The following is a 57671-nucleotide window of genomic DNA, read 5'->3' on the forward strand; positions in this document are numbered from 1 at the left end:
CACTAACCTGCTCTAACGCCGGCAACCACGTTTTACCTTCGCTGCGTAGATAGGCGTCTACGTGATCTTTTTCTTGGTCATTAAACCAGATCACATCCAGCGGGCTGCTGTCAGGGATTCTTTTTTCCGCTATCAGGTAATTACCATCGAGCGCATTTAATAAATGGGGTAAATTCGTGGCATAGGGGCCGTAAAAACTCGCTTCAAATCGCAGATTCAACACATCTTTCAGCTTGTTGTGACTAACCGCTTTTTGTAAGAACCAAGCCAGTTTTTGAATTTCCAGCAGGCTGCATTCCATACCCAGCACCCAGTAACGACGGACCAATTCAGCGATCATGGCTCTTGCCGGCGTGAGCTTTTTTACACCGTTACGTTTCAACAAACCCAAGTGGATCCCTTCAATATCGCAGTTCAATCTTAATGGCATTCATCCCAAAAATAAACCGGGTGACACCGATACACACTGTTGAGCAGAAATGGCGTAATCCCCTAATTAAAGACACAAAAAAAGCCACCCTTGGGTGACCTGATTGTGTACTAATGGTGCCGAAGGCCGGAATCGAACCGGCATGCCCGAAGGCGGTTGATTTTGAATCAACTGCGTCTACCGATTTCGCCACTTCGGCACTGAAGTTAGTATACGGAAAACGAGGTGCATTATACCGTTAACGCATCCCGGCGCAATACTAATCAGCGTTAGCCGGTGCTGACTGCTGAAAAAACGCCCTCTTTCGCCAGGTTTTTGTCGCCAAAGGCCGAATCAGCACCGGTTATCGTGCCAATCCACGTTTAACAACTCAACGATAGCACCGCGGCAATTTGCTGCGCCAGCCAGCGCCGCGCCGGGTCGCCGTCCAGGCGCAGGTGCCAGAGCAACGACAGCTCAAAGGACGGCAGGTCAAATGGCAGCGGGCTGGCGCACAGGCCATAGTGGGTTTGCCAGGCCGACGCCAGCACGCTCGGCACGGTGGTCAGCACCGGGACGCGTTGCAAGATGCCGGGCAATGCGGAAAAGTGCGACGTGGTATAACGAATCTGGCGTGATCTGCCCCGTTGCACCAGCAGGTCGTCGATGGCGCTGTGCGCACGCGAGCGATAGGTGACCAGCAGGTGATCGCAAGCGAGATAGTCGTCCAGGCTGAGTGGCGCCGGGTGTGCGAGCTGCTGCGGATGCCATAGGACGACAAAAGCCTCGGTACGCAACACACTACGCTGTAACCAAGGGGCGGATTCGGTGGTGACCGACAGCGCCATATCCAGTTGATTTTGCTCCAGCAGCTCGCGGTCCTGGTAGGGTGTGGTGGCGAGGGTATTGAAGCGCATATGGGGAGCGGCGGCGTGCAGGCGTGCCAGCAGCGGCGGCATCAAGCAGATCTCGACCCAATCCGCCATACCCAGGGTGAACAACCGCCGGCTTTGGTGCGGATCAAAATCCGGGCTGTGGAACAGCGTATCTTGCATCTGCCCCAGCAGCGGCGCGAGGCGTTGAGCCAAATAATCGGCACGGCTGGTGGGCTGCATGCCTTGCGCGGTGCGCACAAACAGCCGGTCGCCAAACAGCTCGCGCAAGCGCCCCAGCGCGCTGCTGACCGCCGGCTGGCCGAGGAACAGTTTTGCCGCTGCCACCGAGACGCTTTTTTCCCGGTACAGCACCAAAAAGGTCACCAATAAATTCAGGTCGATGCCCCTAAAATCACTTTCATTGATATTCATAATTTTTCCAATCAATTGGAGTAATAGTAGTACGTATTGAATACTTCCCCCTAATGAAAAAACAGATTAAGGGAAAAAGATGAAATTAATCACCATTGGCAAAACCAGCGCGACGTTGCTGCTACTGGGACAGCTGCTCTCTCCGGCATACGCACAAGGGCAACCCCCCGTCGCACCGGTGCCGATGCAAAAGACCCAGGCACCGGGTTATTACCGTATGATGCTGGGCCAGTTTGAGGTTACCGCAGTGTCGGACGGTACGGTCACCATTGCATTAGACAAGCTGTTAAACTCTATCACGCCGCAGGCGCTGCGACAGCGTTTGGCTGCTAACGATCTCAGCACCCAGGTGGAAACATCGATCAATACTTTTTTAATTAACACCGGTGAACATCTGATCCTGGTGGATACCGGTTCCGGCCCGTTATTCGGCAGCAACGGTGGTCGGTTGTTGGATAATCTGCGCGCGGCGGGTTATCCACCGGAACAAATCGATACCGTATTGCTCACCCATATCCATGCGGATCATAGCGGCGGCCTGGTGCATAACGGTAAGCTCGCGCTACCCAATGCCACTGTCTACGTTAACCAGCGGGATGTGGATTTCTGGCTCAATCCGGCCAATATGGCAAGCGTTCGCAAGAGCGAAAAACACACTTTTGCCGAATCGGAGTCTTCCTTGCGCCCGGTGATCCAGGCTGGCCGCCTGAAAACCTTCTCCGGGGAAACCGAACTGTTCCCCGGGGTGCGCGCAGTGCCCGACCCCGGCCATACGCCCGGCCACACCTTGTATATGGTTGAAAGTGCGGGTCAGAAACTGTTGCTGTGGGGCGATACTATCCACGCCGAGGCGGTGCAGTTTGCCCGGCCACAAACCACCATTAATTTTGACTGGAACCCTGCCCAAGCAGCCAAGGCCAGGGCATCGGTACTGGCGGACGCGGCCCGTGGGGACTATTGGATCGGCGCGGCACATATTGCGTTCCCAGGGCTGGGGCATGTGAAAGCGTTGGTGGAGAAACCGGGCCAGACTCCGGCCTATCGCTGGGTACCGGCCAACTACAGCTTGGCTGGCCTGAAATAAAACCAGGTGGGGGGTCGGTAGGCGCTATCGACAGAATTGTCCGAAACTACGCCACTCGCGCCTGAAAAACGCGTCGGTGTTCTGACGACGGCGCGTTTGTCCGGCATACTGGCCATCATTTAGCGTCGGCGGCGGCCTGGCCGTTCGACCTGGTATCCTTCTTTATTACAGGAGTCACCCCCTTATGATGTCCTATCAACAACCGCGGTTATTGGTGGCATTGGCCTTGTCCGCCTTGCTGTCGTCCAGTGTGGTCCACGCAGCCGGTAACTGGATGGATTCGGTCAAAAGCGTGGCCGGTGAACTGAGTCAGTCTTCTACTGACAAGGGTTCCACCACCGCTGGCACGACCTCCGGCAATAATGCCAGTTCGTTGGCCGGATTATCGGGCCTGCTTAATGGCGGCGATAAGGCCTTAAGCGCCAGCAGTATGACTAATGCCGCCGGTGTGCTGCAATATTGTGTGAAAAACAACCTATTGTCGGCCAACGGGGCCAACTCGCTCAAAGATCGCATGCTGAACAAGTTGGGCATCACCAGTACCGCCAATACCAAAAGCCAGGACTACCAACAAGGCCTCGGCGGTCTGCTGGCCACCGGCAAAAACGGTCAAGTTAACCTTAACGATCTGAGCAACTCCCAATTAGGTCAACAAGTAAAAACCAAGGCCTGTGATATTGTGCTGAAACAAAGTAAACGTTTTGTTTCGTTATAAGGTCGCCGTCGGCCATTACGCACCGGTTTAAGCCCTATCTCACGCAAGCCGGTATCGTGGCTATCCCTGTTCGATTGAGCAGGGATTTACCGTCCATTGGGGTAGATAAAAACGGAACTAACTTTATTAAAATAATATTATTATTATGCTATTTACATTCAATTAACTATATTATGCATATTATCAAAAATGTGATCCATGCCAGCGATAACGCCCAACATTGAACATTTAATGCTTCACGGTATTGCACTACTGCAACGCAACGTCTATTTTCATCTTGTCATTATTGACAAATAAAAGATAAACTCGTTAGCCACTAAAATAGATAAGTTAATAATTTCATATCTATAAATATATTGGAGCAATAAATAAAAGTCTGAATATAATTACACGTGCATTTATGTTCGTTAACCTACGAATATCCCTCAACCTAACATTCTAGATTACGAATCTTATATGAATAATTTCGATTTTAATTTATTGGTTGTACTGAATGCGCTTCTTGAAGACTGCAGCGTCAATCTGGCAGCCAGAAAACTGAACGTTACCGCGCCCGCCATCAGTAAGTCGTTGAATAAAATACGGGGTATGTTTAACGATCCCATTTTAGTGCGTAGCGGCACCAAACTTATCCCGACACCAAAAGCCATCGCACTTAAGGAGGATGTACGCCAGTTGGTCAATCGTATCGAATCGATGCTGAATACCAATATGGCGTTTGAACCCCATACCACCACGGTGTCGTTCACGATTGCCGCCAATGCCACTATTGTGTTCACGCTCAATGCCCGGTTATTTAGCGAAATACAGCGTAGCAGCGCCCCGAATGTGTTTATAAACATGGTGCACGATTCAGAGTTTGACGATGATTTTCTGCGTTCTAATGATATTGATCTTTATATTGGTGAAATGCGTGATTTGAACCCGGAAATCACCATTCGCACCATTCATTCCGCCAAGTGTTATTTTATGTGCCGCTGCGGTCACCCGGTTATTTGTGGGGATAAAAGCGTGGACAATTTGCTGAAATATCATTTTGTCCAGACCAATGAAAAATACTCGGCCGGGTCGGATGAGGCAATGCAATATTTCTGGTCAACACGTCAGGTCATGGGGACCACGCCAGGTTATATGGCCACCATGAACGCCATTACCCATTCCGATGCGTTGGCCATTGTGCCGGATTTTGTGATGAATAATCTGCGTAAGCTTAACATCGCGGTGGAATTTTTCAGCTCGGATTTCAATTTGGGCAAACGCAGTATTATCCAGGCATGGCATTCTAAGCATAACCATTCACCTTGCCATAAGTGGCTGCGCGACCTGACTAAAGTGATGTTTGTCGACAGTATTAAATGAAGCAGGCTTGAGTAAAGCACCGAAAATAACACTGCAGGTCGAGTCAATGGGCGTTATCCCCACATCCTACGCTAACAGGCAATCACCCGTTAGCGTAGGATGTGTTGTACCCGATCTCTAGCGTTTTTTGAGCAACAACGCCACACTGATGATCAGAAAAGCCATGCTTGGCAGTAACGCCCCAAACAGCGGCGGCATGTTATATACCAGGCTGAGTGGACCAAAGATCTGGTCCAGCACATAGAATAAAAAGCCGAAACTGATCCCGGTAATCATCCTCACGCCCATCGCCACGCTGCGCAGCGGACCGAATATAAACGATACCGCCATGAGCATCATCACCGCCACCGAGAAGGGGGAGAAAATTTTACCCCACATATTGAGCAGATAGCGGTTGGCCTCCTGGCCGCTTTGTTTTAAGTAGCGTACGTAATTATACAGGCCGGTGATGGATAACGATTCGGGATCAAGCGCCACCACGCCGAGCTTATCGGGCGTCAGGTTGGTTTTCCATTCCCCGTTAAGGGTCTGCCGGCCGGTAATTTGCTGATTATTGCTCAGGTTGGATTCATCCACCTGCGATAGGTGCCAGATGCCGTTGTTAAAACTGGCACTGGCGGCGTAGCGCAGGGTTTGCAGCCGGTTGTCATTGTCAAAGTGGTAGATGTTTACCCCGGCGAGCTGGTTATCGCTGACCACACGTTCGATAAAGATAAAGTCGTGGCCGTCCTTGGCCCACAGGCCGTTTTGCACCGACAGCATTGAGCCGCCATAAAGTGCCTGGGAGCGGAAATTACGCGCCAACTGATCGCCCTGCGGGGCCACCCATTCGCCAATGGCCATGGTCAGCAGCACCAGGGGAATGGCGGTTTTCATCACCGAGGCGGCAATTTGCAGGCGGGAAAATCCCGACGCCTGCATGACCACCAGTTCACTGCGGCTCGCCAGGGTGCCCAACCCCATCAGCGCACCCAGCAGCGCCGCCATCGGAAAGAAGATCTCGATATCCTTGGGGATGCTTAACAGGGTATACAGTCCGGCGCCCATGGCCGAATAATCGCCCTGGCCAACCTTGCGCAGCTGATCGACAAACTTGATAATGCCCGATAACGACACCAGCATAAACAGCGTCATCATGATGGTATTAAAAATCGTCTTGCCAATATAGCGGTCTAGTACTCCAAACATCAGGCCGCTCCTCTGCCGTGTAAACGCTCACGTGCCCGCCTAAACGGCACGCTGTCCCATATATTGAGCAACAGGGCGATGCCCAGGTACACCAGATTGGTTAACCACATCCATACCACCGGGTCAAGTTTTCCTTTAGCACCGTTGGATCGCAGCGAGCTTTGTAGCAGGAAGAAAATTAAATAAAGCAGCATGGCCGGCAACATGCTCAGCACTCGACCCTGACGGGGATTCACCGCGCTCAGTGGCACCACCATCAACGCCATGATAAATACCGATGCAACCAGCGTTAGACGCCATTGTAGCTCGGCACGGGCCTCTGGTTCTGGCGATCGCCACAGCGTCTTCATGCTCATCTGTTCGGCATCATTACTGGCCACCGCCACAGTCTGATGGCCAATCACGGCCTGATATTGCGTAAAGTCGGTGATGCGGAAATCGCGCAGCAACGCCGTACCCTCGTAGCGAGTGCCTTTATTTAACGTCACCACCTGTGAACCGTCCGGACGCTGGGTCATATGCCCCTTGTCCGCTATCACCACCGAAGGACGAGCATTGCCTTTGGGATGCAGTTGCGCCAGGAATACGTTTTGGAACTCCTGACCTTTGACATTGCCAACAAACAGTACCGAATTGCCGTTTTGCGCCGCCTGAAACTGCCCTTCAACCATGGCAGCCATGCTGGGATTGGCCTTGGCTTCCGCCAACACTTCATCCTGATGCCGCGAGGACCACGGGGAAAGCCAGATAACATTTACTGCTGCCGCCAGGGCTGTCAACACGCTTAACAACAGCCCGGCTTTAATCAGCGCCATTTTCCCCATTCCGCAGGCATGCATCACGGTTATTTCGCTTTCAGCGTATAACCGGCTCAAGGTCATCAGTAACCCGAGGAACAGGCTCAGGGGCAGAATCAATTGTGCCATTTCTGGCACCCCTAACCCGAGTAGGGATAACACCAGGTTTGTCGGAATATCGCCGTCTACCGCCGCACCCAACACCCGTACCAGCTTTTGACAGAAAAAAATCAGCAGCAGTACAAACAGGATGGCCAATTGGCTTTTAAAGGTTTCCCGAACCAGATATCTAATGATGATCACGCTAATTTCGCCTGTGAAAACTTGTCTTTTTGCAGGAAAGTCGATAGTTTCTTCGCTAATCCACTATTAATCCGTATCAATTAGCCACCTTTCATCGCCAGATAGAGTATAACAGCATTAAGCGTTCGGCTGTGCTATGAGAACGCACTGATTATTGCCGGAATAACGTCCTTTGCGTCGTTCAGATTAACACATAAGAGTTAATGCAAAGGCGGGGGATACGATAGGAAAACATTTATTTTATCCCGGTATGGCGTCTTTGTCTTTAAGATTCAGGAGAGTGCATGGAGTTCAGTGTAAAAAGCGGTAGCCCGGAAAAACAACGCAGTGCCTGTATTGTCGTCGGCGTCTTTGAACCGCGCCGTCTGTCACCCATTGCTGAACAGCTCGATAAGATCAGCGATGGTTATATCAGTGCGTTACTGCGCCGCGGCGAACTGGAAGGGAAAGTGGGTCAGACCTTACTGCTGCACCATGTTCCTAATGTGCTATCTGAACGTATCCTGCTGATTGGGTGCGGTAAAGAACGCGAGCTGGACGAGCGCCAGTATAAGCAGGTGATCCAAAAAACCATCAATACGCTGAACGATACCGGGTCGATGGAAGCCGTTTGTTTCCTGACCGAACTGCACGTCAAGGGGCGCAATACCTATTGGAAAGTCCGCCAGGCGGTGGAAACCTCCAAAGAGTCGCTTTATACCTTTGATCAGTTGAAAAGCAATAAGGCTGAACCGCGCCGACCGTTGCGTAAAATGGTGTTTAATGTGCCCACCCGCCGCGAACTCACCGGCGGAGAACGGGCGATCCAGCATGGTTTGGCCATTGCTTCAGGGATTAGCGCCGCCAAGGATTTGGGCAATATGCCGCCCAATATCTGTAACCCGGCTTATCTGGCCTCTCATGCACGCCAACTGGCGGATAAGTATGGAAAAACCACCACTACCCGAGTGATCGGCGAACAGCAGATGAAAGAGCTGGGCATGAACGCGTATCTGGCGGTGGGACAGGGTTCGCAAAATGAATCCCTGATGTCGGTTATCGAGTATAAGGGCAGCCCGGCCCCGGAAAGTCGGCCGATTGTGCTGGTAGGTAAAGGCTTGACCTTTGATGCCGGCGGCATCTCGATCAAACCCGCCGATAGCATGGATGAGATGAAATACGACATGTGCGGTGCCGCGACGGTGTACGGCGTGATGCGCATGGCGATGGAACTGAGCCTGCCGCTGAATATCGTTGGCATCCTGGCGGGCTGTGAAAATATGGTCGATGGCCGTTCGTACCGTCCCGGTGATGTGCTGACCACCCTGTCCGGCCAAACGGTAGAAGTGCTCAATACCGACGCCGAGGGCCGTTTGGTTCTGTGTGACGCCTTGACCTATGCCGAACGTTTCGATCCCGACGTGGTAATTGATGTTGCTACCCTCACCGGTGCTTGCGTTATTGCCTTGGGTCATCATCTGACCGGCATGATGTCGAATCATAATCCGTTGGCCCATGAGCTTATTGCCGCCTCGGAGCAGTCGGGTGATCGCGCCTGGCGCCTGCCGTTGGGCGATGAGTATCAAGAACAGTTGGAATCCAATTTTGCCGATATGGCCAATATCGGTGGCCGCCCGGGCGGCGCCATCACCGCCGGTTGTTTCCTTTCCCGTTTTGCCCGCAAATTCAATTGGGCGCATTTGGATATCGCCGGCACCGCTTGGCGTTCGGGCAAGGCCAAGGGGGCTACCGGTCGTCCGGTGGCGCTGCTGGCGCAGTTTTTGCTCAATCGTTCCGGCCTGAACGGTGACGAATAAGCGAAAAAAAGGTATGCTTTAGGGGGTAGCGCAGGCTGCCCCTATTTTTCCATCATGCCTTTCTGGCTAACTAAACACGGCACATGAAAAACGCGACCTTTTATCTCCTCGATAGCCAGGATCTACAGGACGGACTGAGTGCCGTTGAACGGCTTGCCTGCGATCTGGCGGCACGTCACTGGCGCGCCGGACAGCGGGTGCTGGTGGCCTGTGGCGACGAGGAGCAGGCGCTGCGGCTCGATGAAGCATTATGGCAACGTGACCCGGCGGCTTTTGTACCGCACAATCTGGCGGGAGAAGGCCCGCGCTACGGCGCGCCGGTGGAAATTTGCTGGCCTGCGCGACGCGGCAATGCGCCACGCGACCTGTTGATCAGCCTGTTGCCGCAATGTGCGGATTTTGCCTCCGCTTTCCATGAAGTGATAGACTTCGTTCCAGATGAAGACGCATTAAAACAGTTGGCGCGCGATCGGTATAAAGCCTATCGCAGCGTCGGCTTCCAATTGACTACGGCCACGCCGCCAACGCAGTGAAATACAACGTATAATGGAAAAGACATATAATCCGCACGACATTGAGCAGCCGCTCTACGAGCACTGGGAACAGCAGGGCTATTTCAAGCCGCATAACGATACCAGTAAAGAGAGCTTCTGCATCATGATCCCGCCGCCGAACGTCACCGGCAGTCTGCATATGGGGCATGCTTTTCAGCAGACCATTATGGATATTATCGTGCGTTATCAACGCATGCAGGGTAAAAACACCCTGTGGCAGGTGGGCACCGACCATGCGGGCATCGCCACGCAAATGGTGGTGGAACGTAAAATTGCCGCAGAAGAAGGCAAAACCCGCCACGATTATGGCCGTGATGCTTTTATCGAAAAAATTTGGCAATGGAAAGCTGAATCCGGCGGCACTATTACTCGCCAAATGCGTCGGCTTGGCGCCTCGGTGGATTGGGAGCGCGAGCGGTTTACTATGGACGCCGGCCTGTCCGAGGCAGTGAAAGAAGTGTTCGTCCAGCTGTTTAAGCAGGATTTGATCTATCGCGGCAAGCGTCTGGTTAACTGGGATCCCAAACTGCGTACCGCCATTTCCGATCTGGAAGTGGAAAATCGTGAATCCCAGGGCTCGATGTGGCATTTGCGTTATCCATTGGCCGAGGGTGCAACCACCGCCGATGGCAAAGACTATCTGGTGGTCGCGACCACCCGCCCGGAAACTGTGTTGGGCGATACCGGCGTTGCGGTGAATCCGCAAGATCCGCGTTATCAAAATCTGATCGGCAAGTTCGCAATATTACCGCTGTTGGGTCGCCGCATTCCGATCATCGGCGACGAACATGCCGACATGAGCAAGGGTACCGGTTGCGTTAAAATTACCCCGGCCCATGACTTTAATGACTATGAGGTCGGTAAACGCCACGGCCTGCCGATGATCAATGTGCTGACCCTGGATGGCGATATTCGTCAGCAGGCAGAAGTCTTTGATACCCTGGGTGAAGCCAGCGACGCCTGGAGCGGTGCCATTCCGGCAGAATTCCAGGGGTTGGAGCGGTTTGCCGCACGCAAAGCGGTAGTGGCGGCGTTTGACGCGCTTGGACTGCTGGAAAAGGTTGAATCCCATCCTATGACCGTGCCTTACGGCGATCGCGGCGGCGTGGTGATTGAACCCATGCTCACCGATCAGTGGTACGTGCGTACCGAGCCGCTGGCCAAAGTGGCCATTGCGGCGGTAGAAGACGGCGACATTCAGTTTGTGCCGAAACAGTATGAAAACATGTACTTCAGCTGGATGCGTGATATCCAGGATTGGTGTATCTCTCGCCAGCTGTGGTGGGGCCACCGCATCCCGGCCTGGTACGATGCTGCCGGTAAGGTGTATGTCGGGCGCGACGAAAATGAAGTGCGCCAGGAATATCATCTGGACGCCTCGGTGGTGCTGCGCCAGGACGAAGATGTGCTGGATACCTGGTTCTCTTCCGGGCTGTGGACCTTTTCCACGCTGGGCTGGCCACAACCCACCGACGCGCTGAAAACGTTCCACCCCACCAGCGTAATGGTGAGCGGTTTTGACATCATCTTTTTCTGGATTGCCCGCATGATCATGTTGACCATGCATTTTGTTAAAGATGAAAACAACCAACCGCAGGTGCCGTTTAATACCGTGTATATGACCGGACTTATCCGCGACGACGAAGGCCAGAAGATGTCAAAATCCAAAGGCAACGTCATCGACCCGCTGGATATGGTGGACGGCATTTCCTTGGCCGAACTGGTGGCTAAGCGCACGGGCAATATGATGCAGCCGCAGTTGGCCGATAAAATCCGTAAACGCACCGAGAAACAGTTCCCCAACGGCATTGAACCGCACGGTACCGATGCCCTGCGCTTTACCTTGGCGGCGCTGGCATCTACCGGCCGGGATATTAACTGGGATATGAAACGGCTGGAAGGTTACCGCAATTTCTGCAATAAGCTGTGGAACGCCAGCCGTTTTGTGTTGATGAATACCGAAGATCAGGATTGTGGACAGCATGGCGGCGACATGACGTTTTCGCTGGCCGACCGCTGGATCCTGGCCGAATTCAACCGCACGGTGAAAGCCTATCGCGATGCCTTGGATAGCTACCGTTTTGATCTGGCCGCCAACGTGCTGTATGACTTTACCTGGAACCAGTTCTGTGACTGGTATCTGGAACTGACCAAACCGGTCATGACCGAGGGCAGCGAAAGCGAACTGCGCGCGACCCGCCATACGCTGGTGGAGGTATTGGAAGGTTTGCTGCGCCTGGCGCATCCTATCGTGCCGTTTATTACCGAAACCATTTGGCAACGGGTTAAAGTGCTCAAGGGCATTGACGCCGACACCCTGATGCTGCAACCGTTCCCGGTATTCGATGCCACCCTTGACGATAGTGAGGCGCTGGCGGATGTGGAATGGATCAAACAGCTGGTCATTGCGGTGCGCACCATTCGTAACGAAATGAATATCGCCCCGGGCAAACCGCTGGAGGTGTTGGTGCGTGGCGCCACGCCGCTGGCGCGTCGGCGTATCGAGGGCAACCGTGGTTTTATCCAGACGCTGGCTCGACTGCAAAGCCTGGTGATTCTTGCCGAGGGTGATAAAGGCCCGGTATCCATCGTTAAGCTGGTGGATGGGGGGGAATTACTGATCCCCATGGCCGGTATCGTTGATAAGGCGCTGGAGCTGGATCGTTTGGCCAATGAAGTGGTAAAAATTGACACGGAAATCGACCGTATTCATAACAAACTGTCCAATGAGGGTTTTATCGCTCGCGCGCCGGAAGCCGTGGTGGCCAAAGAGCGGGAAAAAATGGCCGGTTTTATCACCGCCAAAGCCAAGCTGCTTGAGCAGCAGGCAACCATCGCCGCACTTTAACCCCCTGCGCCGCCCAACCCCGCCCGTCTATTTTGGGCGGCGGTTGTCTTAAATTAACTGAAGGTTTATCCTGCAGTGAATATAATAACATCGCCGACATCGGCGATGTTATTGCTCATTTCCTTGGGTAAAAACGATGTCCATGGCTAACGCAGTCAATATTCTGGTACGCCCTATTACGCTGGCGGACAATCCAGCCATTGCGCAGGTGATTCGTCAGGTGTCGGCCGAATTCGGCCTGACGGCGGATAAAGGTTATACCGTGTCCGATCCCAATCTGGATAAGTTGTATCAGCTCTACAGCCAGCCACGCAGTGCGTATTGGGTGATTGAGTTAAACGGGCGGATTGCCGGGGGCGGCGGAATTGCGCCATTGGCAGACGGCGGGGAAGATATTTGCGAATTGCAAAAAATGTATTTTCTGTCTAGCCTGCGCGGACGTGGCATGGCCCACGAGTTAGCGCTACGGGCGTTGGCGTTTGCGCGCGAGCACCATTTTACCCATTGTTACCTGGAAACCACCGCCAGTCTGACCCGCGCAATAGCCTTGTATGAACGGTTGGGATTTGCCCATATTAATGGGCCGATGGGCACCACCGGGCACGTGGACTGTGAAGTGACCATGCTTAAGCCGCTAGCCTAAGCACAAGGCATGTCCAGCGTGACATGCCTTGCCAAAGAGCAACGCTTAGTGGCGGGTGCCGTTATCATCCTGATCGATAATGCCATGAATCGGCGGTGCGCCGTTCACACCGTCTTCGGTATCATCTTCATCTTCATCTTCATCTTCGTCGTCGTCTTCGCCGTCTTCGAAGTAGGTGCCCCAACCATCGTAGTTCACGCCCATGCGCTCGGCCAAGGCAAACAGCTGCTCAACCTGGCTGTCGATTAAATCGGCATTCAGTGACATTTCGCTGACGGCGTCACAGCACACCAATACCGAGCCGTCTTCCACTTCCAGCTCTTCGGCGTCGGTGACCTCGTAGCCCATTTTGAATGCTTCAACGGCGGCTTTTTCCAGCAAATCGAAATTTTCGGCGGAAAAGTGATGCTCGATGGTATAAAGCGCTTCCGGATCGCTGCCGTCTTCCAATAGCTCTTCGATTATCAAACGTGTTTCGTCACGCTGCTCTTCCAGGAATTGATGTGCCATGCCCCTATCCTCAATGCGTCGGTCAGCTTATTAGGCGTTCATTTTCCCACAGCAGGGGTTAAGGCTCCAGCTTAAACATGAAAGATTTGATATCAATACTTGAAATTGAATATTCATACATATAAAGTGAATTTAAATTCATTATGATTAAAATTATATGTGCAGAGGGATAATTATGAGTCAGTTTTTTCAACGTCACTTCCTAAAATTAATGGATTTCTCACCCGCTGAAATTCTCGATCTGCTGGCGCTGGCCGCCACCCTGAAAGCAGAAAAACGCGCCGGCCAGGAAACGCCGCGCCTGACGGGGAAAAATATCGCGCTCATCTTCGAAAAAGATTCGACCCGTACCCGCTGCTCTTTCGAAGTTGCCGCGTTCGACCAAGGTGCTCGTGTGACCTATCTCGGCCCCAGCGGCAGTCAAATTGGCCATAAGGAGTCCATTAAGGATACCGCCCGGGTATTGGGGCGCCTTTATCACGGTATCCAATACCGTGGTTATGGTCAGGAGATCGTCGAGACACTGGCGCGCTATGCCGGCGTACCGGTATGGAATGGCTTGACCACCGAGTTCCATCCGACCCAGTTACTGGCCGATCTGCTGACCATGCAGGAACATTTGCCGGAAAAATCCTTTGACCAGATGTCATTCGCTTACGTCGGGGATGCCCGCAACAACATGGGCAACAGTATGCTGGAGGCGGCAGCACTGACCGGTTTGGATCTGCGTTTGGTGGCGCCACGCGCCTGCTGGCCAGACGCACAATTGGTCAGCCATTGTCGCGATATGGCACAACAACACGGCGGCAAGATCACGCTCACCGAGGATATAAGCGAAGGCGTCACCGGGGTGGATTTTCTCTATACTGACGTTTGGGTTTCCATGGGCGAAGCGAAATCTATCTGGCGCGAACGTATCGCACTTCTGCGCGCCTATCAGGTCAATATGGATATGATCAGGCTAACGGGCAATCCACAGGTTAAATTCCTGCACTGTTTGCCCGCGTTTCATGATGACCAAACCAGCATGGGCAAAGCGATGGCCGAGGAATATGGTTTGGTGGGCGGCATGGAGGTCACGGACGAGGTGTTTGAATCAGCTCATAGTGTGGTGTTCGATCAGGCAGAAAACCGGCTACATACCATTAAAGCAGTCATGGTCGCGACGCTGGTATGATTGGCCAAGCGGTCACAGTTGCTAGGCTTGAGCAAGTCGCCAAGCGGTCACGGTTGCTAGGCTTGAGCGATCCGGCCAGGACGATGGATTAACGCGGGGATAACATCCCCCGCCCTTGCCGGTACGGTCTCAATAGGCTAACGGGCGTGCGTTAGCCTGCGGCATCAGCTGACCAGCGCGACGTCGATTTTCACCACAGCTTTACGCACGTGGGCCGGCGCGCCTACGGCGCACAGCGGTTTGTGAACTTCACCCGGGTAATACACCACAAAATCACCGTTGTGCATGACAAACTGCTTTTCCTGTTCGCCTGCCGCCAAGAAGGCAATATCCTTATCTGCCAACCAGTCGGTATCAGGTTTTCCTGCTGGCAGGTTACTGAACGTCATGCCTTCCACGCCATTGAGGATAATTTGAATATCCAGATATTTTGCATGGTACTCCGCGCGGCGTTTTTCCAGCGCTTCGGTACTGTCATTAGAAATCAGGACAAAGACCTGATTTCCGTCAATGTCATGCTTGCCCAGCGGCGTTTCAGTGGTGATATGTTGTTTTACATATTCAATCGCTTCACGCAACTTGGCCGGCAGATAGGGCACCAGATCGAGGTGGTGGATGTTACCAGTGATCATAATTGTTCCTTAAAAAATGAAATAACGTTTCATTATAAAACAGGTACACAGGCCAAAGTGAGAGATATTTAACACTTATTTTTATTAACTAGCCAATCGTTTGCTTATTGACGAATATCGGCAGGTTGGCCCTTGAACTACTTGGGCACACGCGTATAATTCCGGGCAGTTTGCCGGGAGGTTCAATGTACAGCAGCATGATCTTCGATACCCATGACGATTGCCCTCTGCCCGTTGGCAGTCAACTGCCATCATTGCTCCCGTTGCCCGTTTTATTATTTCAGTACCGGCCCCTCATTGAGGGGCTTTTTTTTGCGCAATATTCCAGCCGCGCCCTAAACTTGCGTCAGAGAAAGGCGTCACCGTCATCCGTAAGGAGGAACCATCATGGCTAGTCCACTTTATCAAAAGCATATCATTTCCATAAATGACCTGAACCGCGAGGAGCTGGAGCTGGTGCTACGAACCGCCGCCGGCCTGAAAGCCCATCCGCAACCGGAACTGTTAAAGCATAAAGTCGTGGCCAGCTGTTTTTTTGAAGCCTCCACCCGCACCCGGCTGTCATTTGAAACCGCCATTCATCGCTTAGGTGCCTCAGTAGTGGGGTTTCCCGACGCGGGCAATACGTCCATGGGCAAAAAGGGCGAAACCCTGGCAGACACCATATCGGTTATCAGCACCTACGTTGACGCTATTGTGATGCGCCATCCGCAAGAGGGAGCCGCACGTCTGGCCACCGAGTTTTCCGGTGGTGTGCCGATCCTCAACGCGGGCGACGGCGCCAACCAGCATCCCACGCAAACCCTGCTGGATCTGTTTACCATCCAAGAAACCCAGGGACGGCTCTCCAATCTTAACGTGGCGATGGTGGGCGACCTGAAATATGGCCGCACTGTCCACTCTTTGACCCAGGCACTGGCCAAATTTACCGGTAATCACTTCTTTTTCATTGCGCCCGAAGCGCTGGCCATGCCGACCTATATACTCAACATGCTGGCGGAAAAAGAGATTGAATACAGCCTGCACGCCTCTATTGAAGAGGTGGTGCCTGATCTGGACATTCTGTATATGACTCGGGTGCAGAAGGAGCGATTGGACCCGTCGGAGTACGCAAACGTCAAGGCGCAGTTTGTCTTGTGCGCCGCAGATTTACACCAGGCACGGGAGAATATGAAAGTGCTGCATCCGCTCCCTCGGGTTGATGAAATCGCCCATGATGTTGACGCTACGCCTTATGCTTATTATTTCCAGCAGGCGGGCAACGGTATTTTCGCGCGCCAGGCGTTGCTCTCCTTGGTGCTTAACGATCAACAGATTGCAGGTTAAGGGGGTATATATGACTCAGGATAATAAATTGCAGGTCGAAGCGATTAATCGCGGCACGGTGATCGACCATATCCCGGCGCAGGTGGGCTTTAAGCTACTGACGCTGTTTAAACTGACCGCGACCGATCAACGGATCACCATCGGGTTAAATCTGCCGTCCAATCAGTTGGGCAAAAAGGATCTGATCAAGATTGAGAACGTTTTTCTGACCGAGCAACAAGCTAACCAGTTGGCAATGTATGCCCCGCACGCGACCGTGAACCGCATTGATAACTACGAAGTGGTACGCAAGCTGACCCTGTCGCTGCCTGATCGGATCGATGGCGTCCTGACCTGCCCTAACAGCAACTGTATCAGTCGCAGTGAGCCGGTTGCCTCTGGCTTCACGGTGAAAAGCCGTGGCAATCAGGTGCATTTACAATGCAAATACTGTGAGAAAGAGTTCGAGCATCAGGCGGTGATTCAACATTCTTGAGCTGGGCAATAGCCGCGTGAGTCCTTATACTAGCCGGCAACGCTTTTTTATATCTTGATCAACACACTAGGAGCCAGCATGACCCGTATTATCAGTACCGAAAACGCCCCGGCAGCCATCGGGCCCTATGTCCAGGCAGTAGACCTTGGCAATATGCTTTTCACCTCTGGACAGATTCCGGTCGACCCCAAAACCGGTCTGGTCGCAGCGGATATTGCCGCTCAAGCCCGCCAATCGCTGGAGAATGTCCGGGCGATCGTCGAAGCAGCCGGTTTAAGTGTGGCCAATATTATAAAAACCACGGTATTCGTGAAAGACTTAAACGATTTTGCCACCGTTAACGCCACCTATGAGGCGTTTTTCACCGAGCATAACGCCCCCTTCCCAGCCCGTTCATGTGTGGAAGTGGCGCGTCTGCCGAAAGATGTGCAAATCGAGATTGAAGCTATTGCCGTGCGCGGATAAATACCACCGGGCGCGCTGGATAAGGCGTGCCCACATTGGCATCAGTTAAGCCAATTTTCTACCATTAGACCGTTAATCCGGTTGAATTCACACATATTATTAGTCACGACAATCAGGCCCTCACTGCGGGCATGGGCTGCAATATGTATATCGTTAACACCGATAGGTGTCCCTTTTCGTTCAAGATCAGCACGTATATCACCATAGTGCATTGCCGCTTTGTCGTCGTAACGTAATACGGTCAATCGCGAAACAAAATTTTCCACAGCTAACCTGTTGCGCGCCACTGCTGCACTTTTTTCCACGCCATGCAGCATCTCGGCCAGCGTGATTGACGAAATGACCATTATCCCTGCATTGGCATTAAAAATGTCCATTATTTCCAATGGCCGTCTTTTGATCACGTAAATCACGATATTGGTATCAAGCATGTATTTAAACATTAAAAAGGCTCACGCTCCTGTTGCTCCTGAGTCGATCTTTCTTCCATAAAGTCGTCTGATACCGCCGGATCGGTGAGAAAAAAACTATTCCAGGTACTTTCTACAGGGGAAATAATTCGATCCTTACCTACCGTCCTGACGTTTACAATTTTTACATCATCGGCAAAGCGCAATTCAACAGGAATACGCACCGCCTGTGAGCGATTATTGATAAACACCGTACTGTGCGTCATTATCCATCCCCCACGTTAAGTCTTTTCGTTATCATAATTGTACTAAAAAAATTGTATATAGCAAGCGTATATATCATGCCCACTCATTAACCTCATGCCCTCTTTTGGTTAGAAAAAATACCCCCCTGCCCGGACCGCACCAAAACAGCGCGTATTCTCGTCACAGCGCATCGTTTGTGCCTTTGGCAACGTGCTGCCAACTGGCGCGCTTTATGCATAAGGCTATTATCTGCGTTGATGGGCCAGCAAAGGTAAACCGATGATAAAAATCAATCTTTCCGGGTCGCCATTTTTTGATGAAATGGTCACGACTGACGGTTCGCACCGCGGTCATTACGATGCCTATTGGCAATGGTTACAGCAGGCCGATCAGCAAGCCATTGTGCAGAAAAAAGAAGAGGCCGAGCTACTGTTCCACCGGGTGGGGATTACGTTTAATGTCTATGGCGAAGAGGGGGGCACCGAGCGATTAATCCCGTTTGACAGCGTGCCGAGGATTATCCCTGCCAAGGAGTGGGCCTGGATGGATCGCGGTATTCGCCAGCGGGTCCAGGCACTGAACGCCTTTCTTTACGATATCTATCATCAACAGCACATTCTCAAAGCGGGCATCGTGCCGGCGGAACAGGTGCTGGCCAACGAACAGTATCAACCCTGTATGCAGGGGGTCGACCTGCACAATAATACCTATGCGCATATTGTCGGCACCGACATGGTGCGCAACAGTGATGGTCATTATTATGTGCTGGAGGACAATCTGCGCACCCCATCCGGGGTCTCTTATATGCTGGAAAATCGCAAAATGATGATGCGGCTCTATCCGGATTTGTTTGCCAACCAGCATATCGCCGCCATTGAACGCTATCCATTCGAACTGCTGCAAACCCTGCGCGAGAGTACGGCGGTGGTGGATCCGACGGTGGTGGTGATGACGCCCGGTCGTTTTAACAGCGCCTATTTTGAGCACAGCTTCCTGGCTCAGCAAATGGGCGTCGAACTGGTAGAAGCGGCCGATTTGTTTGTTAAACAAGGCGTGGTGTTTATGCGCACCACCGAAGGGCCATGCAAAGTCGACGTCATTTACCGGCGTATTGATGACGCCTATATCGACCCGCTGGCTTTTCGCGCCGACTCCACGCTTGGCGTGCCGGGGCTGCTGTCGGTATACCGCACCGGCGGTGTGGTACTGGCCAACGCACTCGGGACCGGGGTGGCGGACGATAAATCCATCTATCCCTATGTGCCCGAGATGATCCGTTTCTACCTGTCTGAAGAACCGATCCTGGGTAACATTCCCACCTGGCAGTGTCGTGATCCGAGCGCGTTATCCTATGTGCTGGCCAATTTGGAACAGCTGGTGGTGAAAGAAGTGCACGGTGCCGGCGGTTACGGCATGTTGGTTGGACCCAAAGCATCGCGGGCCGAACTGGCCGAGTTCCGCCAACGGCTGCTGGCCAACCCGAGTAATTACATCGCGCAGGAGACGCTGGCGCTCTCCACCTGTCCCACCTTTGTCGAGGAAGGGCTGGCGCCGCGCCATATTGATTTGCGACCGTTTGCCCTGACTGGCGACGAGATCCGGCTCATCCCGGGCGGATTAACCCGGGTCGCGCTAAATGCCGGATCGCTGGTGGTGAATTCATCACAGGGCGGCGGCACCAAGGACACTTGGGTTATGGAGGATAATCAATGCTAAGCAGAACCGCCAGCGAACTCTATTGGATGGCCCGTTATCTGGAACGGGCTGAAAGCATTGCACGGGTGCTCGATGTCACCTACAAATTATCCCTGATGCCGATCCGCAGCCAGCAGAATGAAGATTTAACCCTGCCGCTGAACCTGACCGGCGGTCATGCGCTGTTCGAAGAGCATTATGCCCGTCTGACCATGCCGAATCTGCTGAATTTTTTCGCTCTCGATCCGCGCAATCCCAGCAGTATTTACAGCTGCTTTGAAATGGCCTGGAATAATGCCCATGCCGTGCGCGGCAGCCTGTCTTCCGAAGTGTGGGAAAGCATTAACGCCACCTGGATTGAAATGAAGCTGATGCGCAGTAAAGGCGTGGCAAAAGTGGGTACCGATGCGTTTTTTGATTGGGTTAAGGAACGGGCTCACCTGTTTCGCGGTGCGATGTTCGGCACACTGTTGCGAAATGACGCGTTGTGTTTTATCCGTCTCGGTACGCTGATTGAACGGGCGTACGCCACCGCACAGTTGCTCGGTGTGAAAAACCAGCAGTTGGATCCCGAGTCTGATCCCGTGCGGGAATACTATCGTCTGGATACCCTGCTGCGCGCCGTCAGCGCTCGGGAGGCTTACCACAGTCTGTACAATCATCCCATTAGCCGCGAAACGGTGGCCGAATTACTGGTATTGCGCAACGATATGCCCCGCTCCCTGCGTGCCTGCGTTGGTGACCTGGTGCAACAATTGGAACGCATCGGCGGCCAACGGGCCAACGGGCCACGCCGTCTGGCGCATACACTGCATGTCGAGTTGCGTTTTAGTACCCTCGATGAGGTACTGGAACCCGGTCTACAGGCCTATATGATACAGTTCCAGGGCAAAATCAACGCCTTGGCAGAAAGTATTAACCATACCTATCTGGAGGCGCTATGAAACTGGCCGTCGATCACCTGACGCATTATCGCTATGATAATGAAGTTAAATTCAGCACCCAGTATCTGCGTCTGACGCCGCAAAACACTGCGCGGCAACGGATCCTGGAGTGGTCGCTCAACTTACCGGAGCAGGCAACGCAGGTCACCGATGGGTTTGGTAATCTGCAACATGTGCTGACCCTTGACCGCCCGCATGAGGTTATCGCCATCCGGGCGAAAGGCGTGGTGGAAATTGCCGATGACAGTGAAAACATTCCCGAGGAGTGCGGACCATTATCACCGCTGGTTTTTTTACGTTCCAGTCCTCTGACCCAGGCTGACGAAGCGATCCGCACCTTTGCCGCGCGTTATTACCGCATATCGGCGGCAAACGAGAGTCTGCGCGAACTGATGGCTGAGCTGCGCCAGCGCATGCCTTATACCCCCGGGGCCACCGGCGTGCAAGATTCTGCCGCCAAAGTCTTTGCCGCCCAGCACGGCGTCTGTCAAGATCATGCCCATGTGTTTCTTGCCTGCTGCCGCAGCTTGAGTATTCCCGCCCGCTATGTAAGCGGGTATATTTACAGTGAAGATACCAAACATGTGGCGATGCATGCATGGGTGGAAGTGTGGCTAAATGAACATTGGCAAAGTTTTGACATAACAAATAATACCTGCAACCCCAGTCAGCATTTGAAACTTGCGGTCGGTTTCGATTATCTTGATGCCTGTCCGGTTCGGGGTTCGCGTATCGGCGGAGGTTATGAAGAGATGTATTCGCAAGCGACAGTGGAACAAACTGAGGATCAACAGTCCGGTGGGCAACAACAATAAAGTCATGTTAAAGGATGTGCATTTATGACCTACTGCGTAGCGATGCGCCTGTCGGGTGGGCTGGTGTTTGCCTCCGACTCCCGCACCAATGCCGGAGTGGATCATATTTCCACCTTCCGTAAACTGCATGTCTTGCATCAGGACAGTGAACGTACGTTGGTGCTGCAAAGCGCCGGCAATTTGGCCACCACCCAGAGCATCATTAACCTGCTGCACCTGCGGGCCAACGAGATGGACCGGCCAAATCTATTAAACGTGCCCACACTGTTTGACGCCGCCAGCCTGGTGGGTGAAACAGTGCGGGAAGTGATTTACCGCGACAGCAGCGCGCAGCAAAGCGGTAGCAGCACCGATTTTAGCTGCAGCATCCTGTTGGGCGGGCAAATTGCAGGAGAAAGGCCGCGGTTGTTTCATATTTACCCAGAGGGTAATTTTATCGAGGCGACCGAGGATACCCCTTACTTTCAAATTGGCGAGAGCAAATACGGCAAGCCGATTATCGATCGGGTGCTCTCGTTCGACACCTCGCTTGAGCAAGGGATGTGCTGCGCATTGATTTCCATCGATTCCACGCTGCGCAGCAATTTGTCCGTGGGCCTGCCGCTCGACGTGATGATCTATCGCCGCGACAGCTTTGCCAGCGATGAGCAGTACCGCATTACCGAGCAGCACCCCTATTTCGCCACCATCCGCAAAGCCTGGGCCGAAGGGTTATTAAACACTTTTTTGCAGTTGCCGCCGCTTAAACTTACCGAAGAATAAGACCGCGCCGTCCGGCCGATGACGCGTAAACCCGGCACCTCGTTGTGCGTCCCCCACGCCCACCGGGTATGCCGACGCCGGGCAATGGCTTGTTCCACTGCCCGGCCAGGGTTTTATTGCCAGCCGTAACGACGAACAAACCACCCCTTCATCGCCTGCACCAAGGCCATATAACCGACCAGAATCACCACCAGCCAAGGATAATAGCCCAGTGGTAGTGTCTGCAGATGCAGAAAACCGGCCACCGGGGTAAACAGCATGCCAATGGTGACGATCATGACCGTCAGGGTGGTGAGGCTCAAGGCCCAGGACGGACGACTCTGCAAAAAGGGAATTTTGCGTGTACGCAGCATGTGCACAATTAACGTCTGCGACAATACGCCCACCACAAACCAGCCGGTTTGGAACAAGGTCTGTTGCGCGACGCTGTTCGCTTTGAACACCCACCACATCAGGCAGAACGTGAGAATATCAAAGATCGAACTGATTGGGCCGAAAAATACCATAAAACGGCCCAGATCCCGACTGCGCCAGTGCTGTGGCCGGTTCAGCTGATCGTGATCCACTTTGTCGAACGGGATGGCAATTTGTGAAATGTCATAGATTAAATTCTGTACCAGCAGGTGCAGCGGCAGCATGGGCAGGAAAGGTAAAAAGGCGCTGGCTACCAATACGCTGAACACATTGCCAAAATTGGAACTGGCCGTCATACGGATATATTTCATCATATTGATAAAGGTACGACGGCCTTCCACCACCCCTTGCTCCAGGATCATCAGGCTTTTTTCCAGCAAGATGATATCCGCCGCCTCTTTGGCAATATCCACCGCTGAATCCACTGAAATACCGATATCCGCTGCCCGTAGCGCCGGGGCGTCGTTGATGCCGTCGCCCATAAAACCCACCACATGCCCCTCATGACGCAATGCACCGACAATCCGCGCCTTTTGTAACGGCGTCAGCTTGGCGAATACCGCGGTTTCCAGAGCGGCTTGACCCAGTTGTCGATCGTTCAGGGCGTCGATGTCACTGCCGATGAGTATTCGGCTAACCGATAATCCCACGTCCTTGCACACTTTAGCCGCCACCCGTTCGTTATCGCCAGTGAGGATCTTGACCGTGATCCCATGGTGCGCCAGTGCTTCCAGGGCCGGAGCGGCACTCTCTTTCGGCGGGTCGAGGAACGCGATGTAACCCTCAAGAATCAGGTCTGACTCATCCAGCCGGCTGAAATCGCAGCGCTCTTGCGCCATTACCCGACTGGCCACCGCCACCACCCTGAGTCCCTGGCGCGCCAGTTCACCGGTAACCTTGGCGATATGTTCCATTACGCCGGGCTCGATCGGGATGATGGCATGACCGTGCCTTATCCGGGTGCATGCGCTGAGCACTTCCTCCAGCGCACCTTTACATATCAACTGCGGGAGACCATCCTCGCCGGCGACAATGACCGACATCCGCCGCCGTTCGAAATCAAAAGGAATTTCGTCAATTTTCCGCCAATCGGCTTGGGCCAGAGAGGGATGATGATCAGCAACGCTTTCCAGTACGGCTTTATCCAGTAGATTCTTTAATCCTGTCTGGTGAAAACTGTTGAGCCAGGCACACTGCAAGACCCGATCACTACGAACCCCGTAAACATCGGTATGGCATTCCAGCGCAATTTTATCTTGCGTCAGGGTGCCGGTCTTATCGGTACAAAGGATATCCATCGCGCCAAAATTCTGAATAGCATCCAGACGTTTGACGATCACCTTTTGTCGTGATAGTTGTACTGCCCCTTTGGCCAGGGTAGATGTCACGATCATGGGCAACATTTCCGGGGTCAGTCCCACCGCGACCGAGAGCGAGAACAGCGCAGCTTCCCACCAGTCACCCTTGGTAAAACCGTTTACCAGCAACACTATCGGCGTCATGACCAACATAAAGCGGATCAATAACCAGCTGACGCGACTTATCCCCAGTTGAAATGCGTTCGGCGGTGCCGCGTTGAGAGTGGTATAGCTGGCTAACTGGCCAAACCAGGTCGTATCACCGGTACCGATCACTATGGCCCGGGCGGTACCACTGATCACATTGGTACCCATAAAACACAGATTGGCGCACTCCAGCGGATTGCTCACCGGCACCGCGATGGGCAGTGCGTTTTTTTCCACCGGCAACGCTTCGCCAGTCAACGCCGCCTGGGCAATAAACACATCCCGTGCATGTAAAATCCGTACATCCGCCGGGATCATATCCCCGGCGGACAATTTGATAATATCGCCTGGCACCAGCCAACTGATGGCGATTTCTCGCCAGGTGGCATCGCCGCCGGGAATATCACTGCGCAGTACCGTCGCCGTGGTGCTCACCATTTTTTTCAGCGCGTCGGCGGCCCGGTTAGAACGTAATTCCTGCACAAAATTAAGCAACGTGGCAATCATGACCATGAGGGCAATGACCATCGCCGCCACGCTATCGTCGGTACCGTAAGAGACGATGCCTAATGCCGTCAGCAGAATATTAAACGGGTTGCGATAGCATAACCAAAGATGCCGCCACCAAGGCAGCGGCAGCTCGGCCGCGACGGTATTACGCCCGTAGCGTTCTCCGGCTGAGGCAGCTTGCAACGCATTAAGGCCCTGTTCGCTGCTGGCGAAACGCGTATACAGCTCCGCTGCGGTGGCCGCGGCGCACGTCAGGCAGGTACGGGTCAGCACCGCCGGGATACCCCGACCCTCTGGTTTTTTCAGTCCATCCAACATCACATCACGTTGGAATAGACGTCGCGGGAGATGACGGAATACTTTGGTGAGTAACCGCCGGGAAATAATTTTTAGCATGATGCCATATCCCTGCCTATGACCGGTGTATACCGGTTATGGGCAAAAAATCGTAGCAGCAGAAGGGCGTGCTTCCGCTTACCGTTTATCATCCGGTAAGCCAGCACCAACAATGAGGCAATGCTTACCGGATGGGCGAATGTCGATCAGAACTCGGTGCAGGGTCCATATGGGTGATACACCTCCGGTAAAACAGGAAAAACTGACTGTGGCGGGCAAACACGACCGCAGCCGACGATACCGCTGTCCCTAAGGTGAAAACGTCTTTAGGGTGGTAAGCTGTGATATACGCTATCATTTGATGATGGCAATTCGGTAGCGGCATTCATTATCAGCGGGATAACTATATTCCTGCGGACTATACGACCGAAAATATCAACGATAAATAAACAACATGCAGTTAATTGAATAAACCGAACAACTTCACGGATTGCGGCGTATTTTTTGTCTACTCGACAGATTTTTCGTACTATAACGCCATGGGGAATGACCCCTTTTTCGTTATCGAACGACGTGCGCGCAACCGACTTGCGACGTCGAATCACTGCAACGGGCGCTTAGCATGACAACGCAGGATGCCTGGTGGCGTACCGGGGTGATATACCAGATTTACCCAAAAAGCTTCCAGGACAGCACTGGCAATGGCTGCGGCGATTTAGCCGGCATCATCCGTCGCTTGGATTATCTGCACCAGCTGGGCGTAGATGCGCTGTGGCTCACCCCGATCTTTGTCTCCCCGCAAGTGGACAGCGGTTATGACGTTGCCGATTATTATGCCATTGACCCGGCGTACGGTACGCTTGCCGAGTTTGATCGACTGGTGGCCGCTGTCCATCAGCGCGGAATGCGTATTATTTTGGATATGGTGCTCAACCACAGCTCCACTGCCCACGCCTGGTTTCAGGCGGGTAGGACGCCCGGTAATCCCCATCGATCTTATTATTTCTGGCGCGACGGCAAAGATGCCGGCCCACCCAATAATTGGCAATCCAAGTTTGGCGGCAGCGCCTGGCGTCGTTCTGGGCCGGACGGTCAATATTACTTACACCTTTATTCGCGCGAACAAGCCGATCTGAATTGGGAGCAACCGGCGCTGCGCGCTGAGCTGAAAAACATTTGCCGCTACTGGGCCGAACGCGGCATCGACGGCCTGCGCCTCGACGTGATTAACGTCATATCAAAACACCCACGGCTACCCGACGCGCCGCTGGGCGATGGCCGACCATTTTATACCGACCGGCCACGGGTTCAGGATTTTTTGCGGGAAATGAACACGGAGGTTTTTTCGCCCTACGGATTGACGACGGTGGGTGAGATGTCCTCCACCTCCCTGGCCAAATGCCGGCACTATGCCAACCTTAATGGCAGTCAATTATCGATGGTCGCCCATTTCCATCATCTTAAGGTGGATTACCGTAACGGTGAAAAATGGGCCTTGGCCGCCCCGGATTATGTGCTACTCAAACAGATTTTCAACCGCTGGCAGCGCGGCATGCATAACCGTGCCTGGAACACCCTGTTTTGGTGTAACCACGACCAGCCGCGTATTGTCTCCCGCTTCGGTGATGAAGGCCCGCTGCGGGTGGTCTCGGCCAAAATGCTGGCGATGGCCTTGCATGGGATGCAGGGTACGCCATTTATCTATCAAGGTGAGGAACTGGGCATGACCAATCCCCATTTCACCCATATAGATCAATACCGGGACGTGGAGAGCCTGACCATGTACCACGAGGGCGTAGCACGAGGCGTTGATACCATCCGACTGCTGCACATTCTGGCCGCCCGATCCCGCGACAATGGCCGTACACCGATGCCATGGAAGGCCGGGGCGAACGCCGGTTTCAGCACCGGCACCCCGTGGATTGAGCGTGGCGACAATGCCGACAGCATCAATGCTCAAGCCGCGTTGGCGGACAAAACGTCAGTTTTTTATTGTTATCAGGAACTTATATTATTACGCAAAACCTTGCCAATCCTGGCGCAAGGCGATTATCGCGACCTGAGTCCAACCCATCCGGCACTGTGGCATTATCAACGTACCTGGCTCGGCCAGCACCTGTTGGTATTGGTGAATTTAAGCAACCAAGCCCAAGCATGGCAACCAGCCCATACCTATTGCGGCACTTGGCGGCGGCTGATAAGCAACTATTGTGATACGCCCGATCGGCCACACGCGTTAACGCTGCGCCCCTATGAGGCGGTTTATTGGCTGCACGCACCATAAGCACCTTGCGCCATGACCAGCCTCTTCAGAGCGTCACGCTATACACTAACCCGCGCCAAAATACCGCGAGAATCTCGATAAATATTTTTTTCTGCCACTCACATCGGCGATACAAAATTTAATGATTTATTTTCAGTAGCATAAATCATAACGCCCTCTTTTCCGCTTAAAAAGCACCCTGTACAACACTTCATCCGGGGGTGTTTTTTATTGAGCAAGGTCAAGTTTTGTTACTTTTCCATGGCCCATACTCTACATCTAGTAGTAAAATAAACTTTATCAAACTATATATAGTGTTTTTTCGCCTACCGATAGTTATCACACCCGTCGTCGTCACGATAGGGCATATCGGCAAGAGGGGCGAGACCTTAACCCACCCAAAGGAGTCCCATCGTGAAACCGGTAGTGATTAAACGAGACGGTTGTCAGGTTAATTTCGATGAAGAACGGATTTATCAGGCTATTTTACACGCGGCCCAAGCCGCCGGGGTGCAAGATGATGATTACTGCGCCACCGTCGCCGCCCTGGTGGGCCAGCAGATGAATTCGCGCTCCCATGTGGATATCCGCGATATTCAGGATGCTGTGGAAAACCAGCTGATGGCCGGTCCCCATAAGACCCTGGCCCGTCTGTACATCGAGTACCGTCACGATCGGGATGTTGCCCGTGAGCAGCGTGGCCGTCTTAACCAGGAAATTCGCGGACTGGTTGAGCAAAGCAATATGGCGCTGCTCAATGAAAACGCCAATAAAGACAGTAAGGTGATCCCCACTCAGCGTGATCTGCTGGCCGGCATCGTCGCCAAACATTATGCCCAGCAACATATCCTGCCTCGCGAGGTGGTACTGGCCCACGAACGTGGCGAAATTCATTACCATGATCTGGGTTACGCGCCTTTTTTCCCGATGTTCAACTGTATGTTGATCGATCTGGAAGGTATGCTGACCAAGGGTTTTAAAATGGGCAATGCAGAGATCGAGCCACCCCGCTCCATCTCCACCGCCACGGCGGTAACTGCACAGATTATCGCCCAGGTGGCCAGCCATATCTATGGCGGCACCACCATTAACCGTATTGATGAAGTCCTGGCGCCTTACGTCGCCGCCAGTTACGACAAGCACTGTAATACCGCCACACAGTGGAACATTGCCGATGCACAAGGGTATGCCCGCTCCCGCACGGAGAAAGAGTGTTATGACGCCTTCCAATCACTGGAATATGAAGTTAACACCTTGCATACCGCCAATGGACAAACGCCGTTTGTCACCTTTGGCTTTGGTCTGGGCACCAGCATGGAATCGCGCTTAATCCAACAGTCGATACTACGCAACCGGATTGCCGGCCTGGGTAAAAATCGCAAGACCGCCGTATTCCCGAAGCTGGTGTTCGCGATTCGCGACGGTTTGAACCACAAGGTCAACGATCCGAATTACGATATCAAGCAGTTGGCCCTGGAGTGCGCCAGTAAGCGTATGTACCCTGACATCCTGAACTACGATCAGGTGGTCAAGGTGACCGGCTCGTTCAAAACCCCCATGGGCTGTCGCAGTTTCCTTGGTGTTTACGAGGAAAACGGTCAGCAGATCCTTGAAGGCCGCAATAATTTGGGTGTTATCAGCCTGAACCTGCCGCGTATCGCCCTGGAAGCTAAACGGGATGAAACTCGCTTTTGGCAACTGTTGGATGAGCGTCTGGTCTTGGCCAAAAAAGCCTTGATGACCCGCATTGCCAGGCTCGACGGTGTTAAAGCCCGGGTCGCGCCCATTTTGTATATGGAAGGGGCTTGCGGCGTGCGCTTAAAAGCCGACGACGATGTCGCGGAAATCTTCAAACATGGCCGGGCGTCGATCTCGCTGGGTTATATTGGGGTGCATGAAACCATTAATGCGCTATTCGGCGACCAGACTCATGTTTTTGATGATACGCGGTTGCGTGAAAAAGCTGTGGCGATTGTCGCCCATCTTAAGGCAGCCACCGATCGCTGGAAAGAAGAGACCGGCTACGGTTTCAGTCTCTACAGTACGCCAAGTGAAAACCTGTGCGATCGTTTTTGCCGTCTGGATACGGCAGAATTTGGTGTCATCGAGGGCGTCACCGACAAAGGCTACTACACCAATAGCTTCCATCTGGATGTGGAAAAGCAGGTAAACCCGTATGAAAAACTGGATTTTGAGGCGCCTTATCCGCCCCTTTCCAACGGCGGGTTTATTTGCTATGGCGAATACCCCAATCTGCAACATAACCTGAAAGCATTGGAAGACGTTTGGGATTATAGCTATACCAGGGTGCCTTATTACGGTACCAATATGCCGATTGACGAATGCTATGAATGTGGGTTTACCGGCGAATTTTCCTGCACCAGCAAAGGTTTTACCTGTCCGAAATGCGGTAACCACAACCCCGCCAAGGTGTCGGTCACCCGCCGGGTATGCGGTTATCTCGGCAGCCCCGATGCCCGCCCGTTTAACGCCGGTAAGCAAGAAGAGGTGAAACGACGGGTGAAACACCTGCCCAGCGGGCAATTGGGTTGATGATCTCATGAATTATCATCAGTATTACCCTGTAGATGTGATTAACGGTCGCGGTACGCGCTGCACGCTGTTTGTCGCTGGCTGCGAGCACCAATGCCCGGGCTGTTATAACAAAAGCACCTGGCGGGTGAATTCCGGCGTGCCTTTTACCCAGGCAATGGAAGACCAGATCATAAGCGATTTGCAGGACACGCGTATCCCGCGTCAGGGGTTGTCACTGTCGGGCGGTGACCCACTGCATCCGCAAAATGTGCCTAGCGTACTTCATTTGGTACGACGCATACACGATGAGTGCCCTGGCAAAGATATTTGGGTCTGGACCGGTTATACCCTGGCAGAGCTTAACGCCGCTCAACAAGAGGTGCTGGGGTTGATCCATGTCTTGATCGACGGCAAGTTTATGCAAGAATTACGCGACCCATCGCTTGTCTGGCGCGGCAGTAGCAATCAGGTGGTTCACCAGCTGCGTTGATTGCCGCAGGTAAAAAACAAAAGCCAGATCGTCCGCACAGTGTCCCCTGCAACGCCATGTCTGTTTCCTCGGCGTTGTAGGCTTAACCGCAAACCACACGTCAACCCTCTCAGGATTTGCCCTCACGTCAACGTTTTGCGTTAAAACATTGGCGAAGAAAAAAGGACGTTGACTTTATATCAGTTATGTAATAATCTCAACGCCAATTCAAGGATGATCGACAGTATGAACATTAACGCGCTAAAACCCGTGGTGTGGCTTGCCGGCAGCAAAAAAGCCTTGCAATCACTGCCTGATGATGTCGCGAAATCAATTGGTTATGCGCTTTATCTCGCCCAGTTGGGTATGAAAGCCGCTCAAGCAAAACCGTTAAAGGGCTTCTCAGGCGCAGGGGTCCTTGAAATCGTCGAGGATGATGGAGGTAATGCTTACCGCGCGATATACACCGTAAAATGTAAAGACGTCCTGTTTGTACTGCATTGCATGCAAAAAAAATCCAAATCAGGGATAGCAACCCCGAAGACGGATCTTGACCTTATAAAGTCTCGTCTCGGCATGGCCAGGAAAATTTATCAGGAGATGCATAATGACTCAACACCAGGCTGATTATGAAATCGGATCAGGTAACGTTTTTGCCGATTTAGACCTTGCTGATGCCAAAGAGCTACAGTTTAAGGCCGATATTGCAGCTCGAATCATCGGCACCATCGACCTGCTGGGATTAAACCAAACCGAAGCAGGCAAACGCATGAATCTGCCTCAGGCGCGGGTTTCCGCACTCTATAACGGCAAATTTTTTAATATCTCTGAAAAAAAGCTAATGGAATGCCTTAATCGCCTGGGCTATGACATTGAGATCAGCATTAAGCCCAGTAACCATAGCATCGGCCAGTTGACCTTTTCCGCTGCCTGAGCGGTTAACCCGATAGGCAAATAACCGGCAACCGGTTACATTGAGAGATTAATGTTGATGTGCATCAATAACGGAACCGGCCATTTCGCGTTTACTTAAGCCCGCCGGACAAGACCGGCGGCAAGCAAAAGAACCCGATGAGCTTACTCTAGTAAGTGATTCGAGTGAAAGAGTGCAGCCAACGCACCTGCGGTTCGAAAGATGACGGGTAGACCCTATAGCTTTCGAGTTGCAGGAAGGCGGTAAACGAAAGAACCCGATGAGCTTACTCTAGTAAGTGATTCGGGTGATAGCGCACAGCCAACGCACCTGCGGTTCGAAAGATGACGGGTAGGCCCTATAGCTTTCGAGTTGCAGGAAGGCGGCAAGCAAAAGAACCCGATGAGCTTACTCTAAAGTGATTCGGGTGATAGCGCACAGCCAACGCACCTGCGGTTCGAAAGATGACGGGTAGACCCTATAGCTTTCGAGTTGCAGGAAGGCGGCAAGCAAAAGAACCCGATGAGCTTACTCTAGTAAGTGATTCGGGTGAAAGAGTGCAGCCAACGCACCTGCGGTTCGAAAGATGACGGGTATATGAGGGATGTTGATTGTCGGCTAAACGGGTCACTGAATTCATGGTAAAACTACGCTGCCGCAGGCGGCGGGTATTTGCCTTGATTTTGTTATCCTTTTGGTTATTACTCAATACCCAGATGGCCCTCGCCAGCCATCAATGTTCGATGCCCATTACCGCGCTGCCGGCGACACTTGAACATACGCAGCGTATGTTGCATGACGACATGCCATCCCCACAGCAGATCGCTGCGCCCGGATTACTGTGCGATAAGCATTGCGTGCCGGATTCCGAGCAAAAAAACAGCCAGCATGCACCTTCTGTCGCCCTACCCAGCCACACTGACCTGCACATCGCCGAATGGCGAAATGAACCCCGTATCCAGGCCATCGCCTGGCTAGCACCGCCCATAGCAGGGCCTCCGGCAGAGATTCAGTTCTGCCGGTTCCGTTTATAGATCCTGACATAACGCCAAGGGTTGCCGCGCATGTTATGCCGCGGCAGTGGATGACTTATGTTCAGGAATTAACTTAATGCGCACTGTATTTTTTATTATCGTCTCAACGCTCTCCCTCTTTACCTTGCCCGCTCTGGCCGATGATATGGCCACCATGCCCAATATGCATCACCAAGGTGGCATGGGCGATATTGCCGACATGCACTCTGATGGCGGTATGATGACGCCGTCCAATACCACTGTCCCCAGCACCACAGAGGAATACCATTCCCAGGGCACCATCAAACGCTGGAATGCTCAGGGTGTGGCCATTGCCCACCACGCCGTGCCCTCTCTTAACTGGCCACCGATGACCATGACGTTCAGCCTGCCTCCAGCGCTGGCTGCCCATCCGCTGGCCAGCGGTACCGAGGTGGATTTCAGTTTCCACCAGGACGACCAGGGTTATTCGCTCACCGCCATCCATCCCATTCAGCCTTAAGCGAGGGTCTTATGTTAAAACCATGCTCCCTTCGGGCGTGGTTGGCCCTCATGCTGTTCATTTCCACCGCGACACCCGCGGCGCAAATGACGCTGGATGAGGCGCTGACCTTGGCCGAACATTATTCAGCGGATCTTTCCGCTAATCTCCATCAACGACAGGCGCTGGAAAACCAGGCGGATTCCGCCATGCAACTGCCCGATCCAAAGCTTAAGTTCGGTATCGATAATCTACCGGTAGACGGCAATAATGCCCGTCGATTCACCCGCGAGAACATGACCATGCAGCGTATTGGGTTGATGCAGGAGTATGTCAGCAGTACCAAACGCGAACGAAAAGCCGATGCCTTTCGCGCGCAAGCGGCCGCTACCGCCGCCGGTTATCAAAACCTGCGTGCCGGGCTGCAACGAGACACTGCCCAAGCTTGGTTGGAATTGGCGCTGGCTCAGAAAGCGGTGACGGCGGCGCAAAACGTAGTGGCGGAAAGCGAGCGGCAAATTGCCGTGCAGCGCGCGGCGGTAGCCGGCGGAGGCAGCGCTAGCGCAGTATTGGAGCGACGACTGGTGGTCATTGATATGCGAGATGCGTTAACCGACACCCAGCGGGATGTGGCGGTGGCGCAGGCGCGGTTAACCCAGTTGACGGGTGTTACACGCATTCAGACCGAGGGGCACCTACCGCATTTTGAACGTCTTCCGGCGGATCCGACGGTCTTGACCCAGGGTATTACCCAGCATCCAGAAATAGTGCAGGCCCGACGCGAGGCGCAAGTCTCCCAAGCGCGCGCCGCACAATCGGCAGTGGCAGCCATACCGGATGTCGGAATAGACGTCTATTACGGCAAGCGCGACGCCGGGCGAGATGATGTCGCCGGCATCATGTTTACCGTGGATTTACCCCTGTTCCAGTCGCAACGCCAGGATAAAGATCACTCAGCGGACCGGGCGCGAATCTTTGAAGCCAACGATCGACTGGCGTTGACGGTGCGCGACCATACCGCGCAACTCGATACGCTGGTGGCTCAATATCAGGCGGCGCAAACCCGTTGGTTAAGACAAAAGGATGAGGTTTTGCCGCTGCAAACGCAGCGGCTGCAATTGACCCAGGCACAGTACCGCAGTGGTAGCGCCACACTCACCGAGTTGTTGGCCGCCCGCCGCGCGCTACTGGCAAGTGAATTAAATGAAAACCGCGCAGCGCGGGAAGTGGCGCAAAACTGGGCCGCCATCCAATACCTTATCCCGCAGGAGAAAACCCTATGACCCGCTTAACAACCGGTACGGCTACCAAACGGGTCATAATCATCATCTTGGCCCTGGCCGCGCTGGCGGCCGCCTTTGTCGCCGGCTATGTTTTACGCCGTCCCACAAGCACACCATCGGCCACCAATGCAGCCCAGGCCGAGGGCGGCGCACGGCGGGTGCTCTACTGGTATGACCCGATGTCACCAAGTCAACGCTTTGATAAACCTGGAAAATCACCCTTTATGGACATGCCGCTGACGCCACGTTATGCCAATGAGGCCGGGTCGGATGATGGTGTGACCGTCAGTGCCCGCCAGCAACAGAATCTCGGTGTCCGCTTGGCCACGGCAGAACCACGCACCCTTAGTACACCTTTTGAGGCGTTCGGCACTGTGACGATCAACGACCGTGGGATACGGGTTATCCCGGCCCGCGCCAATGGTCTGGTGGAAAAGTTATATGTGCGCGCCGAGCAGCAGCAGGTCACCAAGGGCCAGCCGTTGGCCAGACTCTGGATCCCCGAATGGAGCGCCGCCCAACAGGAATATCTGGCGATACGCCATCTGGGCGATCCCTCGCTGAGCGCAGCTGCGCGGCAACGATTGCAACTGCTGTTTATGCCGGAAGATATTATCCACGGTATCGAAAAAACTGGCCGGCCACAAACGCGGATCGACATTCGTGCGCCTGAACAAGGATTTATCAGCCGATTGGCGGTGCGAGAAGGCAGTCAGGTCAGCGTGTCACAGGCGATGTTTGAGTTGTCTTCGCTCGATCCGGTCTGGGTTGTCGTGGATTATCCCGAATCCCAGGCCGGTGCCGTAGCGCAAGGCAGCGAGCTTGACGCCACCACGTCACGCTGGCCGGGTGAGCATTTTCACGGTCGCATTACAGAGATGTTGCCCGTATTGGACAACGCGACCCGGACCTATCGAGCACGCATTGCACTTGAGAATCCTGATCACCGGTTACAGCCCGGTATGTACGTTAATGTGCGTTTGGCCCACGCCACATCGGGTGAACCCGTACTGGCGATTCCTCTGGATGGCCTGATCCAGACCGGCAGCCAAAATACCGTGCTGCTGGCCAAGGGCGACGGGCATTTCACCCCGGTTAAGGTGACCGCCGGGCAGGAGTTCGGTGAGTGGGTTGAAATTCGCCAAGGCCTCTCTGCCGGGGATCGTATCGTGACATCCGGTCAGTTCTTGATTGATTCGGAAGCCAGCCTGCGCAGCGCCTTGCCGCAAATGGCCGGTGATACGGCAGACAGCACCCCATCGGGGGCACCCGGTCTGGGTGCATTACCTGCCCTTCAACCGCAGGAATACACGACTCAAGGGGTGATCGATGCGGTGCACGGCAATAGGGTAACCCTATCCCACCAGGCGGTGGCGAAGCTGAAATGGCCGCCGATGACCATGGATTTTACCCTGCCGGCCACGGGGCTACCTGACGGTATCACCGTCGGATCCCATATCATGTTCCATTTCACTCTCGATGATAATGGCGCGCAAATTACCCAAATGATGGGCCTAAGGAGCGCCAAATGATTGCCTTTATTATCCGCTGGTCGCTACGTAATCGGCTGTTGGTACTATTAGGCGCCGTCATGTTGGCTGCTTGGGGGGTATGGGCCCTGCAGCGGATGCCGGTGGATGCGTTGCCCGATTTGTCCGATGTACAGGTCATTATCCGTGTCAGCTATCCCGGCAAGGCCCCGCAAGTGGTGGAAGATCAGGTCACCTATCCCTTAACCACCACCATGCTGTCGGTTCCCGGTGCTACCACGGTGCGCGGGTTTTCGATGTTCGGCGATGCCTATGTTTATATTTTATTCGAGGACGGCACCGACCCCTACTGGGCACGCTCGCGGGTGCTGGAGTATCTCAGTCAGGTGCAATCAACCTTGCCGGCTGAGGCCCAGGCCAGCCTTGGCCCGGACGCCACCGGGGTTGGCTGGGTGTATGAGTATGCGCTGGTAGACAAGACCGGCCGCCATAGCCTGGCCGATCTGCGCGCCATCCAGGACTGGACGTTGAAGTTTGAACTGAAAACCGTGCCAAACGTTTCGGAAGTGGCCAGCGTCGGTGGCATGGTACGCCAATACCAGATTCTGCTTAAACCCGATCGCTTGCGCGCGCTGAATATTTCCCATCAGCAAATTATCGACGCAGTCAAACAGGCCAACCAGGAGGGCGGTGGTTCGGTTTTGGAAATGAGCGAAGCCGAATATATGGTGCGCGCCGCCGGGTATTTGAGAACACCAGCGGATTTCGAACATATCGTGATTGCCTCTCGTGGCGGTATCCCGATATTGCTTGCCGATGTGGCAAGCGTAAGGCTCGGACCGGAAATGCGGCGCGGCGTGGCGGAGCTCAACGGTGAGGGCGAGGTTGCCGGCGGCATTGTTGTAATGCGTTATGGTAAAAATGCCCTGGAAACCATTAATGGCGTAAAACAAAAACTCGACCAACTCCGTCGCAGCTTACCACCCGGGGTTGAGATCGTGCCGGTCTACGATCGATCTACGCTTATCAAACAGGCAATGACCACGCTGTCACACAAACTGGTGGAAGAGTTTATCGTGGTGGCCCTGGTCTGCAGCCTGTTTCTGTTTCATTTCCGCTCGGCGTTGGTGGCGATTATCACTCTGCCATTGGGTATTCTCGGTGCCTTTATCGTAATGCATTATCAGGGGGTCAACGCCAATATTATGTCGCTGGGGGGGATTGCCATCGCCATCGGCGCCATGGTGGACGCGGCGATTGTCATGATTGAAAATATGCATAAGGTCCTGGAACGATGGCGACATGAGCACCCTGGACAAACGCCGGGGAGCGAAGATTATTGGCGGATTTCCGCCCAGGCGTCCATCGAAGTGGGGCCAGCGCTATTTTGCAGCCTGCTGATTATTACGCTGTCATTTATCCCGGTTTTCTCCTTAGAAGCGCAGGAGGGTAAAATGTTTGGCCCTCTGGCGTTTACTAAAACCTATGCCATGGCGATCTCTGCGGGTCTGGGTATTACGCTGGTACCGGTGCTGATGGGGTATTTTATTCGCGGCCGCATCCCCGATGAGCACGCCAATCCCATCAATCGGGGGTTGATCAGACTTTACCAACCCTTGCTGGAGCGTGTATTGGCCTGGCCGAAAACCACCTTGGCCTTATCTTTGGCACTGCTAATAGCAACCTTATTCCCCTTGAGCCGTTTGGGGACGGAATTTATGCCGGCGTTGGACGAAGGGGATCTGCTCTACATGCCTTCCACCCTACCGGGTATTTCCGCGCGCGAGGCGGCAAGACTGTTGCAGCAGACCGACCGCTTGATAAAAACCGTGCCGGAAGTCGCCACGGTGTTCGGTAAAGCGGGCCGGGCAGATTCCGCCACCGACCCGGCGGCATTGACCATGTTGGAGACCACTATTCACTTCAAGCCAAAGGAACAGTGGCGACCGGGCATGACCCCCGACAAGCTGGTACAGGAACTTGATCAGGCCGTGTCGTTACCGGGGGTGGCCAACGTGTGGGTACCACCGATTCGCAATCGGTTAGATATGCTGGCCACCGGGATCAAAAGCCCGGTGGGTATTAAGGTTAACGGCGATAATATCAATCAAATAGCGGCAGTGGCGCAGCACATCGAACGGGTGGTAAAAACCGTGCCGGGCGTCACATCTGCCCTGGCGGAGCGGCTGAATGGCGGCCGGTATATTGATATCAATATCGACCGGGTACGCGCAGCCCGTTATGGCGTATCGGTGGCGGAGTTGCAATCCATCGTGGCATCGGTGGTGGGTGGCGATAATATCGGTGAAACCATTGAAGGCCGGCAACGGTTTCCTATTAACCTACGTTATCCACGGGAGTTACGGGACTCCGTGCAAAAGTTACGGGATTTGCCGGTAGTGACCGCCAGCGGAGCACTGGTCACCTTGGCCGATCTGGCGGATGTTCGGGTCAGCGACGGCCCACCGATGCTCAAAAGTGAAAATGCCCGTTTGTCCGATTGGATCTATGTGGATTTACGCGGCCGGGATTTAAAATCGGCGGTGGAGGATATGCAGCGGGCAGTCGCCCAGCAAGTCAAGCTGCCGGAGGGCGTCTCGTTAAGTTGGTCCGGTCAATTTGAGTATCTCGAGCGGGCCAGTGCCAAGCTGAAAATTGTGCTGCCCTTTACCCTGGCAATCATCTTCATTCTACTGTACGTCACCTTTGGGCGGGTGCGGGACGCGTTGCTGATTATGGGTACCCTGCCCTTTGCATTGATTGGCGGCGTCTGGCTGCTGTATCTACTGCATTACAATTTGTCGGTGGCGGCAGCGGTGGGTTTTATCGCCCTGGCGGGCGTGGCGTCTGAGTTTGGGGTGATTATGGTGCTTTATCTCAATCATGCCATGGAGCACCAACGCACCGGTTCTGAACCATTAACCGAACAGCAAATGCTGGCAGCGATCCGCGAAGGGGCGGTACTGCGCGTCAGGCCCAAGGTAATGACGGTAGCAACCATCATGGCCGGGTTGTTACCTATTATGTGGGGCGGCGGCGTCGGATCGGAGGTGATGCAACGGATCGCGGCACCAATGATTGGCGGTATGGTCAGCGCACCGCTGCTCTCGATGTTGGTGATCCCGGCATTATACCGGCTGATGCACCGAAAGGGGTGATCAGGATGGCTCTCATGGATGAGAGCCACAGCCACCGCACGTTTTCTGCTATTAACTCGGCAGGATTGGCGTTTCCTGCAGGTTCAATAACTCTTTTTCGTACGCCATGGCTTTATCGCTATCAAACTGATTTTCCCACTTGGCAATCACCAGTACCGCTAACGAATTGCCCACCACATTTAGCGCGGTGCGCGCCATATCCAGGATCCGATCGACCCCGGCGATAAACGCCAGCCCCTCAAGAGGAATGCCCACACTACCCAACGTCGCCAGCAACACCACAAAAGAGACACCCGGTACGCCAGCAATGCCCTTTGAGGTCACCATCAGGGTCAGAACCAAGATAATTTCCTGGCCGATGGACAAATCGATTCCATATAACTGAGCAATAAAAATGGCGGCGATGCTTTGATAAAGGGTAGAGCCATCCAGATTAAACGAATAGCCGGTGGGCACAACAAAACTGGTGATGGAGCGTGGTGCGCCATAGGCCTCCATCTTTTCCATAATGCGTGGCAGTACGCTTTCCGAACTGGCGGTGGAATAGGCCAGAATCAGCTCCTCTTTGAGGATGCGAATCAGCGTCCAGATCCGAAAATGACACAACCGCGCCACCGTCCCCAACACCACAAAGGCGAAAAAAACGATCGCGGCATAAATCAACAGCACCAGCTTGGCCAACGGTATCAGGGAAGAAAAGCCAAAATTGGCCACCGTGACGGCAATCAGTGCGAACACCCCTACCGGGGCGTAACACATGATCATATGGGTGACCTTGAACATGGTCTCGGCGACCGCCTTAAACACATTAAGCAGCGGGGTCTTGGTTTCAGTAGGCAACGCCGCCAGGCCCAGGCCAAACAGCACGGAGAAGAAGATAATCGGCAGCATATCCCCACGCCCCATGGCGGCAAAGATGTTCGGCGGAATCAATGACAATAGAGTGCCTACCAATCCATGGTTACCGGTTTGAATCTGCTCGCTGGTTTTTTCATATTGGGAAATATCCACCACCGCCAGCGCCGACATGTCGATGCCATGCCCAGGCTGGAAAACATTGGCCAGGGTGATCCCCAACACAATCGCCAAGGTGGTAATAATCTCAAAATAAATAATGGTTTTCAGGCCCAGGCGCCCTAATTTTTTGGCGTCCCCAACGCCGGCGATGCCAACAATCAACGTAGAAATAACAATCGGCACCACGATCATTTTTATCAACCGGATAAAAATATCGCCGGCTGGCGATAAGATATTGCCGATCACCCATTCACGACTGTCGGCGTGATTATGCAAAATTGCACCGATACCGATCCCCAGGATCAGCGCTATCAGAATTTGCCAGGCAAGCTTAATTTTTAACTTTTTCATAACAACATCATTTTCCCGAGGTGATCCCGTCATGGCCCGACGCTGTTCGGACCTGGTAATAATTTAGCGTTTGGACACGTGCTCGCTACATACGGCGGCCGGTCTGTGTACAAGACCTTTATTTGGAGAGGTCACTCTGTACCATTTGAAAAAGCATCATTGCAAGTGCTGTTTTATATGCCTTTCGTCGTCATTTATCGTTTATTCACGGGAATATCGCACGAAGCATCACCAATTTACTGTAATATAAGGAGTAATAATATGTCACACCACATTATACAATGCACTGCGCGGGATTTTTTAACCTCATTATTTTTTTTCTCTGGCGTTTATTCGTATTCCTCAAACGCCTAAAAAGACATCATGCCACGGGCAACGGTTGCCGTAAAAATCGGCTAAACCTTGTCCTCAACGACACATTTTCATGCCTTAAGGCAAACCCACATTGAAGATACGTGATCTACTGCGCAAATAACAAACAAAGCCCTCAGCAGAGGTTTAATTAACCGGCGATTGACATAATATTAACAAATTCATGAGGGGAGGAAAATCATGAGCCATCCGCACACGTATCCGATTCCGGCCAACATTGCGCAGCACGCCCTTATTTCGAGGGAACAATATCAACAGATGTATCAACAGTCGGTAACCAACCCGGAGGCTTTTTGGGGCCAGCAGGGCAAAATCATCGATTGGATCACGCCATACAGTATTGTTAAAAATACATCCTTCGACCCCGGCCATGTGCGAATTCGCTGGTTCGAGGATGGAACATTAAACGTAGCCGCTAATTGTCTGGATCGGCATCTGGCAGAGCGTGGTGATCAAACCGCCATTATCTGGGAGGGGGATAACCCAGAGGAAAGCCAAACCTTAACCTACCGACAATTGCATCTGGCAGTCTGCCGTTTTGCCAATGTACTCACGACGCAAGGCATCGCTAAAGGTGATGTGGTGGCGATTTATATGCCAATGGTGCCAGAAGCGGCGGTGGCTATGCTGGCCTGCGCCCGCATCGGCGCCATTCATTCCGTCATTTTTGGCGGTTTCTCACCCGAAGCGATTGCCGGACGTATCGTTGATTCCAGCGCCAAAATGGTGATCACCGCCGATGAGGGCATTCGCGCCGGTCGCAAGATTCCGCTGAAAAAGAATATTGACGACGCGCTGAAACACCCGGCGGTAAACACCATACAACGGGTGATTGTATTTAAACGCACCGGTAAACAGATTGACTGGACCCCGGAGCGCGACCTCTGGTGGCATGAAGCCGTCGCCAGCGCCAAGGATGATTGTCCACCCACAGTGATGAACGCGGAAGATCCGCTGTTTATTCTCTATACCTCCGGCTCCACCGGCAAACCCAAAGGGGTACTGCATACCACGGGTGGGTATTTGGTCTACGCCGCCATGACCTTTAAATATGTCTTTGATTACCATCCGGGAGACGTGTATTGGTGCACCGCCGACGTGGGCTGGGTTACCGGCCACAGCTATTTGCTCTATGGTCCACTGGCTTGCGGCGCCATTACCCTGATGTTCGAGGGGGTGCCTAACTGGCCTGATGCCCGCCGGATGTCACAGGTGGTCGATAAACATCAGGTTAATATCCTTTACACTGCACCGACCGCCATCCGCGCGTTAATGGCTGAGGGCGACAAGGCCATCGAGGGTACCAGCCGGACATCTCTGCGGATTATGGGCTCGGTGGGCGAGCCCATAAACCCCGAAGCCTGGGAGTGGTATTACCATAAAATCGGCAATGCCAAGTGCCCGATTATGGATACCTGGTGGCAGACCGAAACCGGCGGGTTCATGATCACACCGTTGCCGGGCGCCACGCCGTTAAAAGCCGGCTCCGCGTCGCTGCCGTTTTTTGGCGTGCAGCCCGCACTGGTGGATAACACCGGCACGATGCAAGACGGTCCAGGAGAAGGTAATTTAGTGATTACCGATTCTTGGCCGGGCCAGGCGCGCACGTTGTTTGGCGATCATGACCGTTTTGAACAAACCTATTTTTCAACCTTTAAAGGCATGTATTTCACCGGCGACGGCGCGCGGCGTGACGAAGATGGCTATTACTGGATCACCGGACGGGTGGACGATGTACTGAATGTTTCAGGTCATCGTCTCGGCACCGCAGAAATCGAATCGGCGCTGGTCTCTCATCCCAAAATCGCCGAAGCCGCAGTGGTCGGCATCCCCCACAATATCAAAGGCCAGGCGATTTATGCTTATATCACGCTAAACCACGGTGAAATGCCTACTCCCGAGTTGTATAACGAGGTCCGTAGTTGGGTACGTAAAGAGATTGGCTCGATAGCCACCCCGGATATCCTTCACTGGACCGACTCGTTACCCAAAACCCGTTCCGGCAAAATTATGCGGCGTATTTTGCGCAAGATTGCCGCCGGCGATACCAGCAATCTTGGCGATACCTCGACCTTGGCCGATCCTGGCGTTGTTGAGAAACTGTTAGAAGAAAAAAACGCAATGCAGATATCGTCATAACCATTCGCCGCCTGCGGGCGGCATATTCCGATCGTCCCTTACCCTACTGGAGAATCCCTGATGAATGATGTCATTTATCAAAGGATCGCGAGTAACCCGCATTTCAAAGAACTGGTGGAAAAACGCCAGCATTTTGCGATGCTGCTCTCGTTGATTATGCTGGTGCTCTACTACGGCTTTATCATGCTTATCGCTTTCGCCCCAGGCTGGCTAGGCACACCGTTATATGCAGGAACCAGCGTCACCCGAGGTATTCCGCTGGGTATCGGGTTGATTGTGATCTCTTTCATTCTTACTGCGGTGTATGTCATTCGCGCCAACGGGGAATTCGAACGTATGACTCAGCAGTTGCTGCGGGAGGTCCGCTATAATGGCTAAACGTTCCCAAGCCTTAACCGGCCTGCTGCTCACCGTTCCGTTGCTGGCACAGGCGGCGGATCAACCGAGGCCGCTGAATATACAAGCGATCATCCTATTTGTGGTGTTTGTCGCGCTGACGCTGTATATCACTTATTGGGCGTCACTCAGGACGCGTTCACGCCGGGATTATTATACCGCCGGCGGCAAGATTACCGGCTTGCAGAACGGACTGGCCATCTCCGGTGATTTTATGTCGGCGGCTTCGTTTCTGGGTATCTCCGCGCTGGTCTATACCTCAGGCTATGACGGACTGATCTATTCTTTGGGCTTTTTGGTCGGCTGGCCGATTATCCTGTTTTTAATTGCCGAACGGTTACGCAACCTTGGCCGGTATACCTTTGCCGACGTGGCGTCCTATCGTTTGAAACAAAGACCGATTCGTACCTTATCCGCCTGCGGTTCCCTGGTGGTAGTGGCGCTGTATTTAATTGCTCAAATGGTGGGTGCCGGCAAGCTGATCCAATTGCTGTTTGGCCTCAATTACCATGTGGCGGTGGTCATGGTGGGGATCCTGATGGTGATGTACGTGCTGTTCGGCGGTATGCTCGCCACCACCTGGGTGCAAATCATCAAAGCGGTATTGCTGTTGGCTGGAGCCAGTTTCATGGCGCTGATGGTCATGAAAACCGTGCATTTCAGTTTCGATACCTTGTTTAGCGAAGCCATGAAAGTGCATAGCAAAGGGGCGTCAATCATGCGTCCTGGGGGATTGGTATCCGATCCTATCTCTGCACTCTCCCTGGGCCTGGCGCTGATGTTTGGCACCGCCGGCCTGCCACATATCCTGATGCGATTTTTCACCGTCAGTGATGCCAAAGAAGCACGTAAAAGCGTGCTCTACGCCACCGGTTTCATGGGGTATTTCTATTTCTTAACCTTTATCATCGGTTTCGGTGCCATTTTGCTGGTAGGCCCCAACCCTATCTTTAAAGACAGCAGCGGCGCGCTGTTAGGCGGCACCAACATGGCGGCGGTACATCTGGCCGACGCCGTGGGCGGTAACTTCTTCCTGGGCTTTATCTCGGCGGTGGCCTTCGCCACTATCCTGGCGGTAGTGGCCGGTTTGACTCTGGCCGGCGCCTCGGCGGTATCTCACGATCTCTATGCCAGCGTCATCAAAGAGGGCCGGGCCACCGAACGGGACGAGCTGCGGGTCTCCAAAATTACCGTGGTTATTTTGGGCATCGTGGCTATCGCGCTGGGGGTGCTGTTTGAAAAACAAAACATCGCTTTTATGGTGGGCCTGGCTTTCTCCATTGCCGCCAGTTGCAATTTCCCGATCATCCTGCTGTCGATGTACTGGTCGAAACTGACCACGCGTGGAGCCATGATCGGAGGATGGGCCGGACTGATCACGGCGGTAACCTTGATGATTCTTGGGCCGACCATCTGGGTTAAAGTATTAGGCCACGCCGCGCCCATTTACCCTTACGAATACCCGGCGCTATTCTCAATGTTGATGGCATTTATTGGCATTTGGTTGTTCTCTATTACCGATCGCTCCGCGCAGGGCGACAAAGAACGTGGATTGTTCTTCGCGCAGTTTATCCGTTCACAAACCGGGGTACGGGAAGCGGTGGACACGGCTCGAGAAGCGCGGGAAAGCGCACAAGACGATTTGGAGAGTGCACAAAAAGCACAGTAACCCCCACGGGCTGGTATTTCAGGACAGGCCAATGCTGGCCGAAAGGCCAGCATTGGGTGGTTCTTGCAAGACGTCCGCATACAGACCAAAAGGCTGTGCGTTCAGTCGGTTATGGCCGGTTTACCACATGATGCGCCCAATCAGTGGCGCTACCAGCACGGTCAACACGCCGGATAGCATCATCACCAGGCTGGATACTACGCCCTGTTTTCTGCCCATCTCATAGGCCCGCGCGGTACCGGCACCATGGGAGGATGCGCCCAGGCCGGCGCCCCTGGCCATTTTTCCCTGCACTGACAAGCGCAAAAACACAATATCGCCAATAGCCATGCCGAATACGCCGGTAATCACCACAAACAGCGCCACCAGATCCGGTTGGCCGCCCATCTGCTTTGCTGCCTCCAGGGCGAATGGTGTGGTAATAGAGCGCACCGCCAGGCTGCGTTGGATCACCTCCGGCAGTGCCAGCAGCCGTGCCAACCACACCGAACTGATCACCGCGACCAAGGTGGCGGTGATCACGCCGGCACTAAGAGACAACCAATGCTGACGAATTATCGACAAATTTTCATACACCGGCACCGCAAACGCAATGGTCGCCGGGCCCAGCAGCCACAGCAGCCAGTGGGTCTCCAGCAAATAGTGCTGGTAGGACACGTGGGTCACCGCCAACAATGCCACCAAAACCGCCGGAGTAAAAATCAGCGGCATTAACATCAAATGGTGATAACGGCGATATAGCGTTTTATTGGCGAAATACAAGATCAGCGTCACAAACAAACACAGCACACCAAGGATAATATCAACCATGATGGGGTTTCCTGCGCGCTAGCCACAACTCAAAACGATAAACCCGTTCTACCACCAGCCCGGTGGTCCCCAAGACCAAGGCGGTGCTGATGGCGATCACCAAAAATATTCGCCAGCCGTCCAGCATTAACAATTGGGTATAGTTAATCACCGCCACCACCGCCGGCACAAAAAACAACAACATCTCCGCCAATAACCAGCGCGCCCCCGCTGAAACCCATTGCACCGGCAGCAGGCCGGATAAAATCAGCGCTAATAATAAAAACATGCCGATAACGTTCGCCGGCAAGGGTAGATGGAAGCGTTCAACCAACCGTTGGGACACCATAAACAAGCCGATATACACGATCAACTGGGCCGGCAATTGACACTGAACCCTACGCAGCAGCATGTTCACGCGCCCTGACAACAACATGATTGGATCCTTTTTGAGGAAGTTTGAGGCTGCATTATAGGCGGCCCGGCAAACTTGCGGAAAATGAATTAATATCATGTGTATTATTACCAATAGGAATAGTTATGGACATCCGGACCCTGCGGTATTTTGTCGAGGTCGTCAGGCAACAAAGTTTTACCCGCGCCGCACAGACGCTGTTTGTTACCCAGCCGACCATTAGCAAAATGCTCAAACATTTAGAGGAAGAGCTGGATTGCTGCCTACTGGTGCGCGAAGGGCGTAAGTTGCGTCTGACCGACAGCGGCCAGGTGGTGTATAACCGGGGCATCACTATTCTGGATGAGTTCCGTCAGCTACAGGCGGAGTTGGAAGATATCGGCTCACTGAAAAAAGGCCTACTTCGGTTGGGCATCCCGCCCATGGTGGGGACCCAAATGGCAGATCTCATCCGCGACTTTCGCCACCTATACCCGGGCGTCGAACTGCAAATCGCCGAATTCGGCGGATTGACGGTCCAGCACGCGGTATTATCCGGCGAGCTGGATCTGGCGCTTACCGCGCTGACCGTGGATACCGAGGCCGATTTAACCGTGCAACCCTTGTTCAGCCATCCTTTATGCGCCGTAGTACCGCGTACTGCACCTTGGCTTAACCGCACATCGGTACCATTAGCTGAACTGGGCAGTTGGCCGATGTTGATCTATAACAAAGAGTTCGCGTTGTATCGACAATTACTGTCGGCATTCCAGGCCGTGGGGATCACGCCGCAAATCGCGGTGCGCAGCGGACAGTGGGATTTTCTGGCAGCCATGGTGGAAGCGGGTATCGGTATCGCCATCATGCCGGAGCCGATATGCCAGCGGCTGGATAAAAATCATCTGCTGTGGTTACCGGTAGCGCCGCTGATGATGTGGCAGTTGGGGCTTATCTGGCGCAAGGATCGTTATCTGCCCCACAGCGCCCAAGCCTGGATCGCTGCCTGCCGCGACCACTGGCCGCAGATGGCAGCACCTAACCTGCCGCTCGGCGGTCAGCAAAATCCGTCGTAAACCCTTGCCCTATGCGGACGGGGATCAGCCGTTATTCGCTTTCCACCAACAGCGCTTCCAGCAAATCAAGGTCGCGCAATAATTTGACCAAGGTTTCATTACTGATCTTTTGCTGTGCACGCAGGTGGTAATACTCGCCTCGCTCGGCACGCAGGGCATTGAGCCGCATACGACGCTCCAGATTTTCAATTAACAGCGCATTGCCCAGCCCGGCTTTGCCATCAATTCGCCGACGCAGATTGCCCACCACCCTAGAAGCGACTTCTGCCAGCAATTGGTCATCAATATTTTCCTCTTTATCGACGGCCAGACGTTCTTGCATCTTATGCAGACTTTCGATGGCTACCGCAGCGGCGGCGGCCCGGGCCATACGCTCTTCTCCGCGATGCGCCGTTTTATCCGAGACCTTGATACCGCGCAGCAATAACGGTAGCGCGATCACCCCGCAGATCAGCGAAAACAGGATGACACCGGCGGCAATAAACACCAATTGATAACGCGAGGGGAATGGTGTCCCGTCGCTCAATAGCAGTGGGATGGACAACACACCGGCCAGGGTTATCGCACCGCGTACGCCGGCAAATGAAGCCACGAGTATCTCACGGATACCGTAGTCGCCAAATACCATCGGCCGTTTCTTCAAAAAGCGCTGGCTGATTTTTTTCATCAACAACAACCAACAAAAACGCAGCAGCATGAGTGCTGCATAAATCACTACAATATCAACAAACAACATCCAGATTTGGATTGTGGGATCCCGCTCGGCCTGGGTCATTGAGGTTTCGATGATGTTGGGAAACTGCAGGCCCAACAGAATAAACACCATGCCGTTAAACACAAACTCCAGCATTGACCAGACACTGTTAGCCCGCAACCGCATCCCCAAGGGCGCATTACGGATAATGCCAGACTGGCCAATGGTCATACCGGAAGCCACCGCCGCCAGGATGCCGGAAACGCCCAGATGTTCGGCAATCAGATAGGATGCAAAGGGCAACAGTAACAACAGTACGGTCTGGGTAGCTGGGTCGTCGCCGCTCCAGCGGTTAATCAGGCGCAGAGACTTACTGTAGGCCCAGGTCACCGCAACGCCGGCCAACAACCCTCCGGCCGCCACTTTCACAAATTCAACAGACGCACCGCCCACGGTAAATACCATGGTACCCATGGCCACTGCGATGGCGAACTTGAGCGATACCAGACCGGACGCATCATTCATCAACGCCTCGCCCTGCAGAACGTCCATCAGATTTTTAGGAATTCGCCCTTCACCAACGATGCCCGACAGCGCCACCGCATCGGTGGGCGACAATACCGCCGCCAGCGCCAGCGCCGCCACCAGAGGGATGCCGGGGACCATCCAATAGATCAGATACCCCACGCCCGCCACGGTAATCAGCACCAAAACCAATGCCAGCGCCACAATTTCACCGCCGTGGCGTAAAAACTCCCGCGCCGGGGTTTTCCAACCGTCAGCGAACAGCAACGGCGGGATAAACAACACCATAAAGAGTTCAGGATTAAAATCCACATGCAGCCCGATTTGCGGCCAGGCCAGCAGTGCGCCCAGGGCAATCTGCATTAATGGCAGCGGGATCTGGAAAGGAAGGATACGCGTAATGACACCTGACAAGGATACAATCAGGATAAGAATCAATATGGTGAAAAAGATTTCCATGCTTGCCTTAGTCTTTAGCTCTGGTAAGGTCCACCGCCGGACCCCATTAACATCAAAGCCCGCAACGCGAGCTTTGATAGTAGAACATTTTACCAAAAGTTAAAAACCTGTTCGTTGCCGCACCGAGTGAATGTTGACTCAACCGTATGCCACCGTGCGCCAATGCAACGCGGCTCAGATCGCCCAACCACCCGCGTAGAACGTCACCAACGCAATGGCAATAATCACCGTGCCCGCATTCAGCTTACGCCATTCCCCGGCAAAAACGCGCCCGATAACCAGCGACCCGAAACCCAGCATAATACCGGTTACAATATTGCAGGTCAGCACAATAAAGGTGGCGCACAGCAAACCGGACATCGCGTCGACAAAATCGCCGAAATCCAGCTTGGCGACGTTGCCAAGCATCAGCAGCCCGACGTACATCAGCGCCGGCGCAGTGGCGTAGCCCGGCACCAGGTAGGATAACGGCGATAAAAACAGGATCACCAAAAACAAGATACCGACGATGGTGGCGGTTAAGCCGGTTTTGCCGCCGGCGGCGGTGCCGGCCGCCGATTCAATATAGACTGCTGCCGGGGAGGCACCCACCAGGGAGGAAAAAATACTGCTTAATGAATCGGCCGTCAGCGCTCGACCACCATTAATAATCTGCCCATGCTTATCCAGCAAATTCGCCTGCCCCGCCACGGCGCGGATGGTGCCGGTGGCATCAAATACCGCCGTCATCACCAGTGCCAGTACGCTGGGCAACACCGCCGGTTGTAGCGCCCCCTTTATATCCAGATTAAAGATAAGCGAGTGACCCTGGGCATCGGACAAAGTGGGCAGGGCAAATAATCCTCGGTAGCTGACGTTGGGATCGAAGATCAGACCCAGCAAGGATATTGCAATAATGACCAGCAAAATGCCACCAGGCACCCGCAGCTTCTCCAGGCCGAAGATCGCCGCCAATCCTACCAGCGACATAATGACCGGGAACGAAGCAAAATGCCCTAACGCCACCGGCAAACCTTCTATGGGATTTTTCACCACCAGACCGACACCGTTGGCGGCAATGATCAGCAAAAACAAGCCGATGCCGATCCCGGTCCCCTGGGCGACACCCAGAGGGAGATTATGCAGGATCCACGAGCGAATGCCGGTGGCAGAAATCAGGGTAAACGCCACCCCCATCAGGAATACCGCGCCGAGTGCCACGGGGACACTAATATGTTGGCCCAAGACCAGGCTAAAGGCGGTAAAAGCAGTTAAGGAAATGGCACAGCCAATCGCCATGGGCAAATTAGCCCAAAGCCCCATCAACAGAGAGCCGAACGCCGCCACCAGGCAGGTGGCGACAAATACCGCTGCCGGCGGAAAACCAGCTTTGCCCAACATCGCAGGCACCACAATCACCGAATACACCATGGCCAAAAATGTGGTCAGACCGGCCAGCGCTTCTTGGCGGATGCTGCTGCCCCGTTCGGATATTTTGAACCAGGCATCAAGAGCGCGAAGCGGCTTGGCGTCCCCGCCGGCCGGTTGGGTGGAGCTGGACATGGCAAATCCTCTAAAATGAAACGCGAATCGTCGTGAGTGGTCCCAATGACCGGATATGATTATGTGGCGTCCCTCCCGGTTATTCCGTCATGCCGGACTATAGCCTGGTCGCCGATGACATGCCGTCCGGCCGTCGCGGTGAAACCCTGGCGCGACGAGAAAAGATAGATATCGGGGAAAGAACGCGAGGGCAAAGATTATCCGACCCCCTTGGGGGGGATTTCAACGTAAAATTCCACTAAGCAGCATGTTTATTGATTTACATGCGGTCTCAAGCAGTCACTCATTATGCTGTTCACGCTTTTTAGCACGTTGATAGGCCGGACGCTGTCGCAGTTTATCAATATAGGCTTGCAGTGCGGGATATCCGTTGATACCCACCCGCGCCGCTAGCCCCTCCAGAGGAAAACTCATTTGAATATCCGCCGCACTGAACCGCTCGCCGGCGAACCAGGGATACTGGCTTAAATGGCTTTCAAGATAACGGCAATGGGTCAGCAATTGCGGATCAAGATACTTTTGTGATACCCCTTTGCCTACCGCTGCTCCAATCGGCCTGGCCAGCCAGGGTACCGGGGGTTTGCTCAACATTCCGAAAATCAGTTTCATGACCAACAACGGCATTAGCGACCCTTCGGCGTAGTGCAACCAATAGCGGTAACGAACCCAACTGTCATCATGGCTATCTGCGGGGGAGAGTAGATGAGCGCTATCGTAGCGGTCCTCCACATAGTCGATAATCGCTCCCGACTCCGCCAGCGTGAGCTCGCCGTCGGTAATAATAGGTGATTTCCCCAGCGGGTGAATACGTTTTAACGACTCCGGGGCCAGCATATTTTTTTCACGTTGGTAATACGTCACGTCATAGGGCAGATCGAGTTCTTCAAGCAACCATAAAATCCGATGTGAACGTGATTGATTCAGGTGGTGGACGGTAATCATCACATGCTCCTTTGGCCATTATCCAATGATCACTGTAGCCCACTTGAGCCTTTGCAGCAGTCTAAAACGACACAGAATAACTCAACATCAGAATTACCGGGCCGACCCGCACCGATAGTGAGTGCCCTGGCGGTAGCGTTAAGCCCTAACCATCAAGACGCGACCGGGCCGGTTTATCCTATAAAAAACTGCACGCAGCTCACGCCGGTGCAGCCTACGAGTACCGTAATCGACGAGTGTAATAATCGACGCTTAGAAATCGACGGTCATCGATACCTTCGCCTCACGGGGGTCACCTTGGGTCAAGTAACCGCCGGTGGCCGATGCCCAGTATTTTTCATTAGTGACGTTTTCAATCGCGGCACGCCAGATGATAGTGTTTCTCGGCAGGTTCATATTGTAGCGCACACCTAAATCCAGTCGGGTCCAGTCATCCACTTTAAGCTGGTTGGCCTGGTCTGCATATTGCGAACCGGTATGAATCACTTTGCCGGTAGCGGTCAGACCGGTCAGGCCGGGGAGGTCCCATTCGCCGCCGACCACCATCTGGTAGCGCGGGACGCCGACGGCATCATTGCCGTTATAGGTGCCATCTTGGGTTTTGGTCAGTTGCGGATCCATCCAGGCCATGCTGCCGTTGATACGCACGCCAAACAGGGGCTCACCAAATACATTGAGCTCCAGGCCGCGGTTGCGCACTTCACCATTATTACCAAACACATAACCGTTACTGGACGGGGTATAAACACCGACCGGTTTTTTGATTTCGAACAGCGCCAACGAACCGGCAACCCGGCCATAATCCGCTTTGATCCCCACTTCATTTTGTTTAGAGGTTTCGATGCCGGAAACCTGGCCGCCGTTGCTGACAAGGACACCGTTATACTGCGTACCGGCGGTTTCGCCAGCCTGCAACGCTTCGATATGGTTGGCGTAGAGGGAGATATGATCCCAGGGCTTGACCACCAGGCCGAAGGCCGGCGTGACCTTGGTTTGATCAAACGAACTGCTTTGCGCGCCGGTATAATCATAGTTATACACCACCACGTTTTGACGCCGTAGCCCGCCGGTGAACTGCAACCGGTCGTCCAGTATGGAAAGGGTATCGGAAAGCGCCACACCATAGTTACGCACCCGGTTAGTCACGCCGGGATCCCCCATATCGCCGCCCGAATAAAGGTCAGTCATGGGTTCGCTGACATTAACCGGGTGATAGATATTTTCACTGATGGTCGTCCCGGTCAGGGTATAGGCAGAGCGGGTTCGACTATAAAGGGTGGACATGCCCAGGTTGACGTTATGCTTGACAAAACCGGTGCTAAATTTGCCTCGCACCCCCGCTTGGCTTGAGAGACTGTCGGAAAAATAGGGCACGGTCATTCGGCTCATGGTGGCATCGCCATCGTCACCGGACAACGTCGGTGACGCATATTTTCCATATTCATGGGTGTGGTTGGCGCCCACCGCGCCATAAGTGGTCCAGGCATCCGTCAGATCATATTCAGCCCGCAGCATGCCAAACTCATTTTCCGTATCGGTAAAGGCCCATGGCTGACCATAGTTGCTGGTGGCGGAAGGTGCCTCGGGGATTTTGGTGGCGGTTCCGAGATAGACCACCGGCCGTCCGCCGTGCACGGTTTGCTTGACCACACCAACGTCAAGGGAGCTCCGGAAACGGTCGCCTCGGTAATCCAGGCCTACCGATCCCATGGTCATCCGACGCCGTTCATCATCAATGGCGGTGCCGCCCTCGCGGTGCGCACCGTTAATCCGCACGCCGAACTGATTGTTATCGCCATAGCGGCGGGAAAGGTCAAAGGCACCGCCCTCCTGGGATGTAGAGGTATAATCCAGGGATACCCGGTTGAGCGGTTCGTCTCCGGCGCGTTTGGGCTCGACATTCACCGTGCCGCCAACCCCGGTACCGCCCGGGGGCACACCGTTAAGGAAGGCACTGGATCCCTTGAGCAGTTCTATGCGTTCGGCAAACTCGGTGGGCAACATCTGCCGAGGTAAAATACCATAGAGGCCACCATAAGAAATGTCGTCGCCATCAAGAGAAAATCCCCGCACTACGAAAGTTTGCGCATAGTTGCCATAGCCATAGCCGCTTTGCACCGAGGCATCGTTATTCAATACATCCGCCAATGACCGCGCCTGCTGATCCTGGATCAGCTTCGAGGTAAAACCCACGATGCTAAACGGCACGTTATTGGCATCCTGTTGCCCTAAAAAACCTAACCGTCCGCCGTTGGCAATCTGGCCATCCAAAAAGGCTGGCACCAGTTGATCACCACCCGCACGAAACGTGTTATCCGGCGCGGCCACCACGGTAATGGTATCAGCCTGGCCATTAACCGGCGTCGCGCTGACCGTTTTGACGGTGTTTAGCGTAGAGGTTGCAGTGGCGGTGGTCGCAGCAAAAGCCACCGCGCTGGTGGCGGCGGCATAGACCGGCAAGGCCAGCGCGGCACAGCCTGCACGGAGAGTCACCGCCAATAGGCACGGTAGGAATGCGTTGCGCTCAACGGGGGAAAAATCGGCAGTACACATGGACACAAAACCTTTATTGAATAATAATGAGAATGATTCTTATGCGAATTCAGGATTATGCTAAAGGTAAATAAATATGCAAGTAAATACTTCCAAAAGTATCAACTTTCTTGCTTAAAGATAAGAAAGCCGTGGAGTGCGCCGCCGACATCGCCAGGCGTTTTTTATTGGCCGCACCGGCCGGGTCAGTGTGTTTTTCGGCGGCGGACTTATGCACACCGACTACTGCATTGCCGGTACTCGAGCCTTTTTTGCAGTTGCACCCTGACGAGGATCGAGCGGCCGTAATATCCATGTGGTCGCAATGGTATTTTGCCCGCCTGCTGCCCATATGGACACGAATTAACCTGCTGTATCGCTGGCAATTGCCGTCTGATCCACAAGCCATTCGCTTTTGCCTTGAAGATACCGGTGTGCCGCGGGGATTCCTGCTGGATGATGATGGCGAGCAAATCGCTCCCGGCACCAATATTTTTGCCCGCTTTCACCCCCTGGTGACCGGGCATTTACACCCCCTATGCCAAACGCTGAGCCACCTGGCGGGGATAGCACCGAGCTTATTTTGGAACAACGCAGCCATCCGCATCGCCTACGGTTTTACGCTGGCACAAGAGCAAGGTTTGAATACTACCGACGCCGACCCGTTACTGACCAGTAAAACACAGCCTGATGGCACACTAAACCGGCTGTTTGCACCCGTACGGCACATTGATGACACCGAGGGCGGCAGTGCACACATGATTCGTCGCCAGTGCTGCCTACGTTACAAACTGAGCGATGCCGAGTATTGCCCGAGTTGTCCGCTACTGCTGGCGGAACGGCGTAAAAATCGCCGGGTTTGACTACATTTTTTTCCTTATCCCTGACGGTAATGTCATCTTAATCTCATTGGATCAACCTGATAGGTAGAGCGTTAGTTATCGCTTACATACTCAGAAGAATCCCGGTGCGGGCGTAATAACGGCGATAAGCTCAAGAAGTGCATCGTTTAACACCGGGATATTTGCAGTACCGTGCCGCCGACGAGGAACTGCGGCAACTGCCCTTACCTTGCGCCTGGCGCAAAACACTGCCACTCGCCTCAGATAAGCACGCCGCCGGAGGCTTCGATGCGTTGGCCGGTGATCCAATGCGTTCCGTCTGATAATAGCGCCGCCACTGCGCCACCAATATCATCCGGCAAACCTACCCGGCCCAACGCGGTAGCCGAGGAAATTTGCTGGTTTATTTCTTGATTATCCCGCACCAACCCGCCGCCAAAATCGGTTTCAATTGCACCGGGGGCAAGTGCGTTGACGCTAATACCACGGGCGCCCAACTCTTTGGCTTGATAGTGGGTCAATACCTCCAACCCGCCTTTCATCGTGGCGTAGGCGGCCAATCCCGGCGAGCAAAACCGGGTCAGTCCGGTGGAAATATTGATTATCCGCCCCCCGTCGTTGATTAATGGCAACAGTTTTTGTGTCAGGAAAAAGGGGCCTTTAAGATGAATATTGAACAGTTGGTCAAATTGCTGCTCGGTGGTATCGGCAATGTCAGCATAAAGGCCAATCCCGGCATTATTGACCAGAAAATCAAAACGCTCGCACGAGAAGGTTTTGGTTAAAATTGCCTTCAACTCCTGAGAAAACGCACCAAAGCCGGCGCTGTTACCCATATCCAACTGCAGCATCACTGCCCGCCCCCCGGACCGTGCGATGTCATCTTCCAGCACCCGTGCCTCGTCGGCTCGGCTATGATAGGTACCGATAATGCCCACACCCTGAGCAGCCAAATGCATGGCGATATTTTTCCCCAATCCACGGCTGGCGCCGGTAATCAACGCAATTTTTGTATTCATGACATTTCTCCTAAAACAATTGAGACGTGAGGAACTGGCTGTGTTCTAGCTTATTAGACGGCAGTCACTCGATAAACCCGATAAAATCGGAAATACTGTTCGCGAGGGGTGAACAATAGCGGAGGAAGAATGATGATGAATAAACTGGAACTCCTACGCAGCTTTATTCGTGTCACGGAGTTGTCGAGCTTTACACAGGCAGGGGAGAGCCTTGGCCTGCCTAAATCCACCCTGTCCGAGCATGTCCAGACGCTGGAAGCCTTTATGGGCACGCGGCTGTTGCACCGTACCACACGTCGGGTCAGCGCCACTCAGGATGGATTGGTATTGTATGAACGCGCTAAAGATATGCTGGCGAATATGGATGAGCTGGAAGGACTGTTCCGCCAGGATGGGCAAGTTCTGTCAGGCAGACTGCGCATAGATATGCCTACCGGCTTTGCCCGCAGCCTGGTATTACCGCATCTGGTAGAATTTTTGCATCAGCATCCACTCGTGCAAATCGACGTCAGCTGCACCGATCGCCGGGTGGATATGATACGTGAGGGTTTTGACTGTGTGCTGCGTATCGGGGAAGTAGCCGATAGCTCTCTCGTGGCGCGGCGACTAGGCTGGTTGCCTATGATCAACTGTGCTAGCCCGACCTATTTAGCCGCTCACGGACTCCCTCGCATTCCAGCGGATCTTGCCGGGCATTTTCTGGTTCATTATGTGGCTCAACTCGGCGCTAATCCTGGGCAGTTCACCTATTCTCATCAGGACAAAATTGAGGGGGTAGCGCTGCCAGCCTTGGTGACCGTCAATAATGTTGACGCCTATGAAGCCGCTTGTCTCGGCGGACTTGGCATTATCCAGGCTCCCGCCATCGGCTTTGACGACTACCTCTCCAGTGGTCGTTTAGTCTCCATATTGACCGAATACCGGGCGCCCCCAATGGAAATTGCGTTGATGTACGCCCACCGGCGCTATTTGCCACAGCGAGCCAGGGTATTTATGGACTGGCTCGCCGAGTTACTCAAACCTTATATCCTGTCTTAACAGCCCCACCTTCATACGACCAACAATCGCTTCATCCGCTCATGGCGAGAAACTTGCGATACTTATTCAAAACCTAGGTTCTTTTGGTGGATGAACCATGACTCTACCGGGGAATTGGGTAATCTGTGGATAGAGAGTGACGCACAACAACTGTTGACAACGGTCAACATCCCATTTATCATCCTCAACATGAAGAGATAGACGATGAAGGAACATCCGAACAAACATATTCAGGCCGCCATTGAGTATGCCCTCTCTGCAGGCTGGTACTTTCGGCAAGGTAAAGGACACGCATTTGGCCGGTTGTATTGTGGCATTGCCGTACATCATGAACACCAAATGAGCATTTGGTCCACACCGCGCAACGCTGAAAACCATGCCAAACAAATTTGTCGCAAAGTTAATAATTGCCGGTAAATAGCACTGGATCACTGATAAATGGCGGATATCGCCACTGAAGGAGCAAATTATGGAACTGTATAATTTCGCGCTTACCCTGACAGGTGTAACCGCCGACACCAAAGGCCTGGAGGATGCCCTGTTCGACAGCGGCTGTGATGATGCGCTGGTCTGCTTCTACGGCAAATCCGTATACCTTGAATTTGATCGCGAAAGCGACAGCTTTTGCCAAGCGGTATTCAGCGCCATCAGGGATATCGAGTCCGCACCGCTGGGTGCAAAAGTCTCCTCGGTGGATGCCAATCTGGTGGGTTTGAGTGATATCGCCGAATTATCCGACATGTCTCGCCAAGCCATTGCCATGCTCAAAGACGGCACCCGCGGTTCAGGCGATTTTCCCGGACCGATCCAACGAATAAAAGGCATATCACCACTCTGGCGCTGGGCCGACGTAGCCGAATGGTTAAGCACAAGAGGCAAACTGGACGCTAAATTGGCCGTAAACGCTCGACAGCTTGATATTATCAATCTTGCGTTGCAATTACGTGAAACCAGCGCGCGGGATAGCATAACGCAATACTTGGCTATGTTGGAACATCCCCAACAACTCGCCGATTTTTGCCATTAAACAGGTCATGTTTGGTACGCA

General features: G+C 53.6%; 49 protein-coding genes, 1 tRNA gene and 1 pseudogene. 33 read left to right on the top strand and 18 right to left on the bottom strand.

Features of this window, described 5'->3' with window-relative positions:
• The 3 genes and pseudogenes from SJI19_RS20255 to SJI19_RS20265 form a co-directional block, all read right to left on the bottom strand.
• Positions 1 to 379 (bottom strand): annotated as a pseudogene (locus SJI19_RS20255) (Appr-1-p processing protein); the annotation flags it as partial.
• Positions 380 to 544: 165 nt separating this feature from the next.
• Positions 545 to 629, bottom strand: a tRNA-Leu gene (locus tag SJI19_RS20260).
• 163 nt (positions 630 to 792) lie between these two features.
• A complete protein-coding gene (locus SJI19_RS20265; protein ID WP_323480076.1) occupies positions 793 to 1716 on the bottom strand; it encodes a LysR family transcriptional regulator in 924 nt (307 codons plus the stop codon).
• A 79-nt stretch (positions 1717 to 1795) separates the two neighbouring features.
• Between SJI19_RS20265 and SJI19_RS20270 the strand changes: the two genes are divergently transcribed.
• From SJI19_RS20270 to SJI19_RS20280, 3 genes are all read left to right on the top strand, one after another.
• Entirely contained in the window at positions 1796 to 2800 is a 1005-nt protein-coding gene (locus SJI19_RS20270) for an MBL fold metallo-hydrolase (RefSeq protein WP_323480077.1), read from the top strand.
• Positions 2801 to 2984: 184 nt separating this feature from the next.
• Positions 2985 to 3515 carry a DUF2501 domain-containing protein gene (locus tag SJI19_RS20275; RefSeq protein WP_416347581.1) on the top strand — a complete coding sequence of 177 codons (531 nt, stop codon included), beginning with the start codon at positions 2985 to 2987 and terminating at the stop codon, positions 3513 to 3515.
• A 456-nt stretch (positions 3516 to 3971) separates the two neighbouring features.
• Complete coding sequence (locus tag SJI19_RS20280; RefSeq protein WP_323480078.1) at positions 3972 to 4874, top strand: LysR family transcriptional regulator; 903 nt, start codon at positions 3972 to 3974, stop codon at positions 4872 to 4874.
• Between the two features lie 117 nt (positions 4875 to 4991).
• Here the strand turns inward: SJI19_RS20280 and lptG are convergent, their stop codons facing one another.
• Entirely contained in the window at positions 4992 to 6062 is a 1071-nt protein-coding gene (gene lptG, locus SJI19_RS20285; protein ID WP_323480079.1) for an LPS export ABC transporter permease LptG, read from the bottom strand.
• Positions 6062 to 7162: an LPS export ABC transporter permease LptF gene (gene lptF / locus SJI19_RS20290; protein ID WP_323480080.1), complete on the bottom strand. Its 1101-nt coding sequence runs from the start codon at positions 7160 to 7162 to the stop codon at positions 6062 to 6064. The genes lptG and lptF overlap by 1 nt, the downstream gene beginning before the upstream one ends.
• 284 nt (positions 7163 to 7446) lie before the next feature.
• Between lptF and pepA the strand changes: the two genes are divergently transcribed.
• The 4 genes from pepA to SJI19_RS20310 all read left to right on the top strand — a co-directional run bounded on the left by pepA (position 7447) and on the right by SJI19_RS20310 (position 13003).
• A complete protein-coding gene (gene pepA / locus SJI19_RS20295; protein ID WP_323480081.1) occupies positions 7447 to 8958 on the top strand; it encodes a leucyl aminopeptidase in 1512 nt (503 codons plus the stop codon).
• Positions 8959 to 9041: 83 nt separating this feature from the next.
• Positions 9042 to 9491 (top strand): DNA polymerase III subunit chi, encoded by a 450-nt coding sequence (locus SJI19_RS20300; RefSeq protein ID WP_323480082.1) that lies wholly within the window; start codon positions 9042 to 9044, stop codon positions 9489 to 9491.
• A 13-nt stretch (positions 9492 to 9504) separates the two neighbouring features.
• Positions 9505 to 12360 (top strand): valine--tRNA ligase, encoded by a 2856-nt coding sequence (locus tag SJI19_RS20305; protein WP_323480083.1) that lies wholly within the window; start codon positions 9505 to 9507, stop codon positions 12358 to 12360.
• Between the two features lie 136 nt (positions 12361 to 12496).
• Positions 12497 to 13003: a GNAT family N-acetyltransferase gene (locus SJI19_RS20310; protein WP_323480084.1), complete on the top strand. Its 507-nt coding sequence runs from the start codon at positions 12497 to 12499 to the stop codon at positions 13001 to 13003.
• 45 nt (positions 13004 to 13048) lie between these two features.
• Here the strand turns inward: SJI19_RS20310 and rraB are convergent, their stop codons facing one another.
• The gene (gene rraB / locus SJI19_RS20315) at positions 13049 to 13513 is read right to left on the bottom strand and encodes a ribonuclease E inhibitor RraB (protein ID WP_323480085.1); all 465 of its coding nucleotides are present in this window, start codon (positions 13511 to 13513) and stop codon (positions 13049 to 13051) included.
• Between the two features lie 175 nt (positions 13514 to 13688).
• Here rraB and argF point away from each other — a divergent pair, with 175 nt between their 5' ends.
• On the top strand, positions 13689 to 14690 hold the full coding sequence (argF, locus tag SJI19_RS20320) for an ornithine carbamoyltransferase (RefSeq protein WP_323480086.1): 1002 nt from the start codon (positions 13689 to 13691) through the stop codon (positions 14688 to 14690).
• A gap of 164 nt (positions 14691 to 14854) precedes the next feature.
• Here the strand turns inward: argF and SJI19_RS20325 are convergent, their stop codons facing one another.
• On the bottom strand, positions 14855 to 15322 hold the full coding sequence (locus tag SJI19_RS20325) for a YhcH/YjgK/YiaL family protein (RefSeq protein WP_323480087.1): 468 nt from the start codon (positions 15320 to 15322) through the stop codon (positions 14855 to 14857).
• A gap of 387 nt (positions 15323 to 15709) precedes the next feature.
• Here SJI19_RS20325 and pyrB point away from each other — a divergent pair, with 387 nt between their 5' ends.
• The 3 genes from pyrB (at position 15710) to ridA (ending at position 17588) form a co-directional block, all read left to right on the top strand.
• Positions 15710 to 16648: an aspartate carbamoyltransferase gene (gene pyrB, locus SJI19_RS20330; protein WP_323480088.1), complete on the top strand. Its 939-nt coding sequence runs from the start codon at positions 15710 to 15712 to the stop codon at positions 16646 to 16648.
• 10 nt (positions 16649 to 16658) lie between these two features.
• A complete protein-coding gene (gene pyrI / locus SJI19_RS20335) occupies positions 16659 to 17123 on the top strand; it encodes an aspartate carbamoyltransferase regulatory subunit (RefSeq protein ID WP_323480089.1) in 465 nt (154 codons plus the stop codon).
• A 78-nt stretch (positions 17124 to 17201) separates the two neighbouring features.
• Positions 17202 to 17588, top strand: a complete 387-nt coding sequence (ridA, locus tag SJI19_RS20340) for a 2-iminobutanoate/2-iminopropanoate deaminase (protein ID WP_323480090.1) — start codon at positions 17202 to 17204, stop codon at positions 17586 to 17588.
• A 41-nt stretch (positions 17589 to 17629) separates the two neighbouring features.
• On the opposite strand, the gene vapC is transcribed toward ridA, so the two are convergent.
• Together vapC and vapB are read right to left on the bottom strand one after the other, a co-directional pair.
• On the bottom strand, positions 17630 to 18031 hold the full coding sequence (vapC, locus tag SJI19_RS20345) for a type II toxin-antitoxin system tRNA(fMet)-specific endonuclease VapC (RefSeq protein ID WP_323480091.1): 402 nt from the start codon (positions 18029 to 18031) through the stop codon (positions 17630 to 17632).
• Positions 18031 to 18264, bottom strand: a complete 234-nt coding sequence (vapB, locus tag SJI19_RS20350; protein WP_323480092.1) for a type II toxin-antitoxin system VapB family antitoxin — start codon at positions 18262 to 18264, stop codon at positions 18031 to 18033. The genes vapC and vapB overlap by 1 nt, the downstream gene beginning before the upstream one ends.
• A gap of 259 nt (positions 18265 to 18523) precedes the next feature.
• Between vapB and SJI19_RS20355 the strand changes: the two genes are divergently transcribed.
• From SJI19_RS20355 to SJI19_RS20370, 4 genes are read left to right on the top strand one after another with little or no spacing between them, the layout of a single operon-like run.
• Positions 18524 to 19960, top strand: a complete 1437-nt coding sequence (locus tag SJI19_RS20355; RefSeq protein WP_323480093.1) for a circularly permuted type 2 ATP-grasp protein — start codon at positions 18524 to 18526, stop codon at positions 19958 to 19960.
• Positions 19954 to 20883 (top strand): alpha-E domain-containing protein, encoded by a 930-nt coding sequence (locus SJI19_RS20360; RefSeq protein ID WP_323480094.1) that lies wholly within the window; start codon positions 19954 to 19956, stop codon positions 20881 to 20883. Before SJI19_RS20355 ends, SJI19_RS20360 begins: the two co-directional genes overlap by 7 nt.
• Positions 20880 to 21698, top strand: coding sequence for a transglutaminase family protein (locus tag SJI19_RS20365; RefSeq protein WP_323480095.1), 819 nt, complete (start codon positions 20880 to 20882; stop codon positions 21696 to 21698). The genes SJI19_RS20360 and SJI19_RS20365 overlap by 4 nt, the downstream gene beginning before the upstream one ends.
• 24 nt (positions 21699 to 21722) lie before the next feature.
• Positions 21723 to 22460, top strand: a complete 738-nt coding sequence (locus tag SJI19_RS20370) for a proteasome-type protease (RefSeq protein ID WP_323480096.1) — start codon at positions 21723 to 21725, stop codon at positions 22458 to 22460.
• A gap of 113 nt (positions 22461 to 22573) precedes the next feature.
• Here the strand turns inward: SJI19_RS20370 and mgtA are convergent, their stop codons facing one another.
• Positions 22574 to 25288 carry a magnesium-translocating P-type ATPase gene (mgtA, locus tag SJI19_RS20375; RefSeq protein WP_323480129.1) on the bottom strand — a complete coding sequence of 905 codons (2715 nt, stop codon included), beginning with the start codon at positions 25286 to 25288 and terminating at the stop codon, positions 22574 to 22576.
• Positions 25289 to 25847: 559 nt separating this feature from the next.
• Here mgtA and SJI19_RS20380 point away from each other — a divergent pair.
• From SJI19_RS20380 to SJI19_RS20425, 10 genes are all read left to right on the top strand, one after another.
• Complete coding sequence (locus SJI19_RS20380; RefSeq protein WP_323480097.1) at positions 25848 to 27509, top strand: alpha,alpha-phosphotrehalase; 1662 nt, start codon at positions 25848 to 25850, stop codon at positions 27507 to 27509.
• A gap of 393 nt (positions 27510 to 27902) precedes the next feature.
• Complete coding sequence (gene nrdD / locus SJI19_RS20385; protein ID WP_323480098.1) at positions 27903 to 30041, top strand: anaerobic ribonucleoside-triphosphate reductase; 2139 nt, start codon at positions 27903 to 27905, stop codon at positions 30039 to 30041.
• Positions 30042 to 30048: 7 nt separating this feature from the next.
• Positions 30049 to 30513, top strand: a complete 465-nt coding sequence (nrdG, locus tag SJI19_RS20390; protein ID WP_323480099.1) for an anaerobic ribonucleoside-triphosphate reductase-activating protein — start codon at positions 30049 to 30051, stop codon at positions 30511 to 30513.
• Between the two features lie 225 nt (positions 30514 to 30738).
• On the top strand, positions 30739 to 31119 hold the full coding sequence (locus SJI19_RS20395) for a type II toxin-antitoxin system RelE/ParE family toxin (RefSeq protein WP_323480100.1): 381 nt from the start codon (positions 30739 to 30741) through the stop codon (positions 31117 to 31119).
• Positions 31100 to 31426: a helix-turn-helix transcriptional regulator gene (locus tag SJI19_RS20400; protein ID WP_323480101.1), complete on the top strand. Its 327-nt coding sequence runs from the start codon at positions 31100 to 31102 to the stop codon at positions 31424 to 31426. Before SJI19_RS20395 ends, SJI19_RS20400 begins: the two co-directional genes overlap by 20 nt.
• Before the next feature lie 590 nt (positions 31427 to 32016).
• Positions 32017 to 32439 carry a hypothetical protein gene (locus SJI19_RS20405; protein ID WP_323480102.1) on the top strand — a complete coding sequence of 141 codons (423 nt, stop codon included), beginning with the start codon at positions 32017 to 32019 and terminating at the stop codon, positions 32437 to 32439.
• Between the two features lie 76 nt (positions 32440 to 32515).
• Positions 32516 to 32920, top strand: a complete 405-nt coding sequence (locus SJI19_RS20410; protein WP_323480103.1) for a copper-binding protein — start codon at positions 32516 to 32518, stop codon at positions 32918 to 32920.
• Between the two features lie 11 nt (positions 32921 to 32931).
• A complete protein-coding gene (locus tag SJI19_RS20415) occupies positions 32932 to 34182 on the top strand; it encodes a TolC family protein (protein WP_323480104.1) in 1251 nt (416 codons plus the stop codon).
• Positions 34179 to 35714, top strand: coding sequence for an efflux RND transporter periplasmic adaptor subunit (locus tag SJI19_RS20420; RefSeq protein WP_323480105.1), 1536 nt, complete (start codon positions 34179 to 34181; stop codon positions 35712 to 35714). Before SJI19_RS20415 ends, SJI19_RS20420 begins: the two co-directional genes overlap by 4 nt.
• Positions 35711 to 38830, top strand: coding sequence for an efflux RND transporter permease subunit (locus SJI19_RS20425; protein WP_323480106.1), 3120 nt, complete (start codon positions 35711 to 35713; stop codon positions 38828 to 38830). The genes SJI19_RS20420 and SJI19_RS20425 overlap by 4 nt, the downstream gene beginning before the upstream one ends.
• Before the next feature lie 51 nt (positions 38831 to 38881).
• Here the strand turns inward: SJI19_RS20425 and gltP are convergent, their stop codons facing one another.
• A complete protein-coding gene (gltP, locus tag SJI19_RS20430) occupies positions 38882 to 40198 on the bottom strand; it encodes a glutamate/aspartate:proton symporter GltP (RefSeq protein WP_323480107.1) in 1317 nt (438 codons plus the stop codon).
• A gap of 552 nt (positions 40199 to 40750) precedes the next feature.
• On the opposite strand from gltP, the gene acs reads away from it, so the two are divergent.
• From acs to SJI19_RS20445, 3 genes are read left to right on the top strand one after another with little or no spacing between them, the layout of a single operon-like run.
• Positions 40751 to 42709: an acetate--CoA ligase gene (gene acs, locus SJI19_RS20435; RefSeq protein ID WP_323480108.1), complete on the top strand. Its 1959-nt coding sequence runs from the start codon at positions 40751 to 40753 to the stop codon at positions 42707 to 42709.
• 60 nt (positions 42710 to 42769) lie between these two features.
• Entirely contained in the window at positions 42770 to 43087 is a 318-nt protein-coding gene (locus tag SJI19_RS20440; protein WP_323480109.1) for a DUF485 domain-containing protein, read from the top strand.
• Positions 43080 to 44774 (top strand): cation acetate symporter, encoded by a 1695-nt coding sequence (locus SJI19_RS20445; protein WP_323480110.1) that lies wholly within the window; start codon positions 43080 to 43082, stop codon positions 44772 to 44774. Before SJI19_RS20440 ends, SJI19_RS20445 begins: the two co-directional genes overlap by 8 nt.
• Before the next feature lie 120 nt (positions 44775 to 44894).
• Here SJI19_RS20445 and SJI19_RS20450 read toward each other — a convergent pair whose 3' ends face one another.
• Together SJI19_RS20450 and SJI19_RS20455 are read right to left on the bottom strand one after the other, a co-directional pair.
• Entirely contained in the window at positions 44895 to 45584 is a 690-nt protein-coding gene (locus SJI19_RS20450) for an LrgB family protein (RefSeq protein WP_323480111.1), read from the bottom strand.
• Positions 45577 to 45912: a CidA/LrgA family protein gene (locus tag SJI19_RS20455; RefSeq protein WP_416347582.1), complete on the bottom strand. Its 336-nt coding sequence runs from the start codon at positions 45910 to 45912 to the stop codon at positions 45577 to 45579. Before SJI19_RS20455 ends, SJI19_RS20450 begins: the two co-directional genes overlap by 8 nt.
• A gap of 191 nt (positions 45913 to 46103) precedes the next feature.
• Between SJI19_RS20455 and SJI19_RS20460 the strand changes: the two genes are divergently transcribed.
• Complete coding sequence (locus SJI19_RS20460; protein ID WP_323480113.1) at positions 46104 to 47030, top strand: LysR family transcriptional regulator; 927 nt, start codon at positions 46104 to 46106, stop codon at positions 47028 to 47030.
• Between the two features lie 31 nt (positions 47031 to 47061).
• Here SJI19_RS20460 and SJI19_RS20465 read toward each other — a convergent pair whose 3' ends face one another.
• From SJI19_RS20465 to SJI19_RS20480, 4 genes are all read right to left on the bottom strand, one after another.
• Entirely contained in the window at positions 47062 to 48708 is a 1647-nt protein-coding gene (locus SJI19_RS20465; RefSeq protein WP_323480114.1) for a Na+/H+ antiporter, read from the bottom strand.
• 174 nt (positions 48709 to 48882) lie between these two features.
• Positions 48883 to 50250, bottom strand: a complete 1368-nt coding sequence (locus tag SJI19_RS20470; protein ID WP_323480115.1) for an NCS2 family permease — start codon at positions 50248 to 50250, stop codon at positions 48883 to 48885.
• Between the two features lie 279 nt (positions 50251 to 50529).
• Positions 50530 to 51192, bottom strand: coding sequence for a glutathione S-transferase (locus SJI19_RS20475; protein ID WP_323480116.1), 663 nt, complete (start codon positions 51190 to 51192; stop codon positions 50530 to 50532).
• Between the two features lie 252 nt (positions 51193 to 51444).
• Positions 51445 to 53745: a TonB-dependent siderophore receptor gene (locus tag SJI19_RS20480; RefSeq protein ID WP_323480117.1), complete on the bottom strand. Its 2301-nt coding sequence runs from the start codon at positions 53743 to 53745 to the stop codon at positions 51445 to 51447.
• A gap of 110 nt (positions 53746 to 53855) precedes the next feature.
• Here SJI19_RS20480 and fhuF point away from each other — a divergent pair, with 110 nt between their 5' ends.
• The gene (gene fhuF, locus SJI19_RS20485) at positions 53856 to 54587 is read left to right on the top strand and encodes a siderophore-iron reductase FhuF (protein WP_323480118.1); all 732 of its coding nucleotides are present in this window, start codon (positions 53856 to 53858) and stop codon (positions 54585 to 54587) included.
• A gap of 239 nt (positions 54588 to 54826) precedes the next feature.
• On the opposite strand, the gene SJI19_RS20490 is transcribed toward fhuF, so the two are convergent.
• On the bottom strand, positions 54827 to 55585 hold the full coding sequence (locus SJI19_RS20490; RefSeq protein ID WP_323480119.1) for an SDR family NAD(P)-dependent oxidoreductase: 759 nt from the start codon (positions 55583 to 55585) through the stop codon (positions 54827 to 54829).
• Between the two features lie 135 nt (positions 55586 to 55720).
• On the opposite strand from SJI19_RS20490, the gene SJI19_RS20495 reads away from it, so the two are divergent.
• The 3 genes from SJI19_RS20495 (at position 55721) to SJI19_RS20505 (ending at position 57650) form a co-directional block, all read left to right on the top strand.
• Positions 55721 to 56623 (top strand): LysR family transcriptional regulator, encoded by a 903-nt coding sequence (locus SJI19_RS20495; RefSeq protein WP_323480130.1) that lies wholly within the window; start codon positions 55721 to 55723, stop codon positions 56621 to 56623.
• 204 nt (positions 56624 to 56827) lie between these two features.
• Positions 56828 to 57040 carry a hypothetical protein gene (locus SJI19_RS20500; protein ID WP_323480120.1) on the top strand — a complete coding sequence of 71 codons (213 nt, stop codon included), beginning with the start codon at positions 56828 to 56830 and terminating at the stop codon, positions 57038 to 57040.
• A gap of 52 nt (positions 57041 to 57092) precedes the next feature.
• Positions 57093 to 57650, top strand: coding sequence for a DNA-binding protein (locus SJI19_RS20505; protein ID WP_323480121.1), 558 nt, complete (start codon positions 57093 to 57095; stop codon positions 57648 to 57650).
• Positions 57651 to 57671: the final 21 nt, after the last annotated feature.

The organism is Acerihabitans sp. TG2 (assembly GCF_035013185.1).
In the GTDB taxonomy this organism is placed as follows: domain Bacteria; phylum Pseudomonadota; class Gammaproteobacteria; order Enterobacterales; family Enterobacteriaceae; genus Acerihabitans.

What these genes read in the sequence shown, in the direction of transcription:
- SJI19_RS20265 (WP_323480076.1), bottom strand. Translation starts at nt 1,716, where the DNA reads ATGAATATCAATGAAAGTGATTTTAGGGGCATCGACCTGAATTTATTG.
- SJI19_RS20270 (WP_323480077.1), top strand. Translation starts at nt 1,796, where the DNA reads ATGAAATTAATCACCATTGGCAAAACCAGCGCGACGTTGCTGCTACTG.
- SJI19_RS20275 (WP_416347581.1), top strand. Translation starts at nt 2,985, where the DNA reads ATGATGTCCTATCAACAACCGCGGTTATTGGTGGCATTGGCCTTGTCC.
- SJI19_RS20280 (WP_323480078.1), top strand. Translation starts at nt 3,972, where the DNA reads ATGAATAATTTCGATTTTAATTTATTGGTTGTACTGAATGCGCTTCTT.
- lptG (WP_323480079.1), bottom strand. Translation starts at nt 6,062, where the DNA reads ATGTTTGGAGTACTAGACCGCTATATTGGCAAGACGATTTTTAATACC.
- pepA (WP_323480081.1), top strand. Translation starts at nt 7,447, where the DNA reads ATGGAGTTCAGTGTAAAAAGCGGTAGCCCGGAAAAACAACGCAGTGCC.
- SJI19_RS20300 (WP_323480082.1), top strand. Translation starts at nt 9,042, where the DNA reads ATGAAAAACGCGACCTTTTATCTCCTCGATAGCCAGGATCTACAGGAC.
- SJI19_RS20305 (WP_323480083.1), top strand. Translation starts at nt 9,505, where the DNA reads ATGGAAAAGACATATAATCCGCACGACATTGAGCAGCCGCTCTACGAG.
- SJI19_RS20310 (WP_323480084.1), top strand. Translation starts at nt 12,497, where the DNA reads ATGTCCATGGCTAACGCAGTCAATATTCTGGTACGCCCTATTACGCTG.
- rraB (WP_323480085.1), bottom strand. Translation starts at nt 13,513, where the DNA reads ATGGCACATCAATTCCTGGAAGAGCAGCGTGACGAAACACGTTTGATA.
- argF (WP_323480086.1), top strand. Translation starts at nt 13,689, where the DNA reads ATGAGTCAGTTTTTTCAACGTCACTTCCTAAAATTAATGGATTTCTCA.
- SJI19_RS20325 (WP_323480087.1), bottom strand. Translation starts at nt 15,322, where the DNA reads ATGATCACTGGTAACATCCACCACCTCGATCTGGTGCCCTATCTGCCG.
- pyrB (WP_323480088.1), top strand. Translation starts at nt 15,710, where the DNA reads ATGGCTAGTCCACTTTATCAAAAGCATATCATTTCCATAAATGACCTG.
- pyrI (WP_323480089.1), top strand. Translation starts at nt 16,659, where the DNA reads ATGACTCAGGATAATAAATTGCAGGTCGAAGCGATTAATCGCGGCACG.
- ridA (WP_323480090.1), top strand. Translation starts at nt 17,202, where the DNA reads ATGACCCGTATTATCAGTACCGAAAACGCCCCGGCAGCCATCGGGCCC.
- vapC (WP_323480091.1), bottom strand. Translation starts at nt 18,031, where the DNA reads ATGTTTAAATACATGCTTGATACCAATATCGTGATTTACGTGATCAAA.
- vapB (WP_323480092.1), bottom strand. Translation starts at nt 18,264, where the DNA reads ATGACGCACAGTACGGTGTTTATCAATAATCGCTCACAGGCGGTGCGT.
- SJI19_RS20355 (WP_323480093.1), top strand. Translation starts at nt 18,524, where the DNA reads ATGATAAAAATCAATCTTTCCGGGTCGCCATTTTTTGATGAAATGGTC.
- SJI19_RS20360 (WP_323480094.1), top strand. Translation starts at nt 19,954, where the DNA reads ATGCTAAGCAGAACCGCCAGCGAACTCTATTGGATGGCCCGTTATCTG.
- SJI19_RS20365 (WP_323480095.1), top strand. Translation starts at nt 20,880, where the DNA reads ATGAAACTGGCCGTCGATCACCTGACGCATTATCGCTATGATAATGAA.
- SJI19_RS20370 (WP_323480096.1), top strand. Translation starts at nt 21,723, where the DNA reads ATGACCTACTGCGTAGCGATGCGCCTGTCGGGTGGGCTGGTGTTTGCC.
- SJI19_RS20380 (WP_323480097.1), top strand. Translation starts at nt 25,848, where the DNA reads ATGACAACGCAGGATGCCTGGTGGCGTACCGGGGTGATATACCAGATT.
- nrdG (WP_323480099.1), top strand. Translation starts at nt 30,049, where the DNA reads ATGAATTATCATCAGTATTACCCTGTAGATGTGATTAACGGTCGCGGT.
- SJI19_RS20395 (WP_323480100.1), top strand. Translation starts at nt 30,739, where the DNA reads ATGAACATTAACGCGCTAAAACCCGTGGTGTGGCTTGCCGGCAGCAAA.
- SJI19_RS20400 (WP_323480101.1), top strand. Translation starts at nt 31,100, where the DNA reads ATGACTCAACACCAGGCTGATTATGAAATCGGATCAGGTAACGTTTTT.
- SJI19_RS20410 (WP_323480103.1), top strand. Translation starts at nt 32,516, where the DNA reads ATGCGCACTGTATTTTTTATTATCGTCTCAACGCTCTCCCTCTTTACC.
- SJI19_RS20415 (WP_323480104.1), top strand. Translation starts at nt 32,932, where the DNA reads ATGTTAAAACCATGCTCCCTTCGGGCGTGGTTGGCCCTCATGCTGTTC.
- SJI19_RS20420 (WP_323480105.1), top strand. Translation starts at nt 34,179, where the DNA reads ATGACCCGCTTAACAACCGGTACGGCTACCAAACGGGTCATAATCATC.
- SJI19_RS20425 (WP_323480106.1), top strand. Translation starts at nt 35,711, where the DNA reads ATGATTGCCTTTATTATCCGCTGGTCGCTACGTAATCGGCTGTTGGTA.
- gltP (WP_323480107.1), bottom strand. Translation starts at nt 40,198, where the DNA reads ATGAAAAAGTTAAAAATTAAGCTTGCCTGGCAAATTCTGATAGCGCTG.
- acs (WP_323480108.1), top strand. Translation starts at nt 40,751, where the DNA reads ATGAGCCATCCGCACACGTATCCGATTCCGGCCAACATTGCGCAGCAC.
- SJI19_RS20440 (WP_323480109.1), top strand. Translation starts at nt 42,770, where the DNA reads ATGAATGATGTCATTTATCAAAGGATCGCGAGTAACCCGCATTTCAAA.
- SJI19_RS20445 (WP_323480110.1), top strand. Translation starts at nt 43,080, where the DNA reads ATGGCTAAACGTTCCCAAGCCTTAACCGGCCTGCTGCTCACCGTTCCG.
- SJI19_RS20450 (WP_323480111.1), bottom strand. Translation starts at nt 45,584, where the DNA reads ATGGTTGATATTATCCTTGGTGTGCTGTGTTTGTTTGTGACGCTGATC.
- SJI19_RS20455 (WP_416347582.1), bottom strand. Translation starts at nt 45,912, where the DNA reads ATGGTGTCCCAACGGTTGGTTGAACGCTTCCATCTACCCTTGCCGGCG.
- SJI19_RS20460 (WP_323480113.1), top strand. Translation starts at nt 46,104, where the DNA reads ATGGACATCCGGACCCTGCGGTATTTTGTCGAGGTCGTCAGGCAACAA.
- SJI19_RS20465 (WP_323480114.1), bottom strand. Translation starts at nt 48,708, where the DNA reads ATGGAAATCTTTTTCACCATATTGATTCTTATCCTGATTGTATCCTTG.
- SJI19_RS20470 (WP_323480115.1), bottom strand. Translation starts at nt 50,250, where the DNA reads ATGTCCAGCTCCACCCAACCGGCCGGCGGGGACGCCAAGCCGCTTCGC.
- SJI19_RS20475 (WP_323480116.1), bottom strand. Translation starts at nt 51,192, where the DNA reads ATGATTACCGTCCACCACCTGAATCAATCACGTTCACATCGGATTTTA.
- SJI19_RS20480 (WP_323480117.1), bottom strand. Translation starts at nt 53,745, where the DNA reads ATGTGTACTGCCGATTTTTCCCCCGTTGAGCGCAACGCATTCCTACCG.
- SJI19_RS20490 (WP_323480119.1), bottom strand. Translation starts at nt 55,585, where the DNA reads ATGAATACAAAAATTGCGTTGATTACCGGCGCCAGCCGTGGATTGGGG.
- SJI19_RS20495 (WP_323480130.1), top strand. Translation starts at nt 55,721, where the DNA reads ATGAATAAACTGGAACTCCTACGCAGCTTTATTCGTGTCACGGAGTTG.
- SJI19_RS20500 (WP_323480120.1), top strand. Translation starts at nt 56,828, where the DNA reads ATGAAGGAACATCCGAACAAACATATTCAGGCCGCCATTGAGTATGCC.
- SJI19_RS20505 (WP_323480121.1), top strand. Translation starts at nt 57,093, where the DNA reads ATGGAACTGTATAATTTCGCGCTTACCCTGACAGGTGTAACCGCCGAC.